The sequence below is a fragment of the Sphingobium sp. LMA1-1-1.1 genome (assembly GCF_040676365.1).
In the GTDB taxonomy this organism is placed as follows: Bacteria; Pseudomonadota; Alphaproteobacteria; order Sphingomonadales; family Sphingomonadaceae; genus Sphingobium.
Genome location: NZ_JBEGHS010000005.1, coordinates 1 through 53,486 on the forward strand (window position 1 = coordinate 1; position 53,486 = coordinate 53,486).

The 53,486-nt window shown below is 61.5% G+C and carries 42 protein-coding genes, 1 tRNA gene and 1 pseudogene; 13 read left to right on the forward strand and 31 right to left on the reverse strand.

Going from position 1 to position 53,486, the window contains the following annotated elements; all coding sequences use genetic code 11:
- Nucleotides 1-499 precede the first annotated feature (499 nt).
- A complete protein-coding gene (locus MRBLMA1_RS06735; protein ID WP_363735756.1) occupies nt 500-1,414 on the reverse strand; it encodes an IS1595 family transposase in 915 nt (304 codons plus the stop codon).
- 167 nt (nt 1,415-1,581) lie between these two features.
- On the opposite strand from MRBLMA1_RS06735, the gene MRBLMA1_RS06740 reads away from it, so the two are divergent.
- On the forward strand, nt 1,582-2,763 hold the full coding sequence (locus MRBLMA1_RS06740) for a helix-turn-helix transcriptional regulator (RefSeq protein WP_363735757.1): 1,182 nt from the start codon (nt 1,582-1,584) through the stop codon (nt 2,761-2,763).
- Between the two features lie 20 nt (nt 2,764-2,783).
- Here MRBLMA1_RS06740 and MRBLMA1_RS06745 read toward each other — a convergent pair whose 3' ends face one another.
- Entirely contained in the window at nt 2,784-3,968 is a 1,185-nt protein-coding gene (locus tag MRBLMA1_RS06745; RefSeq protein ID WP_363735758.1) for an acyl-CoA dehydrogenase family protein, read from the reverse strand.
- Between the two features lie 218 nt (nt 3,969-4,186).
- On the opposite strand from MRBLMA1_RS06745, the gene MRBLMA1_RS06750 reads away from it, so the two are divergent.
- Together MRBLMA1_RS06750 and MRBLMA1_RS06755 are read left to right on the forward strand one after the other, a co-directional pair.
- Nucleotides 4,187-4,816, forward strand: a complete 630-nt coding sequence (locus tag MRBLMA1_RS06750) for a TonB-dependent receptor plug domain-containing protein (protein ID WP_363735759.1) — start codon at nt 4,187-4,189, stop codon at nt 4,814-4,816.
- A gap of 126 nt (nt 4,817-4,942) precedes the next feature.
- A complete protein-coding gene (locus MRBLMA1_RS06755; protein WP_363735760.1) occupies nt 4,943-5,182 on the forward strand; it encodes a hypothetical protein in 240 nt (79 codons plus the stop codon).
- 6 nt (nt 5,183-5,188) lie between these two features.
- Here the strand turns inward: MRBLMA1_RS06755 and MRBLMA1_RS06760 are convergent.
- From MRBLMA1_RS06760 to MRBLMA1_RS06805, 10 genes and pseudogenes are all read right to left on the reverse strand, one after another.
- Nucleotides 5,189-5,820: pseudogene (locus MRBLMA1_RS06760) on the reverse strand (tyrosine-type recombinase/integrase).
- 153 nt (nt 5,821-5,973) lie between these two features.
- A complete protein-coding gene (prfH, locus tag MRBLMA1_RS06765) occupies nt 5,974-6,600 on the reverse strand; it encodes a peptide chain release factor H (protein ID WP_363735761.1) in 627 nt (208 codons plus the stop codon).
- Nucleotides 6,597-7,706, reverse strand: a complete 1,110-nt coding sequence (locus tag MRBLMA1_RS06770) for an RNA ligase RtcB family protein (RefSeq protein WP_363735762.1) — start codon at nt 7,704-7,706, stop codon at nt 6,597-6,599. Before MRBLMA1_RS06770 ends, prfH begins: the two co-directional genes overlap by 4 nt.
- Complete coding sequence (locus MRBLMA1_RS06775; RefSeq protein ID WP_363735763.1) at nt 7,703-8,206, reverse strand: hypothetical protein; 504 nt, start codon at nt 8,204-8,206, stop codon at nt 7,703-7,705. The genes MRBLMA1_RS06770 and MRBLMA1_RS06775 overlap by 4 nt, the downstream gene beginning before the upstream one ends.
- Nucleotides 8,196-8,339 carry a hypothetical protein gene (locus tag MRBLMA1_RS06780; RefSeq protein ID WP_363735764.1) on the reverse strand — a complete coding sequence of 48 codons (144 nt, stop codon included), beginning with the start codon at nt 8,337-8,339 and terminating at the stop codon, nt 8,196-8,198. The genes MRBLMA1_RS06775 and MRBLMA1_RS06780 overlap by 11 nt, the downstream gene beginning before the upstream one ends.
- Before the next feature lie 196 nt (nt 8,340-8,535).
- Complete coding sequence (gene rtcA / locus MRBLMA1_RS06785) at nt 8,536-9,549, reverse strand: RNA 3'-terminal phosphate cyclase (protein WP_363735765.1); 1,014 nt, start codon at nt 9,547-9,549, stop codon at nt 8,536-8,538.
- Nucleotides 9,546-10,343, reverse strand: a complete 798-nt coding sequence (locus tag MRBLMA1_RS06790) for a nucleotidyltransferase domain-containing protein (protein WP_363735766.1) — start codon at nt 10,341-10,343, stop codon at nt 9,546-9,548. Before MRBLMA1_RS06790 ends, rtcA begins: the two co-directional genes overlap by 4 nt.
- Before the next feature lie 36 nt (nt 10,344-10,379).
- Complete coding sequence (locus tag MRBLMA1_RS06795) at nt 10,380-11,609, reverse strand: RtcB family protein (RefSeq protein WP_363735767.1); 1,230 nt, start codon at nt 11,607-11,609, stop codon at nt 10,380-10,382.
- Between the two features lie 486 nt (nt 11,610-12,095).
- Nucleotides 12,096-13,643, reverse strand: coding sequence for an RNA-binding protein (locus MRBLMA1_RS06800; RefSeq protein WP_363735768.1), 1,548 nt, complete (start codon nt 13,641-13,643; stop codon nt 12,096-12,098).
- Between the two features lie 16 nt (nt 13,644-13,659).
- Nucleotides 13,660-13,737: transfer RNA gene (locus MRBLMA1_RS06805), tRNA-Pro, on the reverse strand.
- Nucleotides 13,738-13,983: 246 nt separating this feature from the next.
- On the opposite strand from MRBLMA1_RS06805, the gene rtcR reads away from it, so the two are divergent.
- Nucleotides 13,984-15,585 (forward strand): RNA repair transcriptional activator RtcR, encoded by a 1,602-nt coding sequence (rtcR, locus tag MRBLMA1_RS06810; RefSeq protein WP_363735769.1) that lies wholly within the window; start codon nt 13,984-13,986, stop codon nt 15,583-15,585.
- A 150-nt stretch (nt 15,586-15,735) separates the two neighbouring features.
- On the opposite strand, the gene MRBLMA1_RS06815 is transcribed toward rtcR, so the two are convergent.
- The 4 genes from MRBLMA1_RS06815 to MRBLMA1_RS06830 form a co-directional block, all read right to left on the reverse strand.
- Nucleotides 15,736-19,401, reverse strand: a complete 3,666-nt coding sequence (locus tag MRBLMA1_RS06815) for an autotransporter domain-containing protein (protein WP_363735770.1) — start codon at nt 19,399-19,401, stop codon at nt 15,736-15,738.
- A gap of 1,024 nt (nt 19,402-20,425) precedes the next feature.
- Nucleotides 20,426-21,250, reverse strand: coding sequence for a hypothetical protein (locus MRBLMA1_RS06820; RefSeq protein WP_363735771.1), 825 nt, complete (start codon nt 21,248-21,250; stop codon nt 20,426-20,428).
- A 110-nt stretch (nt 21,251-21,360) separates the two neighbouring features.
- A complete protein-coding gene (locus MRBLMA1_RS06825) occupies nt 21,361-21,618 on the reverse strand; it encodes a hypothetical protein (protein WP_363735772.1) in 258 nt (85 codons plus the stop codon).
- On the reverse strand, nt 21,615-22,448 hold the full coding sequence (locus MRBLMA1_RS06830; RefSeq protein WP_363735773.1) for a hypothetical protein: 834 nt from the start codon (nt 22,446-22,448) through the stop codon (nt 21,615-21,617). Before MRBLMA1_RS06830 ends, MRBLMA1_RS06825 begins: the two co-directional genes overlap by 4 nt.
- Nucleotides 22,449-23,185: 737 nt before the next feature.
- Between MRBLMA1_RS06830 and MRBLMA1_RS06835 the strand changes: the two genes are divergently transcribed.
- Nucleotides 23,186-23,869 carry a CDP-alcohol phosphatidyltransferase family protein gene (locus MRBLMA1_RS06835; protein WP_363735774.1) on the forward strand — a complete coding sequence of 228 codons (684 nt, stop codon included), beginning with the start codon at nt 23,186-23,188 and terminating at the stop codon, nt 23,867-23,869.
- Between the two features lie 180 nt (nt 23,870-24,049).
- On the opposite strand, the gene MRBLMA1_RS06840 is transcribed toward MRBLMA1_RS06835, so the two are convergent.
- The 15 genes from MRBLMA1_RS06840 to MRBLMA1_RS06910 form a co-directional block, all read right to left on the reverse strand.
- The gene (locus MRBLMA1_RS06840) at nt 24,050-24,322 is read right to left on the reverse strand and encodes a hypothetical protein (RefSeq protein ID WP_363735775.1); all 273 of its coding nucleotides are present in this window, start codon (nt 24,320-24,322) and stop codon (nt 24,050-24,052) included.
- Nucleotides 24,322-25,494 (reverse strand): acetyl-CoA C-acyltransferase, encoded by a 1,173-nt coding sequence (locus tag MRBLMA1_RS06845; RefSeq protein WP_363735776.1) that lies wholly within the window; start codon nt 25,492-25,494, stop codon nt 24,322-24,324. The genes MRBLMA1_RS06840 and MRBLMA1_RS06845 overlap by 1 nt, the downstream gene beginning before the upstream one ends.
- A gap of 25 nt (nt 25,495-25,519) precedes the next feature.
- Nucleotides 25,520-25,972, reverse strand: coding sequence for a MaoC family dehydratase (locus tag MRBLMA1_RS06850; protein WP_363735777.1), 453 nt, complete (start codon nt 25,970-25,972; stop codon nt 25,520-25,522).
- The gene (locus MRBLMA1_RS06855; RefSeq protein ID WP_363735778.1) at nt 25,969-27,708 is read right to left on the reverse strand and encodes an acyl-CoA dehydrogenase; all 1,740 of its coding nucleotides are present in this window, start codon (nt 27,706-27,708) and stop codon (nt 25,969-25,971) included. Before MRBLMA1_RS06855 ends, MRBLMA1_RS06850 begins: the two co-directional genes overlap by 4 nt.
- A complete protein-coding gene (locus tag MRBLMA1_RS06860) occupies nt 27,705-28,817 on the reverse strand; it encodes an acyl-CoA dehydrogenase family protein (protein WP_363735779.1) in 1,113 nt (370 codons plus the stop codon). Before MRBLMA1_RS06860 ends, MRBLMA1_RS06855 begins: the two co-directional genes overlap by 4 nt.
- 1 nt (nt 28,818) lies before the next feature.
- Nucleotides 28,819-30,027 (reverse strand): acyl-CoA dehydrogenase family protein, encoded by a 1,209-nt coding sequence (locus tag MRBLMA1_RS06865; RefSeq protein WP_363735780.1) that lies wholly within the window; start codon nt 30,025-30,027, stop codon nt 28,819-28,821.
- Nucleotides 30,024-31,673 (reverse strand): long-chain-fatty-acid--CoA ligase, encoded by a 1,650-nt coding sequence (locus tag MRBLMA1_RS06870; protein ID WP_363735781.1) that lies wholly within the window; start codon nt 31,671-31,673, stop codon nt 30,024-30,026. Before MRBLMA1_RS06870 ends, MRBLMA1_RS06865 begins: the two co-directional genes overlap by 4 nt.
- A 48-nt stretch (nt 31,674-31,721) precedes the next feature.
- On the reverse strand, nt 31,722-33,746 hold the full coding sequence (locus tag MRBLMA1_RS06875; RefSeq protein ID WP_363735782.1) for a 3-hydroxyacyl-CoA dehydrogenase NAD-binding domain-containing protein: 2,025 nt from the start codon (nt 33,744-33,746) through the stop codon (nt 31,722-31,724).
- A 14-nt stretch (nt 33,747-33,760) separates the two neighbouring features.
- Nucleotides 33,761-34,558 carry an SDR family NAD(P)-dependent oxidoreductase gene (locus MRBLMA1_RS06880; protein ID WP_363735783.1) on the reverse strand — a complete coding sequence of 266 codons (798 nt, stop codon included), beginning with the start codon at nt 34,556-34,558 and terminating at the stop codon, nt 33,761-33,763.
- Complete coding sequence (locus tag MRBLMA1_RS06885; protein WP_363735784.1) at nt 34,555-35,331, reverse strand: SDR family oxidoreductase; 777 nt, start codon at nt 35,329-35,331, stop codon at nt 34,555-34,557. Before MRBLMA1_RS06885 ends, MRBLMA1_RS06880 begins: the two co-directional genes overlap by 4 nt.
- 42 nt (nt 35,332-35,373) lie before the next feature.
- Nucleotides 35,374-36,396 (reverse strand): phosphotransferase family protein, encoded by a 1,023-nt coding sequence (locus MRBLMA1_RS06890; RefSeq protein ID WP_363735785.1) that lies wholly within the window; start codon nt 36,394-36,396, stop codon nt 35,374-35,376.
- On the reverse strand, nt 36,393-37,637 hold the full coding sequence (locus MRBLMA1_RS06895; RefSeq protein WP_363735786.1) for an acyl-CoA dehydrogenase family protein: 1,245 nt from the start codon (nt 37,635-37,637) through the stop codon (nt 36,393-36,395). The genes MRBLMA1_RS06890 and MRBLMA1_RS06895 overlap by 4 nt, the downstream gene beginning before the upstream one ends.
- 34 nt (nt 37,638-37,671) lie before the next feature.
- Nucleotides 37,672-39,093, reverse strand: a complete 1,422-nt coding sequence (locus MRBLMA1_RS06900; RefSeq protein WP_363735787.1) for an aldehyde dehydrogenase family protein — start codon at nt 39,091-39,093, stop codon at nt 37,672-37,674.
- A gap of 81 nt (nt 39,094-39,174) precedes the next feature.
- Nucleotides 39,175-40,359: a hypothetical protein gene (locus tag MRBLMA1_RS06905; RefSeq protein WP_363735788.1), complete on the reverse strand. Its 1,185-nt coding sequence runs from the start codon at nt 40,357-40,359 to the stop codon at nt 39,175-39,177.
- The gene (locus MRBLMA1_RS06910) at nt 40,359-42,731 is read right to left on the reverse strand and encodes a TonB-dependent receptor (protein ID WP_363735789.1); all 2,373 of its coding nucleotides are present in this window, start codon (nt 42,729-42,731) and stop codon (nt 40,359-40,361) included. Before MRBLMA1_RS06910 ends, MRBLMA1_RS06905 begins: the two co-directional genes overlap by 1 nt.
- A 294-nt stretch (nt 42,732-43,025) precedes the next feature.
- Between MRBLMA1_RS06910 and MRBLMA1_RS06915 the strand changes: the two genes are divergently transcribed.
- From MRBLMA1_RS06915 to MRBLMA1_RS06950, 8 genes are all read left to right on the forward strand, one after another.
- Nucleotides 43,026-43,637 (forward strand): TetR/AcrR family transcriptional regulator, encoded by a 612-nt coding sequence (locus tag MRBLMA1_RS06915; protein WP_363735790.1) that lies wholly within the window; start codon nt 43,026-43,028, stop codon nt 43,635-43,637.
- Between the two features lie 289 nt (nt 43,638-43,926).
- Nucleotides 43,927-45,210, forward strand: a complete 1,284-nt coding sequence (locus tag MRBLMA1_RS06920; protein ID WP_363735791.1) for an aminotransferase class III-fold pyridoxal phosphate-dependent enzyme — start codon at nt 43,927-43,929, stop codon at nt 45,208-45,210.
- Nucleotides 45,211-45,223: 13 nt separating this feature from the next.
- Complete coding sequence (locus tag MRBLMA1_RS06925) at nt 45,224-46,177, forward strand: carbohydrate kinase family protein (protein WP_363735792.1); 954 nt, start codon at nt 45,224-45,226, stop codon at nt 46,175-46,177.
- The gene (locus MRBLMA1_RS06930) at nt 46,174-46,815 is read left to right on the forward strand and encodes a class II aldolase/adducin family protein (protein WP_363735793.1); all 642 of its coding nucleotides are present in this window, start codon (nt 46,174-46,176) and stop codon (nt 46,813-46,815) included. The genes MRBLMA1_RS06925 and MRBLMA1_RS06930 overlap by 4 nt, the downstream gene beginning before the upstream one ends.
- A 51-nt stretch (nt 46,816-46,866) precedes the next feature.
- Nucleotides 46,867-47,661 (forward strand): SDR family NAD(P)-dependent oxidoreductase, encoded by a 795-nt coding sequence (locus tag MRBLMA1_RS06935; RefSeq protein ID WP_363735794.1) that lies wholly within the window; start codon nt 46,867-46,869, stop codon nt 47,659-47,661.
- 242 nt (nt 47,662-47,903) lie between these two features.
- Nucleotides 47,904-51,059 (forward strand): bifunctional cytochrome P450/NADPH--P450 reductase, encoded by a 3,156-nt coding sequence (locus tag MRBLMA1_RS06940; protein ID WP_363735795.1) that lies wholly within the window; start codon nt 47,904-47,906, stop codon nt 51,057-51,059.
- Between the two features lie 53 nt (nt 51,060-51,112).
- Nucleotides 51,113-51,769 (forward strand): helix-turn-helix domain-containing protein, encoded by a 657-nt coding sequence (locus MRBLMA1_RS06945; protein ID WP_363735796.1) that lies wholly within the window; start codon nt 51,113-51,115, stop codon nt 51,767-51,769.
- Between the two features lie 566 nt (nt 51,770-52,335).
- Nucleotides 52,336-53,136 (forward strand): metal-dependent hydrolase, encoded by an 801-nt coding sequence (locus MRBLMA1_RS06950; protein ID WP_363735797.1) that lies wholly within the window; start codon nt 52,336-52,338, stop codon nt 53,134-53,136.
- Nucleotides 53,137-53,486: the final 350 nt, after the last annotated feature.

A 53,486-nucleotide genomic window follows, 5' to 3' on the forward strand; every position in this document is an offset into this window, starting at 1 on the left:
GATCGCTTCCATCGCCACCTTCGCCTTGAACTCGGCGCTGTAGCGCTTTCTCGTCGTCTTCATTCCCGTCCATTCCTTCAGGTCGGGATGAGCTTATCACCCTGTCCGAATTGCCGACACCACCTCAGTAGAGGTGCCCTGAACCAGGGCATCCATTCTCAATTCAAATGCACCCCATTGTACTACAATACGGCCAATCAATTCCGTTAGGACGCTTGGGATTGGTATTAGCAGCGTTGCCAGCCCATCTCTCAGGTAAGGAACTGCTAGATTGCTCGCAAAGGAGCCGGATGTTACCTTATCCACCATGACGAACGCCGATCAGAAACAACATGACACCTACTCCGAAGCGGAGACGGTGGCCCGTCGAGAGGCGGCGCTCAAAAACATGCTCGCAACCCCCCACAAGCCTCACAGGGCTAGCCGGAAGAAGCGAGTCGAGTCTCAGGAAAAGTAACGCTTCCTTTTCGCCCCGATCTGGCCGGCGATGCGGGCCGTCTTAGGCGGCGAGCTTATCAATCCGCCGATAGGTAAGGCGACGACCTTCGCCGCCCTTGAGGATAATCGCAGCGCGCTCGCCATCCGTCATGTCGCGGGTGTTGTAGCGGAGATCAAACTCAGCCGTGTAGCGGCCAAGATGTGCTTCGCTCATGTGATGATAGGTGCCGATTACGCCACGCTTGAAAATAGAAAAGAAGTTTTCGGCGGTGTTGCTGTGCTTGAAGCCGCCCGTGGCCACATATTCCTTGGCGCTATGGTTCACGGCCGAATGACCTGCAAACTCACGGCCTAAGCGGGTGTAGATCGGCGCTTCGTCCGTCATCAGGTGCGAGGCGCGGTCGATGTGTGAGACGATCAGGCCGCGAACGTCCTTGGCGGTCACATTGGCGACATGGAAACTGCGAACATGGCCATCGCGCTCGACCAGAGCCACGACTGCCTTCTTTGCGGCGGGCTTGCGGGTGGCGCGGTTCTTAGCCTTGCCGCCGACATAGGTTTCATCAGCCTCGACAACGGCGTTGGGGCCTCCGAGCGGACCCGTAGGGGCTGCGCCATCCATAGCTTCGCGGATGCGATGGCAGAGGAACCAAGCTGTCTTATAGGTGACGCCCAGCATGCGCTCCATCTGCTTGGCGCTCATGCCCTTCTTCGAGGCCGCCATAAGGTGTGTGGCTAGTAGCCACTTGTGCAAGGGAACGTGCGAACGCTCCATAACGGTGCCGGTGCGGACGGTGAATTTGTCGCGGCAATCGTTGCACAGGAACATGCCAGCCTGCGTTTTACCTTCCATCCGGCGAACACGGGGCGAACCACAGTGCGGGCAATTGGGTTCACCGCTCCAGCGCGAAGCCTCAATATGAGCCAGCGCCTTGGCTTCATCGTGAAAGATCGGGTCTGTGATGTTCGTTGCCATACAAATGGTATGGCTCAATCACGCTGCTAAGTAAAGTATATAATTGCCGATCGGTTTGGCTGGGGCGCAAGCCAGAAATTATTGATCGCCACCCGGCGAAGCCGTATCGTTCACGCGGAGAAAGAAGGCGACCCGTGGTACAGCGGGCATGCCAGCCAGGAGGAAACATGGCCGAGGCCAGAGACATGCTCGCAAAGATGGATGGCCTGCTGACGACGCTCTACGACGACATTTACGCCGACACGCCATGGACCAAGGCGCAGGAGCTTCTCCGGGTTCGCATGCAGGCAAACAGCGTGTGCCTCCGCATGGTGCAGACGGCCAGCCGGCACCGCGAGCATCTCTTCGCCGCGGGCCCCCTCGTCAACCAGCACACGATCGCCGAATGGGAGAACTGGGCCAATGGCGAGCTGGGCCCAGTGCCGCTCAAGCCCGGCGAGCATTGCGTCGTCGACTGGTCGAACCAAAATCTCGATCCAGCTCTCGCCGACATGCTGAGCCGGTTCGGCACCCGCAGCATGCTGACCATGTGCATCGATAAGTTCGGCGGGATGGAATATTACCTCAACTGCGACCGCGGCTCGACCGCACCGGAGTTCGACACGCAGGACATCGCCTTCTTCCGCATGGCGGGCGGGCATTTCGGCCGCGCGCTGGGACTGCGGCGAAAGCTGGCGACCTATCATGCGTTGAGTCAGTTCAAGTCGCAGGCGCTGGACAGACTGTCGACGGCGATATTCATGATAACGCCGTTGGGCGAGTTCCACGCGCTTAACGAGTCGGCCCAACGCCACGTCGCGGCCGGCGATTTCTTTTTCGCGCGTGACCGGAACCTGCATCTTCATGACCAATATGCCGATCGCAAGCTGCAGGAGTCGATCCGCTCGCTCATCAGGGCCGATGGCGAGCCCAGCTCCCGGATATTGTCCGTCTCGGCGCCGGAAACGGACCGCAAGCTGGACCTCTTGATCGTGGCGATGCCGACACACTCCCTGCTCACCGACAAGAGCGAGACGTGTGCGCTGCTGTTCGTCAGGGACGATATCTGGCTGCGATACGAGGATGTCTCCCTGCTGCAGACCTTGTTCTCTCTGACGCCGACCGAGGCGAAGATCACCATCGACCTCGCCAATGGCCGGAGGATCGATCAGATCAGCACGATGCTCGACATCAGCAAGCATACCGTGCGCGCGCATCTGCGCTCGATCTTCCAGAAGATGGGCATCAACCGGCAGGCGGATGTGGTGCATGTCCTGTCGAACAGCGTGATCCCGCTGGGACGCCGGTCGCCCGCCTTTGCCGCTGGGGGGTGCGGCGGCAAACCAAGGTTGCGTTCCTCGCCCGGCTGAATGGCGCTGGTCGAGCAGCCTCACACGAAGATGTCGTATGGCTCCCCGCCGAGGAGCAGGTCGCCGAAGATCCGCCCGTAGTTGCGATGCTGCGCGGCGGCGTGCTGGCGGCCGGTCAGCATGTTGCGATAGATGCGGCCCATGTTCGACTTGTCGTAGACGCCGCCGCCGCCGGAAAGGGTCAGCATGGCCTCGGCAAGCTTGACGCTGCGGTCGGCGACGCTGGCGCTCTGGAAACGCATCATATGGCGCATCTCGATCGGCGGCATCTCGTTGCGCTCGGCATAGTCGAGCATGATCTCGAAATTGGCGAACATCGACTTCTTCATCTCGTCGATACCGGCCACCGCCGATGCCACCGCGAACTGCGCGTCGGGGTCCTTGGCCGTCTCGCTGCCCATGAACACCTTGTCCTTGGCATAGGCGGTGAACAGATCGACCATGTGCTGCAGCGCGCCGATCTGGCCGCTGGTGATCGCGCGCATGAAGATGAGCTGGTGCGGCATCGCGAACAGGGGATGATGGTTCACCGCCTTGCCGGGATTGTTGCCCGTGAAACCGTCGATGAACCGGTGGGTGCGGTATTCGGGCACGAACGCCCTGTCGACGACGATGTCCTGGCTACCCGTGGCCCTGAGCCCGGTGGTGCGCCAGCTATCGTCGATCTTGGCGTCCTTGCGCGGCAGCAGGAAGGAGCGATAGTCGCTCGGATCGCCGTTGACGAAGCCGCCGAGGAACGTCCAGTCGCAATGGTCGCAGCCGCTCGAATAGGACCAGCGGCCAGAGAACTCGTAGCCGCCTTCGACCGGTGTCGCCTTGCCGCCGGGCATGTAGGGCGAAGCGACGAGCACGGACGTGTCCTGTCCCCATACGTCCTGCGCGGCGCGATCCTCCATCAACCCGATATGAAGGCTGTGGACGCTCAGGATCCCATAAATCCAGGCGACGGACATATCGCCCTCCGCCAGAGCGATCTGCACTTCGGCCAGGGCGCGCTGGCCCAACTCGTATCCGCCCCAGCGCTTGGGCTGGAGGACGCGGAACAGGCCCGCCTCCTTCATTCTGCGAACGGTATCGGAATTGACAACACGGTTCGCCTCGCCCTCCACCGCACGTTCGCGCAACAGCGGGATCAGCGCGCGCGCGCGCGCCACGATCTCCTGTTCATCGACAATGATATCCTGCACATCGAACCGGGACGCCATGGAGCTCTCCTTATTCGGGCATTTGCCCGGTGTTCCCCTTGGATATGGACGGAGAGAAAGGCGTACATCGTCAAAATCAACTATGACGGAACTTGCGTGTTCGGCAGGACCATTTTGCATGTCATCGCGTCGATGCCCGTCTAGTTTGTTCGGGGTATGCGCCGCGACCGCTGGAAAGGCCATCTAAGCGCCGGAACAGATCTTGATGGGAGGGACATGTGGTCAAGCCGCTTCAAAAGGGAATTTCATATGGCTTCGGCGGGATCGCCGTCTTGCTCGCGACCACGGGCCTGGGCGCCGGCGGCGCCGCTGCGGCGCCGCAGACGGACGGAAAGAGCGCCGCCATGCCGGTGGACGATATTGTCGTCACCGCGCGCCGCAAGGAAGAGCGGATCGACAAGGTTCCGGTCTCGGTCAGCGTCGTCAGCTCGGACGTGATCCGGCGGCAGAACCTGACGAGCGTGCAGGATGTCCAGTATCTTGCGCCGTCGCTCAACGTCAGCACCAACACTGCGCGCAGTTCCAACAACTACACGCTGCGCGGTCAAGGCACGACCTACGGCACCGATCCCTCCGTTGTGGCCTATTTCGCGGAGGTGCCGGTGCCCGGCAACGGCAACGGTGCGCTGTTCGACATGGGCAGCGTCCAGGTACTGAACGGTCCGCAGGGCACCCTGTTCGGCCGCAACTCGGTGGGCGGCGCCATCCTCTTTTCGCCTGCCCGCCCGACCAACGAACCGGGCGGCTATGCTCGCGTGGGATATGGAAATTACAGCAATTTCCAGCAGGAGGCGGTCGCCAACGTCCCGCTGATGGACGACAAGCTACTGCTCCGTGCCGGCATCTGACACCGCACCCGCGACGGCTTCACCCGGGAAACCGCGACCGGCCGCGACTATGACAATATCAACGCCACTGCGGGCCGCGTCTCACTTCTCTTCAAGCCCGGCGGCGGGATCGAGAACCTCTTCATCTTGAACTTCAGCGAGAACCGCGAGCATGGCACGGGAACCGTCATCTCGCGCGTCAATCCCGACGGGCTGGCGGCATTCCTCTTCCCGACCTTGCCTGCCATCGCCGCGCAGCAGGCTGTGCTGGGTCCCCGGCACACCGCGCAGACGCCGGGCGTGAGCGACCATCAGCGGATGCTTCAGCTCATCAACACGACGACGATCCCCGTGACCGACTGGCTCCTCGCAGCGACAAGGAGCTAGGCGAGCTTAGATTTCTGTGCCCTCTGCGAGAGTTAAAGCATCCTCCACATCAACTCCGAGGTATCGGACGTGCTTTCGATCTTCGTGTGCCCAAGCAGAATCTGGACCGCGCGGAGATATCCAGTCGCCTTGTAGATGATCGATGCCTTGGTCCGCCGTAGAGAGTGGGTACCATAGTCCTCGCTGGGCAAGCCAATTCCCGTGACCCATTCATCGACCAGGCGGGCATATTGCCTTGTGCTGATGAGGGTTACGTGATCAGTGCGGCTGGGGAATGCAAAGTCCTCCAGGGATCCACACCGCAGTTCGAGCCATTTCAGCAGGCTTGCGCGAGCATCGTCCATCAGTTCAAACTGGACTGGTCTTCCGGTCTTTTGCTGAACGACTGTAGCACGCGTTCGAATTTTCCGATCGCAAACGATATCGCTGATCCTGATTTTCGCCAGATCGCAGCCGCGCAATTTGCTATCGATAGCTAGATCGAAGAGGGCTCGATCCCGAATGCGCCCATGCTGGTCGAGAAAGAAGCGGATCGCCCAAATCTGACGGGGCTTCAACGCCCGCTTCGCGCCGACCTTGCGTCCGGCGTTCCAAGATATTCGCTCCCGGGCGGCGGGATCAAATTCTGATAATCCCATGACACGTCTCCTAGGGCCATGATGGCAGGCATAACGATTCAAAATAGGCCAATCCTCCGCGGCCGATATAGACTCAACGCTTTCCCTCGAAATCTGATTTGCGAATCAGAAGAAGACTGATGCCGCTTCTGCGACACCAGCCTCCCCAATCGTCTATGACGTGCGTTTTGAAATAAATTGCGGACCAGAATAGACGCGCACAGGATTGCCGCGCTCCAGTTGTTTGTGAACAGCCCATTCTGCCTGTCGCCCTTTGGCTTGCGAATGGGCCCGCTGATCCTCGATCAACATCGCCAGCTTCAGTTTCGCCAGTTTCCGATTGGCGTGCTGGGATCGTTGTTCCTGGGCGGTGGCGACGAGGCCCGTGGGGCGATGCGTTGCACGCACAGCGCTGTCGGTCTTGTTCACATGCTGGCCGCCCGGGCCACTGGCCCGCATCGCTTGATAGTCGATATCCTCCTCTCGCAAATCGGCAATCGCATCGGCTTCTGGCGCGACGCTCACGCCGACGAACCAGTTGCGACGCTTGTGATGAGTGCGGAATCGGCTTTCCCCCTTCCACAAGATCGTGCCTACACGCCTGGATGCGAAGGCGCCTGCGCCTTCGCCCGATATTCGAAGCAGGAGCGAAGACGGCAGGCCATCATGGCTTTCGACCAGTTCGCAGGCAACGCCAGCCTCCTTTGCTTCCCGCGCGAAAGCCATGGCCAACTGGGAGACGACCCAGCGGCACTCCTCCGGCCCACTGCCGGAGGTCAGATGAAGGATGATGTCGCTCATGGGCGCCTCGTTTTATAACTGAGCAAGGGACGCAGAAGCGCGATCACTCGGATCAGGCCCGCATCGTGCAGATCGCCAATCACGCCGCCTATATCCTTGTACGCCTGAGGTGCCTCCTCGAAGATCAGTCGCCGATCTTCGCAGATCACCCGACTGCCAAGGTCCGTCCGCTCCAGTTCAGCCGGTCGATAGCGACGGGACAGGCGGGCATGGGCATCCTTGCGGCTCCATTTGCGCCCCGCACCATGGGCAAGGGAATGGAGCGCAACATCGGCGCGATCAGCCAACGGCTCGACCAAATAACTGAAATCCCCGCGCGAACCGGGGATCGCGACGAGGTCCCGATCGGCCGGTGCGGCACCCTTGCGATGCAGCCATCCGCCCTGATGGGGCGTGACGCTGTTGTGGCAGATATCGAGGACGCAACGCCCCTCGAACCCCAGCTTTTCCGCGAAACGCCCGGCGATGATCCGCCGGTTGAGCATGGCCCAGTTTAGGGCCTGATCATGCCGGACGAGATAGGCGAGACCGTCCGGCTGATTGGCTTTCAATCCGGCACTCCCATTCCTGGCCGCATGCGTGGTCAGGATCGCATGCCCCAGCCCACGAGATCCGCTGTGAACCATCATCCACAACCGGTCGCGACCAAGCCCTAGTTCGTCAAAGCGCGCGGAGTCAGCGACATCCTCGATCCGTTGCAACTCGACGAAATGGTTGCCGCCGCCGATGGTACCCAGCGATGGATCGGCCATGGTCGCTGGCAAATCGGCCGCAATGAGCGCTCCTTCGCTATCCCCCTCCCAAGGCGTGTCGAGATCATGCAGCTTCCGTTCCGCCACTCCCAGCTTGAACTTGCGCAGGGCTAGGTCGGTTTCCCATAAGGCCATGCCGCATCCAATGTCGCTGCCGACCAGATGCGGATAGATATGGGTTTCCGACCAGAAGGCTGCGCCGACCGCAATACCGTTGCCGGCATGGAGGTCAGGCAGGCCAACCACGCGCCGGATGCCGTCCAGCTTCGCCGTGGCATGGAGTTGATCAACGGCGAGAGGATCGAGGCGAGCAGGATCATTCGCAATGAGGGTAATGCAGGACTGTTGCATCATGCACCTCCCTTCAATGGAGCATTGGTTTGGCACGCGCGATTGGCGGGCGGTAGCCTATGCCGAAGCTGGACATAGTCCTTCAAAAGCCCATCTTCAGGGTCCACGAAGAACGCGCGGCGCCGGAACCAGCGCCCTTCCCGTTCGAGCACCTCTCCCTCGAACATCCATTCGCCATGACGACCAATGGAGATGCGGGTGAGGACATAATCCTCCAGATGCTGGCGGACATGCATCTTCACCGTGCTACCGGTATCGAGGCCCGCGCAAATCTCGCTGAAGACCATATCCCAAGGCTTGCCACGCCTGCTGCGCAGGAAACGAACAAGCGGCGCAAGATTCTCGTTGAGGCTCTTGGTGTAAGGTGTCCCGATCTTGGCATGGCGCTTTAAGCCTATCTGCTTGATGCCCCGGGAGGCTTTTCCTTTCAGCTTTGCGGAACGTGCGTGACTCGCCCCCCAGCGCGGTCGCTCCACGATGGTCTTGAACATGTCAGCGCGCATGATCGACCTCCTTCCCGTTGGGCAAGGAAGCGGAAACGCTGATGTCGAAATGATTGAAGTTGATCTGGCCCGCGCGGCGCGGGTCAGCAATATGCGTCAGGTGAGCGAAGTCACCTGCAGGGAAATTGCCCATGCAATATCATCCTGAACATTCTGGATAAGAAGAATTTCTGGCTGGCTTGCAGGTGCTGCTCGCATGTCATTCTCCTTTCTACACTCAGGACCGGCCGGGATCGGCTGCGGGCTCAATAGTCGATTCATCATGACTTGGCAACGCGACAATATGCGCGGCCAGCCATGCTCCGCCTGACACGGAACTTGGCTGCACGTTATCGGACGGCCAGCAGATGCGTCCCACCATGTTGCTGGGCGAACCCAAGTCGCCGATCCAGAAAGCGCCCGATCACGTCAATGGCCGTCAGGCTGTGCTGGCTCGGCTTGACCGTGGTAAAGCTGCCCCCGCCCGCAAGGGCAAAGGGAAGGAGTAACTGATCCGCCAGATAGGGGCCGGCAAATGCACTGGATTCCAGGAAGCCAAGCATTCGCCCGACCGCCTTCTTTGCCACGCGTTCGGCCGGCACGCCCAACTGGCCGAATCCGCTAACGATCTCGGTCCCATGCTCGAACTGCGCTTCAAGCAACAGGATATTGCCGGGGCCCTGATCGTCCGGAAGCTCGCGAGCACATGCTTCCCGCTCCGACCAGCCGAGGTCGCGGCGCACGACATTGATTTCGCGCTCTGCAATCTCGAACGGTAGGCCAGCAAACAACGCCTGGCCGCTGACGCCCATCAGGGCTCCGCGCTCTAGGCAGTCGATCGGCCGCAGCGGCGCCGGGCTGATGTCGACCTCGATCCGGCCGCCACCGCGCGGGTAGAAGCCGTGACGGACAAGCCGAGCCTCCACCTTCGGCCCCATGCGATTGATGATCGGCAGGAAGCATTTCGCGATGAAGTCGAACGGCGGCGCCAGCATGTTGTGCGTGCCGCCCTCCAGCACCAGCCGCGACGGCGCATCGGCGAGCAGCAACGGCATCAGCACCGTCTGCAAGACAAGTCCCGTCGATCCTGCCGTGCCGACAGCAAAATGATATTCGCCCGGCACGACGCGGCCGGGCGTGAAGCTGAGCGCGGACGAACCGACATGAAGCCCCTCGCATTCGGCATTGCCGATGACGCACGCGGCTTCCACCGCAGTCACATGCTGGCGCATGAGCCCCGGTTTCGACCGTTTGGCGCGGACATTCTCGATGCGGACGGCCTTGCCGATAACGAGCGAAAGCGCGCACGCATTGCGCACGACCTGCCCGCCCCCTTCGCCTTCCGATCCGTCAATCGTGATCATGTGTCTACCAGTTCGAGAAAGAGGTGATCGGCTGCTGTGACGCCGTCGATATCCAGCCCCCTCTCTGGCAACTCGCCCGCACGCGCTAGTTCTTCGCGGATCAAGTCGTCCAGAGCAGGCACACGGGTTGCATTGCTCAGTTCATTGCTCTGCCGTTTGGCCTCGACCAGCTTCGCCACTTCATCCCGCATGCAGTCAGGCAGTGCGCTCAATTCGACAAGAGCCTGAAGATTCATCGGCGGACGCACATTCCCATTGAGCCTCATGCAACGGATCGCGAGTGCTGGACGAAGGGCATAGAAATACCGCTTCACCGGCACGTCTCCGTGATCCTCCAGCCAGCGTTCAGCCGCATTGCGGCCAAGGTTGGCATAATGATGGGCAAGACCCGGCGCATCCAACAGTTGGTCCGCCAACGCGGCCAGCGGGGCCACGGCCGAATGAACGGGTCGATAGCGGATCGGGCTTTCAATCCATTCGCTGACCACCGCGTTCGACTTGAGAAGGAGACCCAGCGCCTTGCGTATGTCCCATCCGTTCAGATCGATGTCGTCCTCGATCGGCGTCTCGATCACATCACGTCCCGGTTTCAGCGAAAGATACCATGCGCGCGGCCGCACATAGATGAAGCGCACGTCATAATCGCTGTCGGGCGAGGGGAAGCCCCATGCGCGTGAACCGGACTCGACCGCCAGCAAGATCCGCACATCATGCGCCTCTTCAATGGCGGTCAGCCGCGTCTCGATCTCGCGCCGAACGGCCAGGGCAATGCTCTGATTGGTGACGGTCTGCATGATGATTCTCATTTGGAAGCAGTGCGCGCCAAAGGTTCAGCCTTTGACGCACACCACCTGTTTCAACGTATGGACGATCTCCACCAGATCGGCCTGGGCGGCCATCACGGCTTCGATCGGCTTGTAGGCCTTGGGCGTTTCGTCGATGACGCTCTCATCCTTGCGGCACTCGACGCCCGCGGTATCGGCGATATGCTCGTCGAGCGAGACCAACTTTTTGGCCTGGGTCCGGGACATCACGCGTCCCGCGCCATGGCTGCAGCTCTCGAACGATTCCGCATTGCCGAGACCACGCACGATAAACGATTTCGCGCCCATCGAGCCCGGGATGATGCCCATCGTGCCCCTCGCCGCGCGCACCGCACCCTTGCGGGTCACGAGCACATTCTGGCCGAAATGGTTCTCCCGCGTCACATAGTTGTGATGGCAGTTCACCGCTTCGAGCTCGGCGTCGAAAGGCTTGGCGATCTGGCCGCGAAGCGCCCGGATCACATTGGTCATCATCATCCTGCGGTTCAGCGCCGCGAAGTCCTGCGCCCACTCGACCGCCTCGACATAGTCGTCGAAATGGTCGGTCCCTTCCGGGAAGTAGGCCAGATCCTCGTCGGGCAGGTTGATGAACCACTTACGCATGTCCTGCCTGGCCAGTTCGATGAAGAACGTGCCGATCGCATTCCCCACGCCGCGCGAACCCGAATGGAGCATGATCCACACGCGCTGCTCGGTATCGAGGCACAGCTCGATGAAGTGGTTGCCGGTCCCCAGCGTGCCCAGGTGGGTAAGCTGGTTCGTGTTCTTGAACCGCGGATATTTCGCCGTGATCCGGTCGAACCGTTCCACGAGCGTCGCCCAGGCGTCCACGATCTCAACCGGCGGTGCGCCCCACGAGCCATGATCGCGCTGGCCGCGACCGACCGAACGGCCGTGCGGCACCGCCTGCTCGATGGCCGAACGGATGCCCTCCAGATTGTCCGGCAGGTCGCTCGCCATCAGCGACGTGCGCGCCGCCATCATGCCGCAGCCAATGTCCACACCCACGGCCGCCGGGATCACCGCGCCCTTGGTCGGGATCACCGAACCAACGGTCGCGCCGATGCCGACATGTACGTCCGGCATGACCGCCACATGCTTGAACAGGAAGGGCATTCGCGCCGCCTTGCGGAGCTGCTCATGCGCCTTCTCGTCGACCGGCACGCCGCGCGTCCACAGCTTGACCGGCTTACCGCCTTCGACATGCTGAATATCGTAAGTCCTGCTCTCGGTCATTTCGACCTCCCTTATCTATTCATGGTGCCGGCGACGAGTTTTGGCGAGACATCCCGGAGCATCCTGGCCGGATTGCTCCGGAGCAGATTCGAACCGCTCGGCCTTTCGGCCTTACCCGTGTAGTCCCGCCGGCATTCGCCAGCTCAAATTTCGGTGCCATGGCGACGAGGTTTTGACAGACTTCTCTCCGTCCTTGCGGACGGTCCCTGTGCTACCGTTACACTACGGACCGATTGGGCGGTCCGGCGGGACTTGAACCCGCGACAACCACATTACCAATGTAGTCCTTCTCGGCATTCGCCGTGATAATTCAAAGCGGGTCGTGACGACGAGGTTCGGCAAGACGCGGCCCTTAAGCTACGTATCGGCGGCGGGGTTCGAACCCGCATCTCCCTTCGGCACAACTGCCTTCCGGGTGCTTTACTCGTCGGGCCTCGTGGTTTGGAGACATGTAGTCCTGCCAGCATTCGCCACGACCCTGTTCGTTCAGACCTCGACTTGTTCGACGATGCTCACCCAGTCGCGCGTTTCGCCGGAGACAAAGCGCGCAATCGTGTCGAACACCGCGTCGGAGAAGCCCCCGACATTCAGGATTTCCGGTCGCCCGGTTGCCTGCGTGGTGCCGTAGGGCGAGATGTCGATGCAGACGAGCTTGGCCTGCGGATTACGCTTCACCAGTTTCGTCCACTCCTGCATCGTCGCCGTCGAGCCGTTCCGCGTCGCATCGACCCAGGACTCATTGTCCGAGACGATGACGACCAGATCGACCGCCGCCTTCTCCTTGTTGAGGAGAGCGAGCGGCGCCGAGACGTTCGTTCCGCCACCACCGACCGCCGCCAGCTTCGCGGCATTCGCCGCGACCCGGTCGGAGGCCTTCAGCGTCACTGGCACGACCGCCTGCTCGAACGGGATGACCCGCGCTTCACGGTTGGAGCGCAGCATCGCCGCCGCGACCAGGGCGGCGACATCGATGCAGCGCACCTTGGACGACGCACCCTTGCGGTAGCCCGTCACCGGCGATTGCATCGACCCCGACACGTCGGGGCAGACGACCACGCGACCCGGCACCGTTGGCACGCCTCGGAGCGACAGCTCCAGCGCCTCCTCCAGCGCCGCCTGCACCTTGAGCGGCACGCCGTCACCGACCTGGCCCAGCGCCATCATCAGCTGATAGGGCATGGGCCGCACGGCGCGGAGCGCGTCGCGGTCGGTGAGCCGGGCCACTACCTGATCGGTGAGCCCCTCCACACCGAACGCACCATTGCGCGCCAGCGTGTTGAGATTCATCCGCAGCGCCTGCCAGCCCATGCGGCCGGCAAGCGCCGCCCACTGTTCCGCGCTCAGCGGATAAGCGGTCAGCCACTCGAACGGCACCTGCGGCAGCGGCAGCGTGCGATCCTGCTTCCAGGCTTCGAACGCGGCGATCTCGGCGGGTAGAGCGGCAACGTCATAGGGACGGCCGATCAGCCAGCCATAGAAAGCCTTGCGCTCCGCATCCGCGGGGCGCGGGTGGACCATCTTGACGATGTCCGCCAGGCTCGGCGCACTGCCGGTCGCAGCCTGCATCAGGTCGCGGATCGACGCCTGCTCCAGCCACCGCTGGACCAGCCGCTTCGGCCGCGTGCCGAGCGACGTCCGCCCGACCTGCCCCGAGCGCATGATCTGCACGAAGCTGCGCAACATGCGGCCGTTGTTCACGACCTTGCCAAAGACCCGGACCGCGAGGTCAGGATCCGCAACCGTCAGATAGGCCGCCAGCAAGGCCGGCATGTCCTTCATCGCACTGGACGTGCGGGCATAGATCGCGGCCTGCGCCACGAAAGTCGGATCGACCGCGCGGGCCGCATCCAGCACATCGGCAAGCTGCGTCTCCGCCGCACCGTAGAAATTGTCGGCCAGTGTACCGGTCGTTGCCAACTGGGCGAGCTTCGCCTTCGGCCCATAGGCGTAGGCCGGCGCGCCCTCCCGGTTCAGCGCGTCGGTGCGCGGCAACAGCTTCGCCACGGCGCTCGCAAAAAGTCCCTTGTTGGCCATCGTCCAACTCCTCATCTGGTCAGGGCGGCAGGATTTGAACCTGCGGCCTCCTGCTCCCAAGGCAGGCGCTCTGCGCAGACTGAGCTACGCCCTGTGAATTTCCGATCCTTGGGGCGGCCAGCCCATTCCGACCGCCCCAGTTCCGCCTGCCGACCGAGTAATCCGCCTCTGCCGACACAAATCCAGATTGCAGGAGGTGTGCCAATCCGCAGATTGAGACGAAGGAAAATGACATACCATTGATATATAGTAATTTATTTTCCGGCCTGGCGATACGCCTCGCTTGACGGCGATCAAATTTCATATCGCAAAGGATATATTTTTATCCTATAGTATAAGAATGAAACCTCTCACCGTCATCGGATTCCTGGGCTCGACGCTCGATGCAAGCAAATTCGGGCCTTCACGCTGGAACAAGTGGCGACCGACGGTCGCGCTCACGATGCACGAAGATTTGCGGGTCGATCGGTTGGTGCTGCTCCACGGCACCGCTCACCGGCGCCTTGCCGAATATGTTGCGGAGGATGTCGCCTCGGTCTCACCGGAGACCCAGGTTGACATGCGCGTGCTCGACTTCCGCGATCCGTGGGATTTTGAGGAAGTCTATGGAAAGCTGCTCGACTTCGCACGCGCGGAGCCGTTCGACCCGGACGAGCAGGACTATCTCCTCCACATCACCACTGGCACCCATGTCGCACAGATCTGCCTCTTCCTGCTGACCGAGGCCCGCTATTTGCCGGGGCGCCTGCTCCAGACCCAACCGGCCAAGCGCGCCGAGGATGGCGGAGCGCCCGGCCGCTGGAGCATCATCGACCTCGACCTGTCGCGCTATGACAGCATCGCCACCCGTTTTGCCGTTGCGAGCGCGGAGAGTACCTCATTCCTCAAATCCGGCATCGATACGCGCAACGCCGCCTTCAACTGCATGATCGACGAGATCGAGCAGGTCGCGCTGCGGTCCCGCGCGCCCGTACTGCTCATGGGGCCGACGGGCGCGGGCAAGAGCCAGCTTGCGCGGCGGATCTATGAGCTGAAGAAGGCCAAGCACCAGATCGCCGGCTCGTTCGTGGAAGTGAACTGCGCGACGCTGAAGGGCGATAGCGCGATGTCGGCACTGTTTGGCCACCGCAAGGGTGCCTTCACCGGCGCAGTCGCCGACCGGCCGGGCCTGCTTCGCTCTGCCGACAAGGGCATGTTGTTCCTCGACGAGATCGGCGAACTGGGCCTCGACGAGCAGGCGATGATCCTGCGCGCCATCGAGGACAAGCGCTTCCTCCCCGTCGGTGCGGACAAGGAGGTCGCGTCGGACTTCCAGCTGATCGCCGGCACCAACCGTGATCTGGGCGAAGCAGTGGCATCGGGTGCCTTCCGCGACGATCTGTACGCACGTCTCAACCTGTGGACTTTTCGCCTGCCCGGCCTCTCTGAGCGGCGCGAGGATATCGAGCCCAATCTCGACTATGAATTGGATCGGTTCGCCGAGCGCGAAGGCGATCAGGCCAGTTTCAACAAGGAAGCACGCCAGCGCTATCTGGCCTTCGCGACGTCCGGAGAGGCAAGCTGGCCGGGCAATTTCCGTGACCTTGCCGCTAGCGTGACGCGAATGGCGACGCTCAGCCCGAAAGGACGAATTGATGTGAACTGCGTCGACAAAGAAATCGAGCGGCTGCGGCGGCTATGGTCAGGTCAGGCTGATAACGCCGTAGACATTCTGCCCGAGATATTGAGCGACGAGCAGATTGTCGAACTCGACCTGTTCGATCGCGTCCAACTCGCCGAGACAATCCGGGTATGTCGCGCTAGCCGTTCGCTTTCGGAAGCAGGGCGAACCCTCTTCAGCGCCTCGCGCGCGCGCCGCAGCAGCTCGAATGATGCGGATCGCTTGCGAAAATATCTGGCACGGTTCGACTTAGAATGGTCGGTGGTGAACGACTTAAGATGACGACCCTTATAGGACGCTCAAGAGCGAATTTTCTGCTCCGAGGTCCGGTCGGTCCGCTTTCACATTTTTTAGAGCCTAGAATTGGCCGATTTCCGAACGACCGTCAGCGGCAAGCGATTCGGGAAAGCTGCCTTCTATTCTCCTGCAAGATCAAAATTGCCAGTTCAGGCCGGCCTGAAGCTGATGATTTTGCCCACTACGGGCAATCGCGCCCTGATAACCGAGGTTGATCTGCAACTGGTCGCGGATCGCACCATGCAACCGCAATTCGCTGACCAGACTGTCGCGTGCAATCGGCAGGCCGCTGACCGCAAAACGCTGGCCGTCAAGGGCAGCCTGAACCACAGGTAGTTGATCTCCGAAAACATGCTGCCAGCCCGCCGATGCGCGCACCGCGAGCCGAGCGCTTCCTACAGCCAAATCGAGGTCGCCGCGCGTGCCCGCGGTCGCGTAGCTGGTGCGCAGGGAATCCGCTTCCAGTTGCAACGCCGCCGCCGCGCCGCTTTCCTGCCCGCGACCGACATCCAGCCGCACATGTGCGATGCTGACGAAGGGCTCGATTGATCCTGCCGCAGTCTCGATGCGATAAGCGGTCTCCCCAAACATCTGCGCGGTCGTCGCGCGATACTGCGTGACGACACCATCTGCAAAACCGGAAAAGCGCACGGAACGCTGGACCGCCACATTCTGCCAGGCGAAGGCCAACCCGCCGCGCAGCGCCACCCGGCCCAGCGTCCCGCCGCCGTAGAGTCCGGCGTGATAACTGTCCACATCCGCCTGCCCCTCTCCCCTCATGCGATCGCGGTTGTGACCGCCGATCATGCCAAGGCGAAAGCTGCTGCCGGGTGCCTGAGCCTCAATGCCCATCAGACCGCCCGACGAACTTTGGTCGAATCGCGCGGCATTGCCGTCGCTGCGCCAATGGCTCCAGGCGTCCAGCGCCTGTCCCCAATAGGTGAGCCCCGGACGGTCCGAAACCGTCCCGCGCAATCGGTCTAGCGCCGCATCGCGTGACAGGCTGCTGTTCTCGATCAACGCTGCACGCAGGGAGGCATGAAATTCACCGGACAGTTGATCGAAGGCTTTGCGCGCCGTCTCGGCGTCGCTCATCAACACGGCATCCTGTACTTTGTTGCCCGCCGCCATCCTCTCCAGCGCCGCGCCGGTCGCCTGCTGGTTCAAGGATGTGGCGACATCGCTGAACCGGACATCATTGCGATCCAGCCTCAGCCTCACACTGTCATGGCCGTAGCGGAGCCGAGGCGTCAGGAAGGCATAGGTGGACGTGACCGCGTCGAACCGGCCCTGCACTCCGCCCTCTGCGAGAAGAATGACATAGGTAGAACTGGGCCGGTAAATGCCGCTGGCGCCGATATGGGCAACTGTGCCGCCCAGCGTCGCAACGCCGCTCACAATGATCGCATCCGCCGACGTGCCGTAGGGATCGACCTCCACCTCATAGCGGCTTCCCGGCGCGAAGGTCAGATTTCCCTCGACGTGAAGAGTTGCGATCCCTGGGCCGGGCGCGATCTTGCCGCCTGGAGCGACCCGGACGGACCCCAATGTCCCACGGCCGGCCAGCAGTGTGTTCGCTTCCACCGCTATCTGACCGCCCAGCTTTCCGTCGACGATCAGGCGTCCGAACTGAAGCTGGGTGCTGCCGGTGAAGCCGGAGGAATCGCCGCTGAGGGTCAACGCGCCGTCGCCCGCCTTGATCAACCGCCCGCTGCCGCCGATCCGGCCGGAATAGCGGCTGGCGCTGGTCTCCGCGAACTGGAGTTCCGCGCCCGGCCGCAAGTCGGCATTGCCGGTAAAGCGGCTCGCGGCGGCCGCCAGCCGTCCCTCTTCCAATCGCCAGTCGAGCGTGCTGGGGCCAGTGAGCGTCAGCACGCCGCTACCCCTTTTCACCATCGTCCCGGCGTTTCCATCGAGCGCCCCGATCGCGCCGGAGAAACTGCCATTATCCCGCTGATCGAACACCAGCGTCGCCGCATTGCGGACATTGCCGCGAAGCGCGCGGATGTTGCCGATCAGCGTGCCCGCCTCGACTTCGGTATCGCCCGTGTAGCTGTTGGCGCCGGACAGGATGAGCGTGCCCGCATCGCGCTTGACCACGGTCGTGGTTCCGGACAGGGGCGCGGCGATTTCGGCGCTCAGGCTGGAATCCCACACGCTGCCCGCGCCAACGCGGATGACCGTGCGATTCCCTCCCGCCAATGTCAGGGTGCCTCCCGACAGGACATAGCCGCCGGTCGCGAACTGCAATCCGCCGGTTTTTACCGCCCCGGCGCTATTGTCGATCAGGACCTGCCCGCTATCGCCGGTGAAGATCGCAAAGCCATTGGCCTTTCCAGCTTCGTTGACGATTCCGTCCTGCCCAGTCCAACTGAGCGCTCCGTTGCGCCAGACGCCGGGGCCGCCGTCCACCCGGCCGTTTCCATAGCGGGTCGGGTCGCCGCCGTCCCAGAATTGCAAGGGCCGCGCCGCCGTGCCGGAAAGAAGATTCACCTGTCCCATCGTCGCGGTCTGGATCGAAAGACCGTGGGCAGCTTGACCGGGCGGCAGTACACCGATCTCCAGCCCTCCATCGGTGAGCTTGCCGCCATAGCTGATGAGCCGATAAAGCCCTTCACCCAATGGCGCCCCGTTGGAAACATGCAGCGTGCCGTCCAGCGTCACATCGCCCGCCACATCGAACAACGCCGGATCTTGCGTCGTCCCGAAAGTGGCCTGCGTGATCGAACCGGCGCCAAGTACAAGACTTCCCATATGAAGCGTCGCGCCGGCCCTGCCCGTCAGGCGCCCGCCAGTAGAAATCTCCACGGCGCCGACCTGCCCATCGCCGCTCAACATGCCATTCGCGCCGACATGGAGCGTACCGCCCAGTGCGCCATCGACCCGCAGCGCGCTGTCGGCAACCTCCGTCCGGCCGGAGAATGTGGACTGGCCGGTCAGGACGAGCATGTCAGCTCCCTTGATGTCGAAACGGCCATTACCCGAAAGAGCGTAGGGATAGACGGTTTCCGTCTCCGCCCCCTCGCCCGCGTCGAAGGTCAGCTGTCCCGCCGCACCTATCTCGACATTGCCGCCAAAGCCGGCCGCGCGAGCCACGAGAGCGCCTTCTTCCAAGCGCCAATCCAGATTATTTCTGCTTCCAAGGGTAAGCGTGCCCTCACCCCGTTTGATCATGAAGCCCCAGAAGCTGAACAGGCCGCTCACGCCCCCAGCAAAGATTCCGTCCATATTCTGATCGAAGATGACGGTGCCGCCATTTTCCAGATTGCCGCGGATCGAATCCGTGTTGCCGACCAGCGTGCCGCCATCGACGCGCGTATTGCCTTGATAGCTGTTTGCGCCGGTCAGGATGACCGTGCCGAAATCATTGAAGAACACGCCTCCGTTGCCGCTCAGTTCGGCGTCGATCCGCGTGGTCGCCCCCGCCGTTGAACGAACCGAGGTGTAGGCGCCGCCATCGAGTTTCAGTTGCTCGCCGACGAGGCGATAGCCGTCCGTCAGAAAATGCATGCCAGTGACAGCCGGTGCGCCGCTCCTGTCGTCGATCGTTACCGTGCCGGCCTGCCCCTGAAAAACGGTAAAGGCGGGCACAGGCCGCATCGGACCATTCACCGCGCCGCTGCTGTCGGTCCAGCTCGGGTCGGTGGCGCTCCAGACGCCCGAACCCCCGTCGATGACGCCATTCTCACGCTCTGCCGGATCGCTGCCATCCCAAAAGCGCAGCGCCGGTTGCGCTTCCGCACTATCAGGCAGCACCATCAATCCACTCACGACCAGCGCCGCGATACTGTCGCTCGCCAATCGTCCTACTTTTGATACCGATTGCGCAATCGCTTCGCGCCGCCCTCCACCCCGCATCGGCGTAACCCCTTTATCAAGCAGGCCTTTTTATAGCCTCCTTAAGAGCTGCAGCGACGCAATCGCTTTGCGCCATTGCGTTGTCAATTTGCGGGGAAAGCTGGGTGATCGCCGAACTTGCGCGAAGGCTGTTATCCCGCCTCATCGTGGAGCGGAGAGGCGAAGAATTTGAAGGAGTTGGGACATGATGCAATCGATCTTCTGAGCGCCGGCTTCATAGATGGAATGCTCTTTGGTCGATCCCAGAATGAGGGTTGGCGGCAGGCGACCTCGGCAAAGCTGCCGCTCCCAACGCCGAGAAACCTGCCGCACCGCAGACGACCCATGTCAGCCGTTCAGCGCCCAAATTTTGATTGCCAGGTGCGGCAGGTCCGCTTTTCGATCATGGGTGCCCGGGATGGCCGTCAGCGGAATGTCTGGTCTGAATCGCGAGCGCTAGGAAAGGAGACATCGTTTGCTCACCTAGAGCGCTGTCCGCGAAGGCAAAGGCGACTTCGAACCCTGTCGGGTGCACAATTTCCTTGAAAGTCAATATCTTGTTCTCGTCAGCATATTTCTTCGCGGAGGTCCGCGCCTACTTGGATTCGGTTTCGCGCGGGACATTTTGCGCCATTTCGGGGGCTTTGCGAACCATAACCGAGCAGGGACGCTTGTGCCGAGCCCCGAACCCGCCTTAAGCTTCGCATGCCAGTCAATTCAGGGGTGCTATGAACTACCGTTGGGAGAGTTGCCAATATACCGGCAGATGCTACCGTATATCTGTGTCCCTATAATGCACTGAGGCCATTACGCCGTCACCGAACGACTGCTAACGCCTCGTCCAATAGGCAGGCGCCATGATTGCCTTCATATATGGCGCGCGCCGCGCATTCGAGGGGGCTCAAGCTGACTTCTCCGCAAATATCCGCCCGGCATTAAACGGCACGGCAGCGACCCGCGCACTCGAGTGATGAAGAAGCAGATGTCTTCAGAATAACCTCACGCCCAGTTGAAGCCCAGCGCCCAGATCCGGTGCGCCCTGCGATAGTCCGGCGCTGCCGTATAATCCGAGTGATAGCCGGTTCGTCAGACCCGCGTTGATTCCGGTCGAGATTTGCTCCTGATCGGGCGCGAGCCGGCTGAGGTTCTGAGCATAATCGTAGGAAATATGTCCCCGCAAACCAGCAGCAATCTGCCCGGCGACGCCGGCCCGAGCCGAGATAGCATTACGCAGGTCAAAACCCTGCGGGTCGCCGGCAATGGTATAGGAGAGATCAGCAAAGGGTGTGATGCGGCCGAAGCTTTTCGCCAACTCGGCTCCCATCATATAATCTGGCTTGCCCGTTCCCAACTTCTTGCGCTGCAACGCCGTCGGCACTTTCACCTGCCCCATCACCGTCAGTCCGATGCCGGAAAGCGGCACGAGATAGGATGCGCCCAGTCGCAAATCCCCCAGCCCCTCGCGGCGCACGCGGGTCGCCGGCTGGCTTGGATCAACGATGATAGGAAGCCCAAACAGTCCCCCGCCGCCGCCCACGACATTCCCCGGGGCGTCAATGATTAGATAAGGCAGCGTCACGGTGAATTGGAACCGGCCTGTTGCGATGCGCAAACTCGTGGGAATGGACGTGGTTTCAACCTTTTGCGCTGTACCAAAGGTCCCGTCCTGATATTCGATTCCCGTCGAAAGCTCGGCGCCCGCGCCCATGGGTGTCCGCCGGGTTATGGTGGATTGCTCTCCGATTTGGTCCGCCGCCTCTGCGGTCGAGACGATCGCCAGAGTTGCGATTGCGGCCGATATGACATGACGCACGACTTGTTCCCCACGCTTGATGCTTCCGGCGGGAAACGGTCGGCGCGGGCAGTTTAATCCATGGCGCCTCTTCTAAAGATCGAAGATTTCCGTTCGAAGCGAACGAAAGCTCAGGCGAGGTGGCTCGCAACCCATTTCATCTTGAAGAGCAGATGTCCCGCCGCGCCATTGTCGCCGGCCAGGTTGCGATTATAGCGAAGCGCCATTCTCGGCGGCTTCCAGTGCAGTGCATCCATGACGCTGGCGATGTCCTCGCCGGCCGCGAACAGGTTGTTGGAGATCCCGACCCGGTGAACGGACAAAGAGACCGCGCCCGGTGCCCCATAGCCATTTTGATTGACGGACTGACTTTGCTGCAACTGCATCATTTTCTGACGCCTTTCAGCATGCGCGCCGCGGCGTTGGCGGAGGGCGCAAGCTTGCGACCATAGCGGAGCGCGGTCGCAGTGGAGGTCCAGCGCAGCGCCTGCGCAATCGGTCCCGCATCCTCACCGCTGGCGAACAGATCCTGGGTCAGGCCGACCCGCAGCGAATGGGTGCTGAGCGCGTCGATCGCCTCGGCCAGAGCCTCCTGGAGCTCGATCCGGTCGAGTTCCACGGCCGCCAGCTCCGAGACGCGCAGACCCGCATCATAGCCCAGCGACAGCAGCGCCGCATCGCGCAGCCCCACGACATCACCGCCGCAGGCTTCGAGCAGGACCGACAGCGTGAATCCCTTGACCGCCTCGCGGCCGATGCCCTCGCCGAAGCGCAACGGGCCGGCCTGGCGCTGCCGCACCCCGACCCGCCGCCGATGCCCGCGCAGCGCGTCGCGCACCACCGCCCCGCCCACGGGGCTGGCAACCCCGAGCAGCTGGTGCGCCACCGCCAGCGAGGACAGGCGCCGCGACACGGTCGCGGGTTTGAGCCGCCGCGCCTCGCAATAGTCGACATAGGCCACGAGCCGCGCTTCGCTGGCGGGTAGACCGATCCCGCCCTGTTTCGCCGAGAAGCGCGCATAGCAGTCGCAATCGACCGCGAGCGCCTTGATGCTGGCGGGGGCTCGCGCCTCGAGGCCCTTGCGGAAGGCTAGCGCGTCGAGAGCGGCACCCTCCCCTGTCAATAACTGGAGCAAGGCAACGAGCTGGGCCTCGCGATCCTGCGCGGAACCGGCGGGGCGCCGCGGCAGTTTGGCCTCGCCCGGCGCGAATACCGTCACGATCTCCCCGGAAACCGCAGCTTTGGTCGCATCCCGCCGGGCAGCATACCCGTTGCGAACCGGACGGTCGCCAATGGAACGACCCTTGCACGAATCTAGACCGCTTACGGCTGGCGGGGGTGGGTAGCGGACTGGCAGGTTTCCGCGAATGTCATCGAAAAAGCTGCCTGTCATCCTCATCAATGGGCATTGGTGATCGCTTGCGTATCCGTCGTGACAGCCATGGCAACATCACACTGGAGAAATTGGAGACCAGCTTCGCGAGGAATATATCAGCCGCGACTCCCGTATTTCATGCCAACTTCGAAGATTTCTGAATTACCTCCAGACTTCTCCGTTGATTCGGATAACTGAAATCGCGCTATCCATGTTTTGTCATCACCATTCCACGCGTAATTTTTTATCGTCGGACAACGGATAATGGCGCTCCATCTATCCTCGCCCTTATAGATATAATCTCTGTAGCAGATTTCGAGTTCAGATTGGACGTTCATTGCACTTGGCCGACTTGGTGAACAGCTGCTAAATGCGATGACGACGGGCAGAATATGCAATGGGCGGATGGCCAAAAAGGAGCTCCTGATTTCTGCCTGAACTACGGATTATAGTGTCGAGTAACAGGCCCGCCGGCAAGCCAATCTGCCGACCGCTTCTGGTCGTCAGAAATGCCTTGGAAGCAATTGGAGGCAATACCATTCCCACATTGCCTATCGAGACTGACGGCTTCATAAGGGACTATGACAATTCCTTTACAGAATTCAGCCGCCCTTTTCCGTATTCAAGAAAATTGGCTTGCCGCGAAAGAGCGGAAATTACTGAACTGGCTGTGCGCTCAAATGCCGCCGTACGTCACGCCTGATCGCCTGACGGCCTTGGGCATGTTCGGCGCATGCATGATTTTTCTAGGCTACGTGGGGAGCAATCTACATTCATCCTGGCTGTTGCTCGCCATCGCCGGTTATGTCGTCCAATGGTTTGGGGATTCGATGGATGGGAGCATCGCTCGCTTTCGCCGCATCGAACGTCCGTCCTATGGCTATTTCATCGATCATAGCTGCGATGGGCTTGCGACACTGTTCATCCTTACCGGTATTGGCCTTAGTCCGTTCGTCACCATGGACGTCGCGATGGTGGCGCTTGCTGGATATCTGCTACTCTCGATCCACGCCTACCTTTCCGCGCGCGTGTTGGGAGAGTTCAAGCTGTCTTATCTCGCAGCGGGCCCGACCGAATTGCGATTGATCCTCATCGCGCTGACGTTGATGATGATGGCTCTGGGTTCTGGTCCAGGATATTTCGGACGTCTGTCAGGCTTCGACCTGTTTGTTGGGACAGTCGGATTTATCCTCATTCTCCTTTTCGTCATTCAGACTTTGGCCACCGGCCGGCGACTGGCGCGATCCGAGCGTGGGGCAGAATGAAAAGCGGTGCCTTGGGGGCGATGGCGAGGATAGCTGTTTGATAACGCAGGCGACACGTGCCCGACTCGACGAATGGCGTTGTTTGGCACTGTCTCAGGCTGCCGAGGCCGTCGCCGCCCGCCCGGCCAAGGCCAGCTTCTCGGTCGGTTTCCTGACCGGACAAGAAGTGGAGTGCCTCCCTCATGTCACGCAAATCCTGCGCGACCAGCTAAAGGAGATCGATTTCCGCGTCTCGAGCGACTTTTCGCCCGCCGTTGCCAAGGCGCTGCAGCGTGGCGAGATCGACCTTGGCTTCTCCCGCGTCGAGCCCCAGCCCGATGTGACCTGTGCAGTCATCGCATCCGAGCCGATCGTGGCCACGCGCAGTTCGCCCGCACCGGGCTCGGGCGTGGGCAGTTCGCTAAGCTGCAGCGTCTCGGGGCCGCCCGCCCGGAGGGAAAGCAGCGCCTTCATCACAGCACCTCGAACAGGCCGGCCGCGCCCATGCCTCCGCCGATGCACATCGTCACGACGACATGGCGCGCGCCGCGCTTCTTGCCCTCGATCAGCGCATGGCCAACCATGCGCGCGCCCGACATGCCATAAGGATGACCGATCGATATCGCGCCGCCGTTGACGTTGAGCCGTTCGTCAGGGATGCCGAGGCGGTCCTGGCAATAGAGCACCTGCACCGCGAAGGCTTCGTTGAGCTCCCACAGGCCGATATCGTCTACCGCAAGCCCGAAGCGTTCGAGCAGGCGAGGTACGGCGAAGACAGGGCCGATGCCCATTTCGTCGGGCTCGGTACCCGCCACTGCCATGCCGACATAGCGGCCCAGAGGCGCAAGACCTCGCTTTGCAGCCAGGGCGCCATCCATCACGACGCAAGCCGAAGCACCGTCGGAGAGTTGCGACGCGTTGCCGGCGGTGATCACGCCACCTGCGACCACAGGCTTCAGCGCCGCCAGCCCGTCGGCCGAACTATCGGGCCGGTTGCTCTCGTCTTTGGTCAGCGTCACCTCTTTCGCGGAGGTTTCGCCGGTCGCCTTGTCGGTGACGGACATTGTCGCGGTGACGGGGATGATTTCCTCGTCGAAGGCGCCGGTGGCCTGCGCCTGGGCAGTAAGTTGCTGGGAACGCAGGGCATAGACGTCTTGCCGTTCCCGCGAGATGCCGTAGCGCCCGGCGACCACTTCGGCGGTCTGCAGCATCGGCATGTAGATGTCCGGCACCATCTTGAGCAATTCGAAATCCGGGCTGACGCGCAGTTCGGGTGTCTGAACCATCGAGACGGACTCGACACCGCCGGCGACGACCACATCCATACGGTCGACGATCACCTGTTTGGCAGCGGTGGCGATCGCCATGAGACCGGACGAGCATTGCCGGTCCATCGTCATGCCCGCCACCGTGACCGGGAGACCGGCGCGTAGCGCGGCGGTACGGCCGATCGTTTGCTGCACGCCCTGTGGAAGTGCCGCGCCAAGGATCACATCGTCGATTTCGGCTGGATCGACACCCGATCGCTCGACCGCCCCGCGGATAGCGTGCGCGGCCAGCGTGGGGGAAGGGGTGGCGTTGAATGCGCCTCTATAGGCCCGGCCGATCGGGGTGCGGGCGGTGGAAACGATAACGGCGTCGCGCATAGGAAACTCCTGTCAGAAGAGGGCGTCAGATCATGAAGCGGATGTGCCAAAGCGCGACCAGAGCAGGCTTGTCCGCCCCTTCGATCTCGACGGTCATCTTCAGCGTCTGCTGAAAAGATCCGGGCGTCTTTTCCACGACTGAAACAAGTGTCGAGGCGGCTCTGATACGGCTGCCCGAACGTACGGGATGGATGAAGCGCACCTGGTCCAACCCATAGTTCACCTCGATGCTGGCGGCGGGCGCGGCCGGGCGCGATATCGAGTTCTGGAGGTGGGGCAACAGCGACAAGGTGAGGAAGCCGTGCGCAATGGTGCCGCCGAAGGGCGTGGTGGCCGCGCGGACGGGATCGACATGGATGAACTGATGATCGCAGGTGGCGTCGGCGAAGCGGTCGATCATCGCCTGATCCACCACGATCCAATCCGAATGACGCACGATGCCGATCTCGGCCCGCAAAGCCTCTGGCAGCGCAGTCACGCGAACGCGTCCTCCGGCATGGCGCGGGCAAGATCGCCATGTCGTTCGACAACTGACAACCAGGCGAGGGCCTGCGGCAGTTCAGTGTCAAAGAAGAAGCGGCAGGCGTAATTGAGCCCCGCCCGAAGCGTGTCATTGGCGAACGATACGCCCTTGAGCGCCATATCGAGCCAGAGCCAGCCGAGGATGCCATGCCCAAAGGCACGCAGGAACAGGGTCGCGTCATCCAGCGCTTCGGGCATGACGCGCAGCCGCAGGCCATCGACAACCTCCTCAACCTTGTCCCAATAGGCCAGCAAGGCAGAGCCCAGCGAAGACCATTCCGCTGCCTTGTGCGCCTGATCGGCGGTTGCGGCGATCCGATGCCGCAGGAGGGCGAGCGATCGGCCGTCGGACGTCAATATTTTGCGACGGAGCAGGTCGATGGCCTGAATGCCGGTCGTGCCTTCGTGGATCGGATTGAGCCGGTTGTCGCGCCAAAGCTGTTCCACCTCGAAATCGCGCGTATAACCATAGCCGCCATGAACTTGGATCGCGAGATCATTGGCGATCAGGCCGAATTCGGACGGCCAGCTTTTGGCCACCGGCGTGAGCAGAGATAGCAGGCTTTCCGCCTCTTCCCCGCCGGTATCGATCAGCCGTGCGCAATAAAGGCACAGGGCGAACGCTCCCTCGGCATAAATTTTTTGTTGCAGCAGCATGCGCCGTACATCGGGATGGTCGATGATGGGGATGGCGGCGCCGCCCTGCATTCCGGCCACGCGACCTTGCACGCGTTCCCGCGCATAGCGCAGGGCGTGGCGATAGCCGCGATAGGCCAACGCTGCAGCCCCCATGCCAACCGAGATCCGGGCCTCGTTCATCATCATGAACATCTGGGCCAGCCCTTCTCCCTCCGCGCCGACACGCCAGCCTATGGCGCCATCGGCTTCGCCGAAATTGAGCAGGCAATTCGAAGTGCCGCGATTGCCCATCTTGTGGTTGAGACCGGCGACGCTGACGTCGTTGACCGTATCGTCCGGGAGTATCCGAGGCACAATGAAAAGCGAAATGCCCTTCGATCCCTCCGGTAGACTGCCGTCGGGACGCGCCACCTTGGCCAGCACGAGATGCACGATATTCTCGCTCACATCCTGGTCGCCGCCTGAAATCCACATTTTATTGCCGGTCAGCCGATAGCGGAAGCCGAGTTCATCCTCTCCCTCGCAAACGGCGCGAGTCCTGATGTCGCCCAGGCTGGAACCGGCCTGCGGTTCGGACAGACACATGGTTCCGAACCAGCGGCCCTTGATCTGAGGATATGCGAACCGCTCGACCTGAAGCGATGTGCCGAACGTCGAAATCAGGCGGGCATTGGCTGCTGTCAGCATTGCGTAGCCGATCGTCGAGATATTGGCGGCTGCGAAGATGCTGTGCAGGGCGAGCGAGGCGGTGTAGGGCAAACCTAGGCCGCCCAATTTTTCGGGGAAGCTCACGCCCGAAAGGCCGAGCTCGGCATAGGCGCGCAGGGCGACATGGATCGCAGGGCACAGGCGTACCCTGCCATCTTCCAGCCGGGGTTCCTCGATATCGGCCTGCCGGTAATGCGGCATGAAGACATCAACGGCGAGTTGCCGGGCGGCATCCATGATCGCGGACAGCACATCCCGATCCGTCAGGGCACCCGCATCCAGCCAGTCGAACAATTGGAATTCGAGCATCTCTCGCGAAGGCAGAAAGTCGTCCGGACTCTTCATGCGGCGCTGCCCAGTGCGATGAATCGTTCCAGATGATGATCTTCATCGCCCAATTGGTGATCGATCATGACAAGCCGCTTCGCATAATGGGACAGCGGCAGTTCCCAGGTCATCCCGATGCCGCCGTGCATCTGGATCGCTTCTTCGGCGGCCAGCGCGCCAACCCAGCCGATCGTGTATTTGGCGGCAGAAACGGCGCGTTCCCGTGTTGTACGTGGCCCTTCGAGCGCGGCTGCGGCATTAATGGCAGCGGATCGCGCCTGTTCTATGTCCAGGGCGACGGTTGCCATGCGATGCTGGAGCGCCTGAAATTTGCCGATCGGCATGCCGAATTGCCTGCGCGTCCGAAGATAGTCGAGCGTCGCGGCCTTGAGCATGTCCATGGCCCCCACCGCTTCCCAACTGAGGGCAACGATGCCGGCGGCAATGGCATCTTCGATCAGGGCATGGCCATTTTCCGAAACCCGCTTGGCCGGCGTGTCCGTTAGCATCAGATCCCCACCACGGCTTCCATCGATCAGCGGATAGCCATGGACCCTGAGACCCGACGCACCCTTATCGACGAGAAACAGGCCCACGCCCGCTTCGTTGCCCGCTGCGCCGGAAAAGCGCGCACCAACAAGGATGTGGTCGGCCTCCTCGACCTGCGGGACGACCGCCTTGCCGCCGTTGAGCAGCCATCCATCGCCTGCCTGATGCGCCTGCGTTGCGATCCGGGTCAGGTCATCACCGCTATGTGCCTCGCCCTGGGCAAAGGCGAGAAGCTTTGTTCCCGCAATCACTTCGGCCAGCAGGTCCGCCTGTGTGCCAGATCGGGCAAGCGCGCGGCCGGCCATCAGCGTACCGAGGAAAGGCTCGACGACCAGAGCCCTGCCAAGCTGTTCGAAAATCACGGCGATGTCGAAGCCCTTGCCGCCGAAACCGCCTGTTTCCTCGGAAAAGAGCGCGCCGATGATGCCGAGTTCGGCCATCGCCGTCCAATGTTCGGCGGACCATCCGCGCTCCGACGCGCTGATCGCGTGGCGCTGGTCTACAGGATATTTCTGCTGCAGGTAGCGGCCGAGCATGTCGGCCAGCATCTGCCGGTCCTCATCATGATGAAAATCCATGTCAAAGCTCCAATATGGCTTTGGTAATGATCTCGCGCTGGACTTCGTTCGAGCCACCAAAGATCGACAGTTTTCGATTGTTGAAATAATCGGCCGCGACAGGCGCTGCGTAGGAAGGGCCGACGGGAGTGCCGTTAAAGTCCTCGTCCAGCGCTTCCGATACGAAGGGATGCGCATAGCTTCCCAGCGCGCGCCGGGTGAGGCTTGTGATTTCCTGCCGGATTTCGGTTCCGCGAATCTTGAGCATCGAACTTTCCGCGACCGGCGCTACCCCGTGCCCGGCCGCAGCCAGAACCCGCAAATTGGTGGTCTTCATATTCTCAAGATCGATTTCGAGCTTCGCCATCCGGGCAGTAAAGAAGGGGTTTTCGGCAAGGGGCCGTCCATTTTTGATCTGCGCCGCGACGATGTGCCGCAGATGATCGAAGGCCGCCATCGAAGCGCCAACACCCGCTATGTTGGTGCGCTCGTAGGTCAGGAGATATTTGGCGTAGGTCCAGCCCTTATTCTCCTCGCCCACCAGATTTTCGATCGGCACCCGAACATCGGTGAAGAAGACTTCGTTCACTTCCTGCTCGCCGTCGAGCAGGGTGATGGGACGTATTTCCACGCCCGGTGTCGCCATGTCGATCAGCAGGAATGAAATGCCCTCCTGCTTCTTTCCCTCGTTCGACGTGCGGACGAGGCAGAAGATCTTGTCGGCATGTTGGCCAAGGGTGGTCCAGGTTTTCTGACCGTTGACGATATAATGGTCGCCCCCGGCATCCCTGCCGCGCACCGCGCTGGTTTTCAGGCTGGCGAGATCCGATCCCGCGCCCGGTTCCGAATAGCCCTGGCACCACCAGTCCGTGCCGTCCAGAATGCGGGGCAGCCAATAGGCCTTTTGTTCTTCTGACCCGAATTTGATGAGGACGGGCCCCAGCATCGACAGGCCGAAGGGAATGATGCGCGGCGCGTGCGCGAGCGCGCATTCCAGGTCGAAAATATAGGACTGGGCAAAGGTCCAGCCCGTGCCGCCATGTTCGACAGGCCAATGGTTCGCCAGCCAGCCGCGGCGGTTCAGTATCGCATGCCACTGCTCCATGTCCTGCTTGGTCAGCCGTTTGCCGGTTCTTACCTTTTCGGAGAGAACCGTTGGCAGATTGTCACGCAGGAATTCGCGAACGGTGGCGCGGAAGGATTCCTCCTCCGCGGTGAAGTCCAGATTCATTGGGCAGGTCCTTGTGGGAATTGCGTGCGGAGCAGTTTCTTGTCGATCTTGCCCACGCTGGTCTTCGGCAAGGCGTCGAGGGTCGCGAAATGCCCGATTTTCGCGTAGCGGGTGACTTCGCCGCGCTGTATCGCGGCGAGAATGGGAGCATTGATCGCGTGCAGCGTTGGCGTGAATCCGGGCTGCGGCACGACCACGGCCATCGGACGTTCGCCCCATTGCAGGTCGGGCAGGGCTATGACGGCAGCCTCCGCGATGCCTTCGACGGTGCAGATTAGTTCCTCCAGCATGATGGAATCGATCCATTCCCCGCCGGTCTTGATGACGTCCTTCAGCCTGTCGCGGATCATTATATTGCCCCGTTCGTCCAGGGTCGCGATGTCCTGCGTATGCATCCAGCCACCGCTCCAGAGCGCCGCCGAAGCCTGGTCATCGCCCACATAGCAGGACGTTAGCCATGGCGCGCGCAGCACCAGTTCTCCGCGCGTGGTGCCGTCGGCGGGCAGGACGTTCATGTCCCCGTCCACGATCCGGGCGGAGACGAGAGGGACGGCAATACCGCTGGTGCAAAACGCCTCGACAATGGCGACTTCCTGGCCGTCGTCGTCCCGCCGCCGCCGTGCGATCGCAATGATGGGCGCGGTTTCCGACATGCCGTAGCCCGCCACCAGGTTCATGCCTCGCCGTCGACCTTCGGCGCACAGCGCCTGCGTTAGGGCCGCGCCGCCGATCGTCATGGTCCAACCTTTGAGATCAGCCCCCGTCCGGTCTGCCGCATCCAATATCATCTTCAGGATCGTCGGGACGCAATGGGAGTATGTGACGCCATGTTCGGCCCGGAGCCGACAGATCATTTCCGGCTCGTAGGGGCCGGGATAGACCTGCTTCAGTCCCAGCATCGTCGCCACATAGGGCATGCCCCATGCATGGACATGGAACATGGGGGTCAAGGGCATATAGACCGATTCCGCGCCGAAACTGGGGCTGAGCGCGCTGACGCCGAAGGGGGCCCTGGCGACCAAGGCGTGGAGCACGAGTTGGCGGTGGGTGAAGCAGACGCCCTTTGGATTGCCGGTCGTGCCGGTCGTGTAGAATGTCGTCGCCAGTGCATTTTCATCGAAATCGCGGAATGGGAAATCCGCGCTCGCGGCGGCGGACAGCGCCTCATATTCCCCGGTTGCCCAGGTCGGCAGCGGGCCTTCCGCCCCATCCATGATCGCGACCACCGCATTCACCGCGGGAAGTTGGGGCAGGACGGTCTCCACCAGCGGGAAGAAGTCGCGGTGCACGATCAGGATTTCGGCGCCGCTATGATTGAGAGTGTAGCATAGCTGTTCCGACGGGAGGCGGACATTGGCGGTCATCAGCACAGCACCCATCATCGGAACGGCGAAATAGGCCTCCAGATAGCGATGGCTGTCCCAGTCGAGCATCGCGACGGTCGAGCCTTCCTCGGCACCCAGTCCGGAGAGCAGCGACGCCAGCCGCCCGATGCGATCATGAAAGCCGCGATAGGTGTAGCGATGCTTGTCGCGATAGATGATTTCCTGATCGGCCGCCGACAGCATGGCGCTGTCGAGCAGATGGCCGATCGTGAGCGGGAAATGATAGGCTTCCGGCGCGGCGGCGGGAAAACGAAGGGGCATGATCCTCTCCTGTTATAGTTTACGGCTGAAGGTCCCTCCTTTGGGGCCTTACAACGTGCCACCGGTCGCAGCGCGGACCTTCAGCAGCGGCGAAATGGCGAAATTCGGACCGAGTCGGTCGCCATAGTGTTCCAGGCCCGCGACGATCGCGGCAAGTCCGGTCTGCCCGGCCCAGAACATCGGGCCTCCCTTGTGACGCGGCCAGCCATAGCCGTAGATCCAGACCACATCGATGTCAGAGGCCCGCTGGGCGATTCCTTCCTCCAGAATCTTCGCGCCTTCGTTGATCATCGAATAGAGGGTACGAACCTCGATCTCCTCATCGGAAATGGTGCGGGGCGTGACGCCTGCCTTTGCGCGGAAGGCATCGACGATCCGGGTAACGACGGACGACGGCTTCGGCTTGCGGCCTTCGCCATAGTCATAATAACCCGCGCCGGTCTTCTGGCCCCAACGGCCCTCTGCGCACAGCGCATCCTGGATTGTTTCGATGCGATCGGGATCGCGATGCCAGCCAATGTCCACTCCGGCAAGATCAGCCATCTGGAACGGCCCCATGGGCATGCCGAAGGCGGTATGCACGCGGTCGATCTGTTCGGGCGTCGCGCCTTCCAGCAGCAGCTGCGTCGCATTGTCCTGGCGCGGAATGAGCATGCGGTTACCAATGAAGCCGTAACAGACGCGTGAGACCACCGGCACCTTGCCGATCCGCCGGGCAAGGTCCATGCCGGTCGCCAATGCATCGGGCGCCGTTCGGGCGCCGCGCACCACTTCGACCAGCTTCATGACATTTGCGGGTGAGAAGAAGTGCAGGCCCAGCACGTCCTGGGGCCGCCTCGTCGCGGAGGCGATATCATCAATGCTGAGATAGGAGGTGTTTGACGCGAGCATTGCGCCCGGCTTCGCGACGGCATCCAGCCGCGCGAAGATTTCCTTCTTCACGTCCATATTCTCATAGACCGCTTCGATCACCAGATCGCAGTCGCCCAGAGCCGCGAAATCGAGGCTGGGGGTCAGCAGGCCCATGGCACTTTCAACCTGTTCGCCGGTCAGCCGTCCCTTGGCGGCGGTTGCTTCATAATTGCGGCGTATGATGCCCACGCCGCGATCCAGCGCGTCCTGCGTCATTTCGACAATCGTCACGGGGATGCCAGAGGACAGGAAGTTCATGGATATGCCGCCGCCCATCGTCCCCGCGCCGATCACGCCGACCTTGCGGATGGGGCGCAGGGCGACGTCGGTGGGCAGCCCATCGATCCGGGCTGCCGCGCGCTCGGCAAAGAAGACATGCCGCAGCGCCTTCGACTGATTGCCTTCCATCAGCGCCGCGAACAGCGCGCTTTCCTTGGCCAGGCCTTCGCGGAAAGACATGTTCGCTGCTGCCTTCACCGCACTGACACAGGCCTGGGGGGCATCCAGCCCCTGAATCCTGGTGGCCTGGTCGGCCACAAAATGTTCGAACAACGATGCGTCGGCCCTGACCGGCAGTTCGCTCGTCCGCCGCACGCTGCCCAGCGAACGGGCATAGGCAATGACGTCCTGCATCAGCGTTGCCTCATCGGCCAGACGGTCGACAAGGCCGATGTCGACGCCCTGTGAGGCATGGATCGGATCACCCGAGACGATCATCTGGAGTGCGGCCTCGACACCCGTGAGGCGAGGCAGGCGCTGGGTGCCGCCCGCACCGGGCAGCAGGCCCAGCTTGACCTCCGGAAGCCCCAGTTTCGCTGACGGCGTCGCGATACGGTAATGGCAGCCGAGCGCCACTTCCAGACCTCCGCCCAGCGCCATGCCGTGGATCGCCGCGATGACCGGCTTGCCGCTTGCCTCTATGGCGTCGATCACGACGGGCAGGGATGGATCGGCGAGCGGCTGGTCGAATTCGGTGACGTCGGCGCCGCCCGAGAACATGCGGCCCGCACCCCGGATCACGATTGCCCTGACGGCATTGTCGGCCTGCGCATTGCTGATGGCGTTCGCCAGCCCTCGCCGCACAGCCGTGCCGAGGGCGTTTACCGGCGCGTTGGCCATCGCGATTTCCAGAATATCGCCGTGGAGCTGAGTCTCGATCATGATGCCTCTGTGTTTCAAAATGTGGTTTCGCCCAGTTGCCTGCGGCGAGGGAAGGGATGGGATGAGGACAGCCCGCCATCGACGACCAGAGCCTGGCCGTTGACGTAGCTGGCGTCGTCGGAAGCGAGGAATGCGATGGCTTGCGCGATTTCTTCCGCCTGACCGCCTCTGCGCAGCGGATTGAGTTGGCCAATCTGATGCTCGAGGCCACGGGTGCGGGCATTGTCGTAAAGCGGCTGGGTCATGCCGGTTTCGATCAGGCCGGGGCAGACCGCATTCACGCGGATATTCGATCCGGTGAGCTGTTGCGCTGCAGTCTGCACCAGATTGATGACACCTGCCTTGGATGCGGAATAGGCAGGACCACCCGCTCCTGCGCGCAGGCCCGCCACGGAGGCCGTGCAAATGATGGCGCCCGTCCCGCCAGCGGCCAGCATCGCGCGCGCACCATGCTTGATCGCCAGGAACGGACCGATCAGGTTGACCCTCAGCAACGCGGCCCAATCTTCAGCGCTCTGGTCCAGCAGGCCCGCCATGCCGCCGCTGACACCTGCATTGGCCACGATAATGCCGAGTCCTCCCTGACGACCCGCCGCCGCCGCGACCAACGCCGCCACATCGGCGTCGCTGCCCGCGTCGCCGCGCATGGCAGTGATGGACGGATGGCTTGCCGCGACATCCTCGACCGCATCGGTGATGTCAAAGGCCAGCACATGCGCACCCTCCCGCGCGAAGGCTATTGCCGCTGCCCGGCCGATCCCCGATCCGGCGCCAGTCACCACGACATTGCGGGAGGAGAAGCGCCCGGTCACAGGACGCCCCGGGCCGTAGCGCCGCCGTCCACCACGATCGTTTGTCCAGTCATGTACGTCGCCGCCTTTGCCGCCAGGAACAGGGCGGCGCCGGCAATCTCCTCCGGCTCACCGATGCGGCCGAGCGGCGTCGCCTTTTGCAGGGCGGCCTCAGCCTTGGGATCCTCCCACAGCGCGCGGGCGAAATCGGTGCGCATCACACCGGGCGCGATGGCGTTGATCCGGACATTATGGGGTCCGAGTTCCACCGCCAGATTGCGCACGAGCTGGAAATCAGCCGCCTTGGAGATGTTATAGGCGCCGATCACGTCAGATCCGACCAGCCCGCCAATAGAGGAGATCAGGATGATCGCACCGTCCCGGCGCGCGACCATTTCAGGTGCGATCATGGAAATCAGCCAGTGGTTGGCGAGGACATTGTTGTCGAAGATCTTGCGGAACTGCTCATCGCTGATCCCGGCCATCGGGCCGTAGTAGGGATTGGTTGCGGCATTGCAGACCAGCAGGTCGATGCCGCCCAGCCGTTTTCGCGTTTCGGTGACCATCGCCTCCAGTGCCGCCTTGTCGGAGATGCTGGCGGCAATGGCGATCGCGCGTTCTTCACCATGGCAAGCGTTGATCGCGGCGGCGACTTCCTCACAGGCGGCCTGCCTGCGGCTGGAGATCACCACGCGGGCACCCGCCGCCGCATAGGCTTCGGCAATCGCTCGGCCGATCCCGCGCGTGGATCCGGTGATAATCGCGACCTTCCCGGTCAGGTTGAACAGTTCCATGGATTTCCTCTCCAGAGCTCCGGCGGCTTTCTTCCCGCGTGATTAACGACCGGCTCCGGCCCTTTGCGCCTGATCCCACGCGGCGTGGGCCAGTGTGCCTATTTGTTCCACCGCCGTCGCGGCCTGGGTGCTGGAGGCATTGCCGTCGGCCAGCCTCTTCTTGACGCCTTGAAGGATGCCGATGAGGCGGAACAGATTATAGGCGAAGTACCAGTGCAGATCAGGCAAGCTCTCACGCCCTGTCAGCGTACAGTAGCGCTGAACGGCCTCATCCAGCGTGGGTATGCCCTCGCGGTCCAGATCGATGCCCGCCAATCCAGCACGACCGTCCCTGGGCAATGCCCAGTTCATGGCCAGATAGGCAAAGTCGGCTATCGGATCGCCGATGGTCGCCAGTTCCCAGTCGATTACGGCCCTGACCTGGCGATAATCCGGCGCGAAGATCAAATTGTCGATTCGATAGTCGCCATGGATGATGGACGTCGCGGTCTGCAGGGGTACAGTGCGGGGCAGCCAGTCGATCAGCCTTTCGACCTCAGCGATTTCCTCGGTCTGGGCGGCGCGATATTGTGTGGTCCAGCGACCCACCTGCCGGGTGAAATAATTGCCGGGGCGGCCAAAATCCTCAAGGCCCAGCGCGGCATAATCGATTTTGTGCAACGCAGCCAGGGTATCGATCATCGTTTCATAGACGCGCCGCCGTTCCCGCCTCGGCACTTCGGGCAGGGCGCCGTCAAAATGATTGGCCCCTTTCACCATCTCCATCAGGTAGAAGGGCGCGCCGATAACCGCGCTGTCCTGGCACAGGGCGATGGGGCGCGGGATAGGGAAGCCCGTGGGTTGGAGCGCGCTGAGCAGGCGATATTCGCGCTCAATCGCATGGGCGGAGGGCAAAAGCGGGCCAAAGGGTTTGCGCCGCAACACGATATCGCCGTCGGCCGTGCCAACCCGGTAGGTGGGATTGGACTGGCCGCCTGCGAATTTTTCGATGCGCAGGACGGGTGCATGGCGGGCTGCGGCTTGCACCAGCCATCGGGACAGGCTGGCTGCATCGATATCGGTCATGCCCTGACTTCCGGATAGCGAGCAAATTCCGACCGGGCGATGGCGCGGGCGTGAACTTCATCCGGACCGTCGGCAAGACGCAACGTGCGGATGTGTGCCCAGTCCGCCGCCAGGGAAAAATCGTCCGAAACCCCGGCGCCACCATGCGCCTGGACAGCATCATCGATAATCCGCAAGGCCATTTGCGGCGCCTGTAACTTGATCATCGCGATTTCGTCGCGCGCTGCCTTGTTCCCGGCGCGGTCCATCATGTCGGCAGCTTTCAGGCAGAGCAGGCGCGTCATTTCTATTTCGGTGCGGGCACGGGCGATCCGTTCCTCCCAGACCGAATGGTCACCGATGCGCTTGCCGAATGCCGTCCGACTGAGCAGCCGACGGGCCATGGCTTCCAACGCCTCCTCGGCGGCGCCAATAGTCCTCATGCAGTGATGAATGCGCCCCGGCCCCAGGCGGCCCTGCGCGATCTCGAACCCACGCCCCTCCCCCAGGATCAGGTTTGCAGCAGGAACGCGAACATTGTCGAGCGCGATCTGGGCATGGCCATGGGGTGCGTGGTCATAGCCGTAAACCGACAGGGTTCGCTCTATCTTCACGCCGGGCGTGTCGAGATCGACCAGGATCATGGCCTGCTGGCGATGTCTGTCGCCATCCGGATTGGTCTTGCCCATGACGATGGCGACCTTGCATCGCGGGTCGCCCGCACCGGACGACCACCACTTGCGGCCGTTAATGACATAGTGATCACCCGCCCGCTGGATGGAGGTGCGGATATTGGTCGCGTCAGACGAGGCAACCTCCGGTTCGGTCATCAGGAAGGCAGAGCGAATCTCTCCATCCATCAACGGCTTCAGCCAACGGTCCTTCTGTGCACGCGTTCCATAGCGGTGCAGCACTTCCATGTTGCCCGTGTCGGGCGCGGAGCAGTTGAACAGTTCCGACGCCCAGGCGATGCGTCCCATTTCCTCGGCGCACAGCGCATATTCGAGGTTCGTGAGGCGTTCGCCGGAAAACAGGAAGCTGTCGTCAACCAACGCCTCATGGGCCGGCGGCATGAAAAGGTTCCAGAGCCCGGCCGCCTTGGCTTTCGCTTTCAGCCGCTCGATCACCGGCAATGCCGACCAGCGATCTCCGCTCGCCAGTTCGCGCGCATAGTCACCGGCCGACGGCCTGACCTCGTCCTGCATGAAATCGCGTACCCGTCGCTGAAAGTCCAGCTCGCGATCCGTCTGCGTGAAATCCATGAATCCGCTCCCAATTATTCTGTTGTTTCGACCTTCAGGCGGCGCCCAGGACGGCCTTCACTTCCATGAAATCGGCCAAGCCATATTTGCCGCCTTCCCGGCCATTGCCTGACTGTTTGTAGCCACCGAAGGGCGTGGTCATGCCACTGGCCCACATGTTGATGGTGACGATCCCCGCCCGAATCCGTGGCGCTACGGCCGCAGCCTTGGCAGGATCTCCCGAAATGACCGCCGACAGCCCGTAAACCGTATCGTTGGCCAGGCGGACAGCTTCATCCAGGTCACGATAGCTGGTGATGGTGGCAACGGGACCGAATGTCTCCTCACGGAAAATCCGCATGCCGGGATGAACTCCGGCAAGAAGCGTGGGGCGCACGAAATAGCCCCTGTCCAGTCCCTCTGGCCGGCCCGGGCCGCCGACGACGAGTGTCGCGCCTTCATCAATGGCGGAATCGATCAGGTGCTGGATCTTCTCGAACTGCGCCTTGTTGACGACCGGACCGATGTGAAGACCCGGCTGGTCCGGAGAACCCACGTCCACAGCCTGCATGATGGCGGCAATGATGGCCGTAGCGGCTTCCAACTCCGCTTCATGAACCAATATCCGGGTGGGCGCGATGCAGCTTTGCCCTGAATTGGCGAGCACTCCCTGCACGGTCAGCGGCAATATGGACGCCAGATCGGCGCCGGGAAGCACCAGATTGGCTGCCTTCCCACCCAGTTCCTGATGGACGCGCTTGACGGTCGGAGCCGCGGCTTGGGCGACGAGAATGCCCGCCTGCGTCGATCCTGTGAAACTGATCATGTCGACGCCGGCATGGCGGGACATGGCGGAGCCGACCCCCGGCCCATCGCCATGGACCAGATTGAAGACTCCGGCTGGTACGCCCGCCTTTTCGAGAATCTCGGCCAGGATCACGGCGCATCCAGGGGTTTCTTCGGACGGCTTGAGGATGATCGTGTTGCCAGCGGCAAGCGCCGGCGCGATCTTTGCGCAAATCTGGTTGAGCGGCCAGTTCCATGGCGTAATCAAGCCCACGACACCGATCGGTTCGTGCAGAATGCGGGCGCCGTCCACCTGTTCCTCAAACGGGAAATCGCGAAGCGCCGCCAGTGTTCCCATGATCTGGCCCAGGCCAGCGGCGACCTGCGCGGCCTGCGCAAAGGATATCGGCGCGCCCATTTCCTCGCTGACCGCCTTGGCCAGATCGCCTGCCCGCGCTTGATATTCCCCGACAATCCGTTCCAGAAGCTGGATGCGATCGGCGACCGGCCTTGCACCATAGCGTTCAAAGGCATCTCGCGCTGCGGTCACCGCGGTATCGACATCCTGCGCATTGCCCAGGGTCAGCCATGCGACCGCTTCCTCCGTAGCCGGATTGATGACCGTCCTGGTTTCGCGGCCCGCGCTTTCGATCCACGAACCGCCGATGAAATGCCTGTCATACACACGCATGGGTATCTCCTTGAAATCTGTTCTGTTGATGGAAGTGGAGGGAAGACCGTTCCGGCCCCGCCAAGGACTGCATTCAGTCCCTCATCTTCCGTTTTCCGGCACGATCGGGTCATCCGGCATTGTTACGCCTTCCGGCGAAGCCTGCCATGTAACGAGCAGTATCAGGACCCCGCCGGACAGGAATGTTCCGACACTGAACCACAAGGCGCCAATAGCCCCGAAATGATCGACAATGATGCTGGCCATGAAAGGCACCAGCGCTGACCCGGCCAGTTGGCTGACCGGCAGATAGAGTACTGCACGCCGCCGGCGATCCACCGAGATCAGCATGCCGGTGTAGAATGGTTGGCCGAACAGCCACAAAAATCCATAACCCGCGACAAAGACCCACGGCACCCACGCCACCGCTCCCGCCAATGCGAGTACCGCCACCAGCACCGGTTGGATCATGGCAGCAGCCAGGATGACGGCACGATCCGCCAGATATTCTCCCCACCGCGCGGCGGCGAAGGCGCCGATGACCTGGCTGCCAAGGCACAATGCGACAAGCGATCCCCGCTGGCCTGAACTATAGCCGAAATGCCCAAGAACGACGCCGAGATAACTCCATGTGGCGATGATGCCGCCAATATAGAGACCCGCCGTTGCCAACAGGACTATGCCGTTCCTGGGTATGCCACCCCCCGCCGGATCGGGCGGAGGAGGACGAAGGCGGCGGGGCGCCCATGGAACCATCATCAGGCTCGCCACGCCCGACAGGGACAGGATCAGCAAGGCTCCGTCGGTTGCCGAACCCCGCCAGAGGACGGAAGGCATGAACTGGGCGACGACAAGTTGCAGGATTGTCTGCGCCGCAAGGAAGAAGGCCGACAGACGCTCCGGGTTTACGCTTGTCGCTATCGCGGATCCGGCCAACGCCAGCAGAGTGCCTTCCCCTACTCCTGCCATGCCGCGCCCCATGGCCAGCCACGGCAACCCAGATCGGCCGACGAGCAGCAAGTTGGCCAGCACCAACAATATGCTGCCTCCGGCGAGGACAGCCTGCGTTTGCATGAACCGCAACAACCGGAGCCCGCCGAGCGACCCCAGCGCGATCATTGTCAGTTCGCACATCGCCAAAGGACCGACGCCTCCTTCGGACAGGCGACCTTCGACCGTCAGGGCGCCCAACAGAATTGGCTCGACTCCAAGGACAAGCAAGCCGATGGAACCGGCTGCCAGACAGACCGGAATATGGCCGTGTCCCAGTCGGTTCGCATCGTGCATCAGAAATTGATCCTTGCGTATGCGCCTGCGACCCGTGGCGGAGCATAGCTCAATTCATCGACGCCCAAACTGTCGATGGGCGAAATATAGAGCAGATAGGTCTTGTTGAAGAGGTTCTTGGCGAACACACCCATCTCAATCTTGCTGTTGGATGAACGCCAGCCGATCTGACCGTTGACGACCGTTGCGGGACCGTCGGACAGTCGGTTCCGCTGCGTGTTGTCGAAAAAGACCCGGCTGCGCCAGTTGGCGTCGATGCTCGACACGATCGCGCTGCCATCTGCCAGGGGCATGTTATAGCTGATGGAGCCCCCGATCGACCATTTGGGCGAGTTTTGCAGGACATTACCGGAGAAATCCTGTCCGTCCGACACATATTTCAGAATCTTGCTGTCAAGATAGGCGACCGAGAAGGAGAAGCTCAGATTGCGGGATATTTCGCCTGCCAGTTCCGCTTCGCCGCCATAGGAGCGGGAACTGGCGGCATTATCGAGTATTTGCATGGTCAGGCCGTTGCGCAAGGCCTGCGAGAAAACCTGCTGGTTCTGGTAATCATAATAGAAAGCGGACAAGTTTGCGCGGATCTTACGACCGAACAAATTTGTCTTCAGACCGACCTCATAAGCGTTCAGGATTTCGTTGTCATAAGGTTCGATCTGCGCAACACTGCTGGCCAATCCCCCAAAGAAACCGCCGGACTTGTAACCGCGATTGTAAGTGGCGTAGATGCGCGCATCAGTCCCCAGTCGGTAATTGATGCCGGTGCGGCCAGACCAGTCGCTGAAGGTCTTCCGACCGTTGAAATGCAACAGGACAGCCAGGCCATTATCAACCTGGCTGGTATAATTCAGGGATTTCCGGTCTGCCGACCAGCGTAGACCGCCCGTTAATGTCAGACGATCTGAAACATCGTAATCAGCCTGGCCGAACACCGCATAGCTGTCGACCTTCTGGATGTTAGGCCAACCAAAGACCCCCACCGAATTTTCGATGCTGAGACCTGTCGGATTGTTGTCCGTAATGAACATCGGGCGTAAATCCCGCAGGGTGTCGAACGAACTGTCGTCATTTAGATGATCGTGCATGTAATAAACGCCCGCCACCCACCTGAGGCGCGTCTGCCCGTGGGATTGCAGGCGCAATTCTTGGCTGAACTGACGCTGCTTGGTATGGAAATGCCCTTCGATCATCTGCAGCGGGCTGGCGTCGGTATTTTCCCGGTCGTCGCGCCAGGCATTCTGATAGGCAGTAATGGCAATCAGATCGACTGCGCCCATTTCGATGGTGGCGGATAGGTTTGCGGTGGTGACATCCACCTTGTCCTTGCCGTCCACATTATCTTCCAGCGATCGGGGACGCGGATCGGTATCGCTATAGCCCAACAGGTCCGTACAGCCGGATGAATTGTAATATGCGGGCGCGCATAGCCCGTCGGAACCGGCAAATTGCGGTGCAGTGGGGAACAGGGAACGATGCTTGACCTGAATCGCGTCGCCGCGGTTCCGGAAAAAGCTCGCCTGGGCAAGAATTTCCACATTGCTGGCCGGCGTGAACAGCAACTGGCCGCGCACCGCCCAGCGGTCCGCGGCTCCGGCCTCACGGCGCGTCTGACGATTGTCAGCAAAGCCATCGCTGCTGACCCTTTGGCCGGAAACGCGGAAAGCCAGCTTGTCCGCGATTATCGGACCGCCGACGCCCGCATTCAATGTGACGCTGCTATACTCGCCATAGTCGACCGACGCGTCGCCGGCATATTTCCAGGTCGGACGTTTCGTGATGACATTGATCGCCCCGCCAGTGGTATTCCGCCCATATAAAGTGCCTTGCGGACCGCGCAGCACTTCAATCCGATCAATGTCATAGAAGCCGGCGAGCTGCGCGAGGGGAGAACCGACATAGACGCCGTCGACATAAATCCCGACGCCGCTTGCCGAACCTGGATTGAAGTCGGAAAGCCCCACGCCTCGGATGAAGATTTTGGGATTGGCGGCCGCATCCGATGTGGTGAGCCGAAGGCCCGGCACGATATTGTTGAGATCAAGCGCGCTGGTTATATGGCGGTTCTGGACGTCTTTGTCCGCGAGCGCTGAAATGGCGATAGGAACGTCCTGCAACCGTTCGCTGCGTTTGTTGGCGGTCACGACGATATCGGCAGGTTCTCCGGCACCAGGGCCGCGATCGCTGGCAGGGCCTGTCTGCGCTGCGGCCGGAACGGCGAGAAGCAGAAGGGACAGGGCTGAACTGGCCAAGAGGTAATTTCGTATCATGCTTTCCCCCTTTTGATGTCTTGATTTGTCGTTGGCGCCTCGATCAACCGAGATCCGCTTCCTGATGCCGTGACAAGGTTCCAAAAAGATAGTGAAGATTACCATATAGACAAGACTATTTTTTATATCGTTTTTCGCCAGATGCTGTTAAGCGCGCTTTCTGCCCTGATCTCCGGCGATTACCTGTGCCAGTAACGTGCCGAAAAAGCGCGACCAGGCCGGGGGGAGCCCCCGTCGAGAACGAGGGTGACGACGTCGCAAAGGGGTAACGCAGGTTAGATTTAGAAAGGTGATTCGGGGACGTTTATGACCAGAGAGAAGCCGAAAGCGCCAAGAGCGTCGAAAGGAAAATCTCCCGCCGGGAAGAGCGCGGCCGACCAGATATCCCTGAATACGAAAATGGAACCTTCGCAGGATCGCGCGAAGGCGACATTCGAACTGATCCTTGAAGTAACCGGCGAACTGCTGGGAGAAGTCGGGATCGAACGGCTATCGACCAACATGGTGGCGCAAAGGGCCGGGCTGACGCCGCCCGCACTCTATCGCTATTTCCCCAACAAATACGCCATATTGCGGGAAATGGGGCGACGGCTGCTCGCGGCCGAGGATGAAGTCGTGTTCGAATGGCTGGCGGCGGGCAATGCCGAGCGCCCGATCACCCTGGAAGAGGATGTGCAACGCAATGTCGAGTTGCTGCGCCGTGTCAGGAAAATCGCGCAGGATCAACCGGGCGGCGCGTGGATTCTCCGGGTGATGCGCGCCGTTCCGATCCTGCGCGAAGTGCGGGCCGAATCGATCGATGCCGTTGCCGACGCCCTGTATCAACGGCTGCGGCCCGTCCGTCCCGACCTGGACGAAGAGAGACTACGGGCTGCGACCGTTTTGAGCACCAGTCTGACGACCGCCGCGAATGAGTTGATGATCGATAATCCGGCACTGGAAGGGCATGTCGCAACAGAGGTCGCACGAATGATGGCCCTTTATTATCGCGACCTTATCGGCGAGAATTAAGGCAGATCATTACTGCCGGAACGCCATGATTGTCGGCGCAACCGGGCCACTATATTCGGCCCGGCCAGCCATGCCTGTCGACTACTCCCTTTGATCCCGAAACCTTCCACGACGTCATCCTGTGGCGCCGCACAGCCATGCGCCTTGTCGTCTGACGCTGCAACAACTGGCCCCAGCCGCTGGGAAAGCGACACTAGGCGGCACAAAAGATAGTCATCATTATATTTTTCTTGACAACAGATGGGATGTCGCGCTGTTTACCGGCAACGATGAACAGGAGACTTGGCTCATGAAGCGACAGGCAGATCAGGCGCTGAAAGCGCGCGCGTTGAAAGTGATTCCCAACGGAATGTACGGGCATGAGTCGACCCGGCTTCTGCCGGAAAGCTTCCCGCAATTTTTTGAGCGTGCCGAGGGGGCCTATATCTGGGACGAGGATGGAAACCGTTATCTGGATTTCATGTGTGCCTATGGCCCAAGCCTGTTCGGCTACGGCGTCAAGTGCATCAATGATGTGGCGATCGATCAGATGTCACGGGGCGATACGCTGACCGGACCGTCGCCCCTAATGGTGGAACTGGCCGAAACGATGGTGTCGATGGTCAGCCATGCTGACTGGGCCATGTTCTGCAAGAACGGCACTGACGCAACCACCATGGCCATGATGTCGGCGCGCGCGCAGACGGGTAAAAGGATCGTGCTGGTCGCGCAGGGTGCCTATCATGGAGCCGCGCCCTGGTGTACGCCGGTCCCCGCTGGGACACTGCCTGAGGATCGCGCGTTCCACCGCAGCTATATCTACAACGATGTCGAAAGCCTGAACGCGGCGGTGGAGGCTGCTGGCGATGATCTGGCTGCGATCTTTGCCTCACCGTTCAAGCATGACGTGTTCGCGGATCAGGAATTGCCGGACCGGGCTTATGCGCACCGCGCCAGGGAACTTTGCGATGCGACGGGCGCCATGCTGATCATCGATGAAGTGCGTGCGGGATTCCGGCTGGCCCGCGATTGCAGCTGGGCACTGGTGGACGTCAAGCCGGACCTCAGTTGCTGGGGGAAATCGCTCGCAAACGGTCTTCCAATCTCCGCGCTTCTTGGGTCCGACCGCTGCCGTGAGGGTGCGGGTTCCATCTACGTTACCGGATCGTTCTGGTTCTCGGCGGTGCCCATGGCGGCTGCGCTGGAGACGCTGAAGCTCATCCGGGACAGCGACTATCTCGAACAGGGGATAAAGCTGGGCACGCAGTTGCGCGAAGGGCTGGATGCCGTTGCAGCTCGTCACGGTTTCACCTTGCGGCAGACCGGTCCGGTCCAGATGCCGCTTATCATGTTCACCGATGATCCGGATTGCCGCATCGGCTATGCTTGGACGGAAGAAATGCTGAAGCGGGGTGTCTACATGCACCCCTGGCATAATATGTTCCTGTGCGCTGCCATGACGGAGGCGGATATCGCCATGACCGTTGCCGTCGCCGACGAAGCATTTGCCGTCATCGCGTCACGCCTGTCCTCGCTTCAGCCACATCCCCTATTGATGGCGATGGCCGAGACCGAAGGCGCAGAAGCGGCGTGAGGGGAGAGAGGACATGACGAACCGCTGTGACCTGATGGCGGTCGGCCTGACGACCCTGGACGTGACGGTCTATCCCGTTGACGCCTTGCCCGAACCGGACGGCGGACAGTTGGTGGAGCGTATCTGCCTTGCACCAGCAGGGACGGCCGCCGGGACAGCCTATGTCGCGGCAAAACTGGGATTGTCCGCCACTATCGTGTCTGCTGTGGGATCTGATCCGCAGGGCCGCATTGTCCGCTCCATGCTGGAAGAAGGCGGCGTCGACACGGCCATGCTGGAAACCAGTGATGCAATGCCGACATCGACGACCGTCCTGCCGGTCCGGTCCGATGGCGCGCGACCCATTTTCCACATGATAGGCGCCAGCGTCATGGCCGACATCCCGGCCGGCGCATGGGCAGCGGCCAATCAGGCAAAGGGCGTTCATTGGGGGGCAGTGGGCTTCCCTGGCGTAAAGGACAGCGGAGCAGATTTTCTACGAGCGGCACGGACGGCAGGGGCGTTCATCACATGTGATCTGATCGTACCGTCCGAAGAGTCGATGCAGGATCTTGCCCGATTACTACCCTTTGTCGATCTGTTCATGCCGAGCCTTTCGGAGATCAGCTATCTTGCCGGGACCGAAGATCCGAACGAGGCAGCAGCCTTTTTCATGAATCTCGGTGCCGGAGGGTGCGTGTTCAAGATGGGGGCGCAAGGCGCCTTGCTGATTACCAGGGAACAGAAGATCGCGGTGCCCGGGTTCAATATCGTTCCTGTCGATACGACCAGTTGCGGAGATTCCTTTTGCGCCGGCTTTCACGCCGCCCGCGGCCGGGACTTGCCGCTTGAGGATTGCCTCCGTTTTGCCAGTGCAACCGCGGCGCAAGTGGCGCAGGCGGTCGGGACCACTGGCGCGTTGCAAGGCTTCGATACGACATGGGATTTCGCCCGGACGGCACCATTGCGGCAGGGGATTGCAGCGTGAGCAAAGAACTGGAACTGCGCAAGACTATCGTCGCGGTGATGCGGAAAATGGACGCGCGAGGCCTCAATCGCGGCACTTCGGGTAATGTGTCGGCGCGCTGGCGGGATGGCATGCTGGTCACACCCTCCGGTGTCGTCCCGGATGAACTGACGCCTGACACCATCACATTTGTCAGAGAAGACGGATGGACTGCACCCGAAGGACCGCGTCCGTCGAGCGAATGGCGCATGCATATGGGCGTCTATGAAAGGCGGCCTGACGCCCAAGCCGTTGTCCATTGTCACGCCCGCCACTCGACCATCCTGGCTTGCGCCGGACGAGAGATACCGCCGTTACACTATATGGTGGCGGTGGGTGGAAAGGCATCCGTGCCGGTTGCTCCCTATGCCACTTTCGGCAGCGACGATCTGGCGAAAAATGTGGTGACCGCTCTGGATGGGCGGCGGGCCTGCCTGATGGCCAATCATGGGCTGATCGCCGTCGGTCCGAACCTGTCTTACGCCTTCGCGATAGCGGAAGAGATTGAGGAACAGGCAGCCATATATTGGGGCACACTGGCCATTGGCGGCCCTGTCCTCCTGGAACAGGATGAAATGGACAGAATATTGGACGCCTTTTCCCGATACGGCCAACGTTGAACGTCCGTGGTCGGAGCATGTTCGCTGCAATACTGTCTTCAGGAGTGACCCATGACTGATCTGCGGCAGTTTTTCGCCGGTAAGGTGGTCCTGATCGTCGGCGCGTCGTCGGGCATGGGTCGAATCTTTGCGAGGCGGATCGCAGCAGAGAAAGCCCTGGTGGCCGCCACCGCGCGCCGCGCTGGAAAACTCGAAACGCTAGTGCAGGAAATCACTGCAGGCGGCGGCACATGCGCCGTCTTCCCGGCCGATGCGCAGGATGAAGAGGCCGCCGCCCAGGTTGTGCGTGACGTCGTGTCCCGTTTTGGCCGGATCGACGTGGTCGTGCTCAATGCTGGGGGCGCCCCCGCGATTGACATGCGGCGGATGAATGCCGCCGAGGTCAAAGCCTACATGCGGTCCAACTATGATGTAGTCGTCAACTACCTCTTTCCCGTTCTGGATCAGATGCGCACGCAAATGGGCGGTCTGGTCGTACACACCAATTCGCTGGCCGGACTGATCGGCGTTCCGTTGCAAGGGCCATATTCAGCAGCGAAAGGCGGTGCAAAGCTTCTGATCGATACTTGCCGCATCGAATTCGCCCAATATGGCATCCGCTTTCTAACCGTCTATCCGGGATTTGTCGCGACCGAAGCGACCGTCGGCGATGGCATGCCCTCCCCCATGGAAATCTCCGAAGAGAAGGCTGTCGATCACATTCTACATGCGATCAGGAAGGGACATATCCATTATCCGTTCCCCTGGCGCACTGCCGCGCTTACCCGGTTGGCCCTGATGCTGCCGGTCCGGGTCCGGGACCGGATTCTGGCGCGCGAGCTTCCGGCACTAGCCGACGGGAAATAGCGTCCAGCATCCGGACCGCACGGTCACGTCAGGCTGCGCATCCCTGAATTCAGTCACCCAGGCATTGCAATTCTTGTCACGGGCGCAGCGATGTTGCGCCCGTGGCGGCTCATGGGACGCGGTTCAGCCCCTGCTGGCCGAGTTCATATGATCCCAAGGGAATTACAAATTCCTTGCAGGTTTGAAAAGCCGATCAATGATCGATATATAAACTCGATCATTGATCGGAAAGGTTCGCTTTCATGGCATCAAATCCCCTACCTTCACCGCCCAGCTTTCCTTTTGTCGGGCATCTTTTCGAACTGGATGGCCAGACGCCATTGCAAAGCCTGACGCAACTTTGCGCCAAGCATGGTCCGATTTTCCGACTATCCGTGCTGGGCCAATCTACTATCGTCGTCAGCGCCCAGAAATATGTGAATGAACTGTGCGACGAGAGCCGCTTCGGCAAGCATGTGCACAGTGCCCTTGTCAGCCTTCGTCCCGCAGTAGGCGACGGCCTGTTCACGGCTTATGGCGATGAACCCAATTGGGCACTCGCGCATCGCATCCTGATGCCAGCCTTCGGTCCGCTGGGGATCAGGGATATGGTGGGCAAGATGCTCGACATCGCGCACCAGATGTTCGATCGTTGGGAGCGTTTTGGACAGGATGCGGAAATCGACGTTGCTGACGCGATGACGCGGCTGACGCTCGATACGCTGGCCTTGTGCGCGTTCGATGTCCGGTTCAACAGCTTCTATCGGGAAGACATGCATCCATTCATCGACGCGATGGTCGATACGCTGCTGGAGGCTTCCGCGCGGGATCGCCGCCCGGAATTCGTTACCCGAGCCATGCTCGGCAAACGCCGCCGGTTCGAACGCGATATTGCTGTGATGCACGACATGGCGGATGCGCTGATGGCCACGCGGCGGAAAGAAGGTCGGGTCGGGCAGCGCGGCGATCTGCTGGATTCGATGTTGACCGGTATCGATCCGGTGACCGGTGGACGCTTGGCTGATGAAAATATCCGCCACCAGCTTGTGACCTTTCTGATCGCAGGGCATGAAACGACCAGCGGCCTTCTGTCGTTCGCAACCCATTTGCTGCTGGAAAATCCGGATATTCTGGAAAAAGCGCAGCAACTGGTGGATTCCGTTCTGGGTGATCGTGATCCAAATCTCGATGATCTGGCGGATTTGAAGTTCATCGAGCAGATATTGATGGAATCGCTGCGCCTGTGGCCCACGGCACCCGCATTCGCCGTCACACCGCATGCGCCCACCATGCTCGCCGGTCTCTATCCGCTCAAGCCGGGAGATGAACTGCTGATATTGCTGCCCGCGCTGCACCGCGATCCGGCAATATGGGGAGAGGATGCGGCGCTGTTCCGGCCGGAACGCTTTGCGGATGGTATGGCAGAACGCCTGCCGCCCAATAGCTGGAAGCCTTTCGGCAATGGGCAGCGCGCCTGCATCGGCCGCGGTTTCGCGATGCAGGAAGCCCTGCTGGTCCTGTCGATGATGTTGCAGCGGTTCGACATAACCCGTGCCGATCCGAATTACCGGCTCAAGGTGGCAGAAACGCTAACCATGAAGCCGGAAGGATTGCGCATCCGCGCGCGCCGGCGCCAGCCCTCAGGCATCGTGCCCGTGCTGCGAACGCCCTCCGAAACCAGCACCGCTGCCCAGGCGCGGCAATATCCCGGTATGGACGGGACGGATACACCGCTGCTGATATTATATGGCGGCAATTCCGGATCGAGCCTGGCCTTCGCCCGTCAGATCGTGACCGATGGCGCAGCGCGCGGCTACCGGCCCCGTCTGGCCGCGATGGATGAAGCGGTCGCCGACCTGCCCAAGGATGGCGCTGTCGTGATCGTGACGGCATCCTATGAAGGATTGCCGCCCGACAATGCCAGGCAGTTCGTGGCATGGCTCGATCAGATGGACCCGGGCATGCTGACGGGTGGGCGCTTCGCGGTATTGGGCTGTGGCAACAGGCAATGGGCGCGTACCTATCAGGCGATCCCCTCACGGGTCGATGACGCGTTGGAAAGGGCAGGCGCAAGCCGTCTTGTCGAACGCGGAGTCGCGGATGCCGCGGGCAATTTCGTGGAAGCGGCGGAAGCGTGGATGGCAGGATTATGGCCTGCCCTTGCCGAAGCCTTTGGTGGCGGGGAATGCCTGCGGTCTGTGGAGCCGACAATCGAAATGCTGCCCCCGTTGCGGGGGCGTTCGCTGGGCGGTTTCCGGCCCGGCAAGTGCCTGCGCAATGTTCCGCTGACACGGGGGGGAATGCTGGAGGCCGCCAGCGACAAGCGACATTTCGAGATCGCCCTGCCGCCAGGGCTGAGCTACCAGCCGGGCGATCACTTGTCGGTGTTGGCAAGCAACCCCGTGGAGACAGTGAACAGGGCGTTGCACCGGCTCGGACTGGACCCGGACATGCGCGTGGTCGTTCGTGACGATGCGGGGCTGACCCTGCCTTTGCCCGCCAGCGAAGCGGTCAGTGTGCGGGAACTGCTATCGGATTTTGTGGAACTGGAACAGCCCGCGACGATGCCGCAGCTTCGTCTCTTTGCGCAGTCAACCCAATGTCCCCCCGAACGCGCGCGGGCACAGGCCATGCTGGACCCGGCCGTTTTCGAACGGGAAGTCACCGAATGCCGGCTGGGAACATTGTCGCTTCTGGAAAGCCTGCCGTCCTGCAGCGTTGATCTGGCAGCCCTGCTTGCAGTCCTGCCGCCCATGGCGCCCCGCCGCTATTCCATCGCCTCGTCCCCGCTCGCTGACGCCGGACGATGCGCGCTGACGGTATCGATCGTCGATGCCCCGGCTCGATCGGGCAAAGGCCGTCATCTCGGCGTTGCATCCAATTTCCTGGCGCGTCTGGAGGATGGTGCGCAGTTGGCAGTCGCTCTGCACCCGGGGCCGCGCCATTTCCGGTTACCTGATGACCCGGCCACACCGATCATCATGATCGCAGCGGGAAGTGGCATCGCGCCGTTCCGCGGCTTTGTGGAGGAACGGGCGCTGCGGCGTGGTGCCGGGGAAACCACCGGGCCGGCGCTGCTCTTCTTCGGCTGTCGCCACCCAGACAAGGACTGGCTCTACCGTGATGAGTTCGCCGCATGGCAAGCCGATTCTGTGGTTGACGTGCGCCCTGCATTCTCCCGCGCACCCCAGGACGGCCACCGTTATGTGCAAGGCCGTCTGGTTTCGGACGCAGCGGATATTGCCACGCTGATTGGCAGAGGCGCCCATATCTATGTTTGTGGAGACGCCATGACGCTGGTGCCTGAGGTTGAGAGGCTGATCGTTGAAATTGCTGGCCGGGCGCTCGATAGGGATCCGGAGCAAGCCTATCGCCTTCTGGTTGACGAGGGACGTTATGCCGTGGATGCCTTTGCCTGAATTTCCCGGAAGGAAGAACGGCGACGAGACGAAGGGAAGGATCAGGACAAGGCATGATGGAACAGGATAATCTGGCCGACCGTGTCGCACCACGGTCGGCATTGAAACAGGAACGTAGCCGGCAAAGGCAACAGGCCCTGCTGGACGCAGCAGAGGAGATGATCGCAGAGGCCGGGCTTGACGGGCTGTCGATGCGAGAGGTGGGCAGGCGCGCTGGTCTGCCCATTGCATCAGTCTATCATTATTTCCCGTCGGCGCCGGCAATGGTTCGGGAACTGGCCACCCGGCAGTTGGCGCGTCTGGGCGCCCTGGTCGAGCATCGCCTTTCCACAGGAGAGGAGCTGGTAAAATCAAACATCGGCATCCAATCGCTCGCGGGGCATATCGTTTCCGATCTGGCGGCCTATCTGGCCGAGGCAAAGGCCGCGCCCGCGATTTGGAATGCGCTTCGTTCCAACCCGGAACTGCGCCTGCTCGACCGCGCCGACACGATCGAAAATGCCCGCAATCTCGCTCCCTTTCTGACTGCTCTTGATCCGGGCGTGTCTGGACAGGTGGCGGAAGCTCTGGCGATCGTGATTCTTGAAACGGTTGCAATCAATCTGATGTTCGCGATGGAATGTTCCGAACCGCAGCAGGACGCTCAACTCGCCGCGTTGCGGCTTTTCCTTTCAGCGGCGATCCGGGGGCTGGCGCAGGGAGAGGCGTAAACCAGTCCGGCGCTCGTCAACAGCAGGGTGCGATCAGCATGATGGGGCCTGGCCCTCTATCCTTCAAATGCACCGGGTGTCTGCTCCAGCGAAACTGTGTCCGTTATCATCGACCGAGGCGCAACATCCCCAAAATCGAGCGAACGGCGTGAAGGTGAAGCTGAAGGGCGGCGGGCAAGGAGGCGCGTCAGGGTAACACGACCTTTGGCGGCGATACTCATATGCGCCCCGACAAGCGCTTCGCGCGGGCCGCAGCGATATTGTTCGTCGATGCGGCGGTGTGATTGCCGTACGCGAATAATCTGCCAGCTTCGACGCCCCCTGCAGAATCGCCTTATTCGGCGCGAGGGCCGCGACAAGCCGCTCCAGCCGGGCATTGCCAGGCTCCAACTCCTTTATCCGGCACGCCTGATCGACCTTCAGCCCGCCATGTCCTGGCGCCACGGATGCAGCGCCGGGTCCGGAGTGTGAATTGGAAGGCGTAGGAGAAGCGCTCCGACCGGCGCCTTGACAATTAGAAATAGTAGTGATAGCTATTATATTCTGTTCAACGGTCTGGTGTTCCCATGATTAAGCCTCGCGATATTCGATTCCCGCTTGATTCCGCCCTGAGCTCCGACTGGAATGGGTCGGACTGGTTCCGCACCGCCTTCTTCAATGCGATGTCGATCCTGTTTCCCTATGGCGAGAAGTCGTTCATCGACAGCGTTCGCGCCAACGAGAAGGCAGCGACAAGCCCAGCCCTGAAGGCTGCGGTGCGGGGTTTCATGGCGCAGGAATATGTCCACCGCCGAGAGCATCAGCACTTCAACGAAGAATTGTGCGTCGCGCGGGGTTATAGCCTTGACTGGCTGGAAGCTGCGATCCGGAGCGATTCCGAGGAATTGCAAGATCTCGACCCACTGTTCTGGCTGGCGACGACTGTCGCATATGAGCATCTGACCGCAACGATCGCGGGCGGCATTCTTGGCCGGACAAACTGGCTTGACGGCGCCGATGCCGGGATAGCCAAAATGTGGCGTTGGCATGCGATCGAAGAGATCGAGCACAAGAGTGTGGCCTTCGATGTCTATCTGGCTGCGGGCGGCACCCACGCAATGCTGCGAAAGGCCATGGTTTTGATGAGCTTCGAGTTCCTGGTCCGTTTCCAGACGCGCAGCCTGTGGCACATGTATCGGCGCGATCGCCCTCCCCTGGGTCGGACATTGGTGCAGGCTGCAAGGTTCCTGTTTGGCAAGGGCGGGCTGATCCGTGGCAATTGGCGCCACTACTGGGCCTTTTTCCGCAGCGACTTCCATCCCGATCACATCGACGACGTTGTCATCCTGAACCGCGCGATTGCGGCTGACGGTCTAGCGCATAGATGATTGCCAGGGGCTGACCTTGCGCGCGCCTCTCCGGAGAGGACAGGATGTATCGATCGACCGATCATGCACTATTGTGCCGTTGGAGAGCTTCGGGTTCGATTTGCGCAACGACAATCCACCCCGCCGCGTCAATGTATCGGCGAGCAGAGCATGTGAGGTGGTCCCGCCATTTTGGACAGGTTTTCGTCTGTTTTGCTTTCGGTCTGATCCGCGACTTAGGGCTTGTTCGTAATCGCTTCGAAGGTCTGGGCGTAGTGATGCTGGAGCAGGGTGATCGCGCGATCGGCGTCGCGATTGATGCATGCATCGACCAGATCGCGATGTTCCTGCAGCTCATTGCGCTCCAGGAC

Coding starts and splice junctions, on each gene's coding strand:
- MRBLMA1_RS06745 (WP_363735758.1), bottom strand. CDS start 3,968: ATGGCGTCCCGGTTCGATGTGCAGGATATCATTGTCGATGAACAGGAG.
- MRBLMA1_RS06835 (WP_363735774.1), top strand. CDS start 23,186: ATGACAATTCCTTTACAGAATTCAGCCGCCCTTTTCCGTATTCAAGAA.
- MRBLMA1_RS06800 (WP_363735768.1), bottom strand. CDS start 13,643: ATGGCCAACAAGGGACTTTTTGCGAGCGCCGTGGCGAAGCTGTTGCCG.
- MRBLMA1_RS06915 (WP_363735790.1), top strand. CDS start 43,026: ATGGAACCTTCGCAGGATCGCGCGAAGGCGACATTCGAACTGATCCTT.
- MRBLMA1_RS06905 (WP_363735788.1), bottom strand. CDS start 40,359: ATGCACGATGCGAACCGACTGGGACACGGCCATATTCCGGTCTGTCTG.
- MRBLMA1_RS06870 (WP_363735781.1), bottom strand. CDS start 31,673: ATGCCCCTTCGTTTTCCCGCCGCCGCGCCGGAAGCCTATCATTTCCCG.
- MRBLMA1_RS06855 (WP_363735778.1), bottom strand. CDS start 27,708: ATGAAGAGTCCGGACGACTTTCTGCCTTCGCGAGAGATGCTCGAATTC.
- MRBLMA1_RS06945 (WP_363735796.1), top strand. CDS start 51,113: ATGATGGAACAGGATAATCTGGCCGACCGTGTCGCACCACGGTCGGCA.
- MRBLMA1_RS06910 (WP_363735789.1), bottom strand. CDS start 42,731: ATGGTAATCTTCACTATCTTTTTGGAACCTTGTCACGGCATCAGGAAG.
- prfH (WP_363735761.1), bottom strand. CDS start 6,600: ATGAGCGACATCATCCTTCATCTGACCTCCGGCAGTGGGCCGGAGGAG.
- MRBLMA1_RS06875 (WP_363735782.1), bottom strand. CDS start 33,746: ATGATCGAGACTCAGCTCCACGGCGATATTCTGGAAATCGCGATGGCC.
- MRBLMA1_RS06770 (WP_363735762.1), bottom strand. CDS start 7,706: ATGATGCAACAGTCCTGCATTACCCTCATTGCGAATGATCCTGCTCGC.
- MRBLMA1_RS06840 (WP_363735775.1), bottom strand. CDS start 24,322: ATGAAGGCGCTGCTTTCCCTCCGGGCGGGCGGCCCCGAGACGCTGCAG.
- MRBLMA1_RS06740 (WP_363735757.1), top strand. CDS start 1,582: ATGGCCGAGGCCAGAGACATGCTCGCAAAGATGGATGGCCTGCTGACG.
- MRBLMA1_RS06920 (WP_363735791.1), top strand. CDS start 43,927: ATGAAGCGACAGGCAGATCAGGCGCTGAAAGCGCGCGCGTTGAAAGTG.
- MRBLMA1_RS06940 (WP_363735795.1), top strand. CDS start 47,904: ATGGCATCAAATCCCCTACCTTCACCGCCCAGCTTTCCTTTTGTCGGG.
- MRBLMA1_RS06950 (WP_363735797.1), top strand. CDS start 52,336: ATGATTAAGCCTCGCGATATTCGATTCCCGCTTGATTCCGCCCTGAGC.
- MRBLMA1_RS06735 (WP_363735756.1), bottom strand. CDS start 1,414: ATGGCAACGAACATCACAGACCCGATCTTTCACGATGAAGCCAAGGCG.
- MRBLMA1_RS06890 (WP_363735785.1), bottom strand. CDS start 36,396: ATGACCGATATCGATGCAGCCAGCCTGTCCCGATGGCTGGTGCAAGCC.
- MRBLMA1_RS06780 (WP_363735764.1), bottom strand. CDS start 8,339: ATGGGCAATTTCCCTGCAGGTGACTTCGCTCACCTGACGCATATTGCT.
- MRBLMA1_RS06845 (WP_363735776.1), bottom strand. CDS start 25,494: ATGCGCGACGCCGTTATCGTTTCCACCGCCCGCACCCCGATCGGCCGG.
- MRBLMA1_RS06895 (WP_363735786.1), bottom strand. CDS start 37,637: ATGGATTTCACGCAGACGGATCGCGAGCTGGACTTTCAGCGACGGGTA.
- MRBLMA1_RS06925 (WP_363735792.1), top strand. CDS start 45,224: ATGACGAACCGCTGTGACCTGATGGCGGTCGGCCTGACGACCCTGGAC.
- MRBLMA1_RS06860 (WP_363735779.1), bottom strand. CDS start 28,817: ATGGATTTTCATCATGATGAGGACCGGCAGATGCTGGCCGACATGCTC.
- rtcR (WP_363735769.1), top strand. CDS start 13,984: ATGAAACCTCTCACCGTCATCGGATTCCTGGGCTCGACGCTCGATGCA.
- MRBLMA1_RS06885 (WP_363735784.1), bottom strand. CDS start 35,331: ATGGAACTGTTCAACCTGACCGGGAAGGTCGCGATTATCACCGGATCC.
- MRBLMA1_RS06900 (WP_363735787.1), bottom strand. CDS start 39,093: ATGCGTGTGTATGACAGGCATTTCATCGGCGGTTCGTGGATCGAAAGC.
- MRBLMA1_RS06935 (WP_363735794.1), top strand. CDS start 46,867: ATGACTGATCTGCGGCAGTTTTTCGCCGGTAAGGTGGTCCTGATCGTC.
- MRBLMA1_RS06865 (WP_363735780.1), bottom strand. CDS start 30,027: ATGAATCTGGACTTCACCGCGGAGGAGGAATCCTTCCGCGCCACCGTT.
- MRBLMA1_RS06795 (WP_363735767.1), bottom strand. CDS start 11,609: ATGACCGAGAGCAGGACTTACGATATTCAGCATGTCGAAGGCGGTAAG.
- MRBLMA1_RS06775 (WP_363735763.1), bottom strand. CDS start 8,206: ATGCGCGCTGACATGTTCAAGACCATCGTGGAGCGACCGCGCTGGGGG.
- MRBLMA1_RS06825 (WP_363735772.1), bottom strand. CDS start 21,618: ATGATGCAGTTGCAGCAAAGTCAGTCCGTCAATCAAAATGGCTATGGG.
- rtcA (WP_363735765.1), bottom strand. CDS start 9,549: ATGATCACGATTGACGGATCGGAAGGCGAAGGGGGCGGGCAGGTCGTG.
- MRBLMA1_RS06790 (WP_363735766.1), bottom strand. CDS start 10,343: ATGCAGACCGTCACCAATCAGAGCATTGCCCTGGCCGTTCGGCGCGAG.